Origin of the sequence: Acinetobacter sp. YH12152 (genome assembly GCF_013418285.1) — a bacterium.
GTDB classification, from domain to species: domain Bacteria; phylum Pseudomonadota; class Gammaproteobacteria; order Pseudomonadales; family Moraxellaceae; genus Acinetobacter; species Acinetobacter amyesii.
The window spans coordinates 1-57,671 of record NZ_VPCH01000014.1; the positions used below are offsets into that span (position 1 = coordinate 1).

The 57,671-nt window shown below is 42.5% G+C and carries 50 protein-coding genes and 2 pseudogenes; 28 read left to right on the forward strand and 24 right to left on the reverse strand.

The genetic code is table 11. The features are described from left to right. The 8 genes and pseudogenes from FTU83_RS06160 to FTU83_RS06195 all read right to left on the reverse strand — a co-directional run. Positions 1 to 120: pseudogene (locus FTU83_RS06160) on the reverse strand (IS5/IS1182 family transposase); the annotation flags it as partial. Between the two features lie 146 nt (positions 121 to 266). Then, positions 267 to 581, reverse strand: coding sequence for a hypothetical protein (locus FTU83_RS06165; protein ID WP_078189807.1), 315 nt, complete (start codon positions 579 to 581; stop codon positions 267 to 269). A 72-nt stretch (positions 582 to 653) separates the two neighbouring features. Then, positions 654 to 1,733 (reverse strand): patatin-like phospholipase family protein, encoded by a 1,080-nt coding sequence (locus FTU83_RS06170; protein WP_180002876.1) that lies wholly within the window; start codon positions 1,731 to 1,733, stop codon positions 654 to 656. A gap of 94 nt (positions 1,734 to 1,827) precedes the next feature. Then, positions 1,828 to 2,247: a hypothetical protein gene (locus tag FTU83_RS06175; protein WP_180105921.1), complete on the reverse strand. Its 420-nt coding sequence runs from the start codon at positions 2,245 to 2,247 to the stop codon at positions 1,828 to 1,830. Positions 2,248 to 2,358: 111 nt separating this feature from the next. Continuing rightward, a complete protein-coding gene (locus FTU83_RS06180) occupies positions 2,359 to 3,978 on the reverse strand; it encodes an AarF/ABC1/UbiB kinase family protein (protein WP_180105922.1) in 1,620 nt (539 codons plus the stop codon). A gap of 18 nt (positions 3,979 to 3,996) precedes the next feature. Beyond that, positions 3,997 to 4,665 (reverse strand): SCP2 domain-containing protein, encoded by a 669-nt coding sequence (locus tag FTU83_RS06185; protein WP_168377975.1) that lies wholly within the window; start codon positions 4,663 to 4,665, stop codon positions 3,997 to 3,999. Between the two features lie 16 nt (positions 4,666 to 4,681). Then, positions 4,682 to 5,626, reverse strand: coding sequence for a bifunctional demethylmenaquinone methyltransferase/2-methoxy-6-polyprenyl-1,4-benzoquinol methylase UbiE (ubiE, locus tag FTU83_RS06190; RefSeq protein WP_078192823.1), 945 nt, complete (start codon positions 5,624 to 5,626; stop codon positions 4,682 to 4,684). Positions 5,627 to 5,852: 226 nt separating this feature from the next. Beyond that, entirely contained in the window at positions 5,853 to 6,566 is a 714-nt protein-coding gene (locus tag FTU83_RS06195) for a hypothetical protein (protein WP_180002883.1), read from the reverse strand. Between the two features lie 205 nt (positions 6,567 to 6,771). Here FTU83_RS06195 and FTU83_RS06200 point away from each other — a divergent pair, with 205 nt between their 5' ends. After that, positions 6,772 to 8,190, forward strand: coding sequence for a phosphate--AMP phosphotransferase (locus tag FTU83_RS06200; RefSeq protein WP_180105923.1), 1,419 nt, complete (start codon positions 6,772 to 6,774; stop codon positions 8,188 to 8,190). A 136-nt stretch (positions 8,191 to 8,326) separates the two neighbouring features. Here the strand turns inward: FTU83_RS06200 and FTU83_RS06205 are convergent, their stop codons facing one another. Further along, positions 8,327 to 8,848 (reverse strand): hypothetical protein, encoded by a 522-nt coding sequence (locus FTU83_RS06205; protein ID WP_168377972.1) that lies wholly within the window; start codon positions 8,846 to 8,848, stop codon positions 8,327 to 8,329. A gap of 179 nt (positions 8,849 to 9,027) precedes the next feature. Here FTU83_RS06205 and FTU83_RS06210 point away from each other — a divergent pair, with 179 nt between their 5' ends. The 6 genes from FTU83_RS06210 (at position 9,028) to FTU83_RS06235 (ending at position 23,423) form a co-directional block, all read left to right on the forward strand. Continuing rightward, the gene (locus FTU83_RS06210; RefSeq protein ID WP_180105924.1) at positions 9,028 to 12,813 is read left to right on the forward strand and encodes an exodeoxyribonuclease V subunit gamma; all 3,786 of its coding nucleotides are present in this window, start codon (positions 9,028 to 9,030) and stop codon (positions 12,811 to 12,813) included. Then, positions 12,810 to 16,580 (forward strand): UvrD-helicase domain-containing protein, encoded by a 3,771-nt coding sequence (locus tag FTU83_RS06215; protein ID WP_180105925.1) that lies wholly within the window; start codon positions 12,810 to 12,812, stop codon positions 16,578 to 16,580. The genes FTU83_RS06210 and FTU83_RS06215 overlap by 4 nt, the downstream gene beginning before the upstream one ends. A 194-nt stretch (positions 16,581 to 16,774) precedes the next feature. Then, positions 16,775 to 18,502 (forward strand): exodeoxyribonuclease V subunit alpha, encoded by a 1,728-nt coding sequence (gene recD / locus FTU83_RS06220; protein ID WP_257222537.1) that lies wholly within the window; start codon positions 16,775 to 16,777, stop codon positions 18,500 to 18,502. 883 nt (positions 18,503 to 19,385) lie between these two features. Next, the gene (gene rpsO, locus FTU83_RS06225; protein ID WP_005007057.1) at positions 19,386 to 19,655 is read left to right on the forward strand and encodes a 30S ribosomal protein S15; all 270 of its coding nucleotides are present in this window, start codon (positions 19,386 to 19,388) and stop codon (positions 19,653 to 19,655) included. 273 nt (positions 19,656 to 19,928) lie between these two features. After that, positions 19,929 to 22,016, forward strand: coding sequence for a polyribonucleotide nucleotidyltransferase (pnp, locus tag FTU83_RS06230; protein ID WP_171262611.1), 2,088 nt, complete (start codon positions 19,929 to 19,931; stop codon positions 22,014 to 22,016). Positions 22,017 to 22,154: 138 nt separating this feature from the next. Next, a complete protein-coding gene (locus FTU83_RS06235; protein WP_180105926.1) occupies positions 22,155 to 23,423 on the forward strand; it encodes a magnesium transporter CorA family protein in 1,269 nt (422 codons plus the stop codon). A 477-nt stretch (positions 23,424 to 23,900) separates the two neighbouring features. On the opposite strand, the gene FTU83_RS06240 is transcribed toward FTU83_RS06235, so the two are convergent. The 9 genes from FTU83_RS06240 to FTU83_RS06280 all read right to left on the reverse strand — a co-directional run bounded on the left by FTU83_RS06240 (position 23,901) and on the right by FTU83_RS06280 (position 32,856). Further along, entirely contained in the window at positions 23,901 to 24,164 is a 264-nt protein-coding gene (locus tag FTU83_RS06240) for a YdcH family protein (RefSeq protein WP_180002890.1), read from the reverse strand. A gap of 69 nt (positions 24,165 to 24,233) precedes the next feature. Then, on the reverse strand, positions 24,234 to 24,572 hold the full coding sequence (locus FTU83_RS06245; RefSeq protein WP_078189792.1) for a chaperone modulator CbpM: 339 nt from the start codon (positions 24,570 to 24,572) through the stop codon (positions 24,234 to 24,236). Positions 24,573 to 24,582: 10 nt separating this feature from the next. Further along, complete coding sequence (locus FTU83_RS06250; protein ID WP_180041045.1) at positions 24,583 to 25,545, reverse strand: DnaJ C-terminal domain-containing protein; 963 nt, start codon at positions 25,543 to 25,545, stop codon at positions 24,583 to 24,585. Between the two features lie 141 nt (positions 25,546 to 25,686). Next, positions 25,687 to 26,151, reverse strand: coding sequence for a DUF2147 domain-containing protein (locus FTU83_RS06255; protein WP_168377965.1), 465 nt, complete (start codon positions 26,149 to 26,151; stop codon positions 25,687 to 25,689). A 188-nt stretch (positions 26,152 to 26,339) separates the two neighbouring features. After that, entirely contained in the window at positions 26,340 to 26,804 is a 465-nt protein-coding gene (locus FTU83_RS06260; protein ID WP_168377964.1) for a DUF2147 domain-containing protein, read from the reverse strand. A 284-nt stretch (positions 26,805 to 27,088) separates the two neighbouring features. Next, the gene (locus FTU83_RS06265; protein WP_373685360.1) at positions 27,089 to 27,541 is read right to left on the reverse strand and encodes a DUF2147 domain-containing protein; all 453 of its coding nucleotides are present in this window, start codon (positions 27,539 to 27,541) and stop codon (positions 27,089 to 27,091) included. Between the two features lie 245 nt (positions 27,542 to 27,786). Continuing rightward, positions 27,787 to 28,662: an Hsp33 family molecular chaperone HslO gene (gene hslO / locus FTU83_RS06270; RefSeq protein ID WP_078189788.1), complete on the reverse strand. Its 876-nt coding sequence runs from the start codon at positions 28,660 to 28,662 to the stop codon at positions 27,787 to 27,789. A 50-nt stretch (positions 28,663 to 28,712) separates the two neighbouring features. Continuing rightward, a complete protein-coding gene (locus tag FTU83_RS06275; protein ID WP_180105927.1) occupies positions 28,713 to 30,554 on the reverse strand; it encodes a monovalent cation:proton antiporter-2 (CPA2) family protein in 1,842 nt (613 codons plus the stop codon). 79 nt (positions 30,555 to 30,633) lie between these two features. Then, complete coding sequence (locus tag FTU83_RS06280; RefSeq protein ID WP_180105928.1) at positions 30,634 to 32,856, reverse strand: primosomal protein N'; 2,223 nt, start codon at positions 32,854 to 32,856, stop codon at positions 30,634 to 30,636. Positions 32,857 to 33,006: 150 nt separating this feature from the next. Here FTU83_RS06280 and gspF point away from each other — a divergent pair, with 150 nt between their 5' ends. From gspF to FTU83_RS06300, 4 genes and pseudogenes are all read left to right on the forward strand, one after another. Continuing rightward, a complete protein-coding gene (gene gspF, locus FTU83_RS06285) occupies positions 33,007 to 34,212 on the forward strand; it encodes a type II secretion system inner membrane protein GspF (RefSeq protein WP_078189785.1) in 1,206 nt (401 codons plus the stop codon). A 36-nt stretch (positions 34,213 to 34,248) separates the two neighbouring features. Next, the gene (gene gspG, locus FTU83_RS06290; RefSeq protein ID WP_078189784.1) at positions 34,249 to 34,686 is read left to right on the forward strand and encodes a type II secretion system major pseudopilin GspG; all 438 of its coding nucleotides are present in this window, start codon (positions 34,249 to 34,251) and stop codon (positions 34,684 to 34,686) included. A gap of 283 nt (positions 34,687 to 34,969) precedes the next feature. Then, the gene (locus FTU83_RS06295; RefSeq protein WP_078189783.1) at positions 34,970 to 35,305 is read left to right on the forward strand and encodes a hypothetical protein; all 336 of its coding nucleotides are present in this window, start codon (positions 34,970 to 34,972) and stop codon (positions 35,303 to 35,305) included. 221 nt (positions 35,306 to 35,526) lie between these two features. After that, positions 35,527 to 35,865, forward strand: a pseudogene (locus tag FTU83_RS06300) (tRNA-binding protein). A gap of 85 nt (positions 35,866 to 35,950) precedes the next feature. Here FTU83_RS06300 and lnt read toward each other — a convergent pair. Next, entirely contained in the window at positions 35,951 to 37,510 is a 1,560-nt protein-coding gene (gene lnt, locus FTU83_RS06305) for an apolipoprotein N-acyltransferase (protein ID WP_180105929.1), read from the reverse strand. Next, positions 37,507 to 38,346: an HlyC/CorC family transporter gene (locus FTU83_RS06310; protein WP_078189781.1), complete on the reverse strand. Its 840-nt coding sequence runs from the start codon at positions 38,344 to 38,346 to the stop codon at positions 37,507 to 37,509. Before FTU83_RS06310 ends, lnt begins: the two co-directional genes overlap by 4 nt. A gap of 200 nt (positions 38,347 to 38,546) precedes the next feature. Here FTU83_RS06310 and tusA point away from each other — a divergent pair, with 200 nt between their 5' ends. From tusA to FTU83_RS06340, 6 genes are all read left to right on the forward strand, one after another. Further along, on the forward strand, positions 38,547 to 38,804 hold the full coding sequence (gene tusA, locus FTU83_RS06315) for a sulfurtransferase TusA (protein WP_078189780.1): 258 nt from the start codon (positions 38,547 to 38,549) through the stop codon (positions 38,802 to 38,804). A gap of 133 nt (positions 38,805 to 38,937) precedes the next feature. Then, a complete protein-coding gene (locus FTU83_RS06320) occupies positions 38,938 to 41,559 on the forward strand; it encodes a type VI secretion system Vgr family protein (RefSeq protein ID WP_180105930.1) in 2,622 nt (873 codons plus the stop codon). Between the two features lie 3 nt (positions 41,560 to 41,562). Then, a complete protein-coding gene (locus tag FTU83_RS06325) occupies positions 41,563 to 42,282 on the forward strand; it encodes a hypothetical protein (protein WP_180066032.1) in 720 nt (239 codons plus the stop codon). After that, the gene (locus FTU83_RS06330; protein WP_180066034.1) at positions 42,275 to 42,913 is read left to right on the forward strand and encodes a hypothetical protein; all 639 of its coding nucleotides are present in this window, start codon (positions 42,275 to 42,277) and stop codon (positions 42,911 to 42,913) included. Before FTU83_RS06325 ends, FTU83_RS06330 begins: the two co-directional genes overlap by 8 nt. Then, entirely contained in the window at positions 42,910 to 43,395 is a 486-nt protein-coding gene (locus tag FTU83_RS06335) for a hypothetical protein (protein WP_180066036.1), read from the forward strand. Before FTU83_RS06330 ends, FTU83_RS06335 begins: the two co-directional genes overlap by 4 nt. 320 nt (positions 43,396 to 43,715) lie before the next feature. After that, on the forward strand, positions 43,716 to 44,099 hold the full coding sequence (locus FTU83_RS06340) for a hypothetical protein (RefSeq protein ID WP_180105931.1): 384 nt from the start codon (positions 43,716 to 43,718) through the stop codon (positions 44,097 to 44,099). A gap of 223 nt (positions 44,100 to 44,322) precedes the next feature. On the opposite strand, the gene FTU83_RS06345 is transcribed toward FTU83_RS06340, so the two are convergent. Further along, positions 44,323 to 46,035, reverse strand: coding sequence for an electron transfer flavoprotein-ubiquinone oxidoreductase (locus tag FTU83_RS06345; RefSeq protein WP_180105932.1), 1,713 nt, complete (start codon positions 46,033 to 46,035; stop codon positions 44,323 to 44,325). Between the two features lie 194 nt (positions 46,036 to 46,229). On the opposite strand from FTU83_RS06345, the gene FTU83_RS06350 reads away from it, so the two are divergent. The 5 genes from FTU83_RS06350 (at position 46,230) to FTU83_RS06370 (ending at position 50,671) form a co-directional block, all read left to right on the forward strand. Continuing rightward, entirely contained in the window at positions 46,230 to 46,838 is a 609-nt protein-coding gene (locus FTU83_RS06350; protein ID WP_168377951.1) for a DUF1285 domain-containing protein, read from the forward strand. A gap of 49 nt (positions 46,839 to 46,887) precedes the next feature. Then, on the forward strand, positions 46,888 to 47,775 hold the full coding sequence (gene murI / locus FTU83_RS06355; protein WP_168377950.1) for a glutamate racemase: 888 nt from the start codon (positions 46,888 to 46,890) through the stop codon (positions 47,773 to 47,775). 122 nt (positions 47,776 to 47,897) lie between these two features. Continuing rightward, positions 47,898 to 48,926: a DUF4062 domain-containing protein gene (locus FTU83_RS06360; protein WP_180105933.1), complete on the forward strand. Its 1,029-nt coding sequence runs from the start codon at positions 47,898 to 47,900 to the stop codon at positions 48,924 to 48,926. Between the two features lie 65 nt (positions 48,927 to 48,991). After that, the gene (gene hemH / locus FTU83_RS06365) at positions 48,992 to 50,014 is read left to right on the forward strand and encodes a ferrochelatase (protein ID WP_180105934.1); all 1,023 of its coding nucleotides are present in this window, start codon (positions 48,992 to 48,994) and stop codon (positions 50,012 to 50,014) included. 12 nt (positions 50,015 to 50,026) lie between these two features. After that, positions 50,027 to 50,671, forward strand: a complete 645-nt coding sequence (locus FTU83_RS06370) for an MBL fold metallo-hydrolase (protein WP_078189772.1) — start codon at positions 50,027 to 50,029, stop codon at positions 50,669 to 50,671. A gap of 93 nt (positions 50,672 to 50,764) precedes the next feature. On the opposite strand, the gene FTU83_RS06375 is transcribed toward FTU83_RS06370, so the two are convergent. Further along, positions 50,765 to 50,950: a DNA gyrase inhibitor YacG gene (locus FTU83_RS06375; RefSeq protein WP_078189771.1), complete on the reverse strand. Its 186-nt coding sequence runs from the start codon at positions 50,948 to 50,950 to the stop codon at positions 50,765 to 50,767. 83 nt (positions 50,951 to 51,033) lie between these two features. On the opposite strand from FTU83_RS06375, the gene FTU83_RS06380 reads away from it, so the two are divergent. From FTU83_RS06380 to FTU83_RS06390, 3 genes are all read left to right on the forward strand, one after another. Further along, positions 51,034 to 51,684 carry an SAM-dependent methyltransferase gene (locus FTU83_RS06380; protein ID WP_180105950.1) on the forward strand — a complete coding sequence of 217 codons (651 nt, stop codon included), beginning with the start codon at positions 51,034 to 51,036 and terminating at the stop codon, positions 51,682 to 51,684. Between the two features lie 6 nt (positions 51,685 to 51,690). Continuing rightward, positions 51,691 to 52,896 (forward strand): TIGR03862 family flavoprotein, encoded by a 1,206-nt coding sequence (locus FTU83_RS06385; RefSeq protein ID WP_180105935.1) that lies wholly within the window; start codon positions 51,691 to 51,693, stop codon positions 52,894 to 52,896. A gap of 73 nt (positions 52,897 to 52,969) precedes the next feature. Continuing rightward, positions 52,970 to 53,380, forward strand: coding sequence for a GFA family protein (locus tag FTU83_RS06390; protein WP_180105936.1), 411 nt, complete (start codon positions 52,970 to 52,972; stop codon positions 53,378 to 53,380). A gap of 128 nt (positions 53,381 to 53,508) precedes the next feature. On the opposite strand, the gene FTU83_RS06395 is transcribed toward FTU83_RS06390, so the two are convergent. Then, positions 53,509 to 54,084: a hypothetical protein gene (locus FTU83_RS06395; protein ID WP_180105937.1), complete on the reverse strand. Its 576-nt coding sequence runs from the start codon at positions 54,082 to 54,084 to the stop codon at positions 53,509 to 53,511. A 9-nt stretch (positions 54,085 to 54,093) separates the two neighbouring features. Then, positions 54,094 to 54,870 (reverse strand): class I SAM-dependent methyltransferase, encoded by a 777-nt coding sequence (locus tag FTU83_RS06400; protein ID WP_180105938.1) that lies wholly within the window; start codon positions 54,868 to 54,870, stop codon positions 54,094 to 54,096. Positions 54,871 to 54,986: 116 nt separating this feature from the next. Between FTU83_RS06400 and FTU83_RS06405 the strand changes: the two genes are divergently transcribed. The 3 genes from FTU83_RS06405 to FTU83_RS06415 all read left to right on the forward strand — a co-directional run bounded on the left by FTU83_RS06405 (position 54,987) and on the right by FTU83_RS06415 (position 57,625). After that, the gene (locus tag FTU83_RS06405) at positions 54,987 to 56,258 is read left to right on the forward strand and encodes an alpha/beta fold hydrolase (protein WP_180105951.1); all 1,272 of its coding nucleotides are present in this window, start codon (positions 54,987 to 54,989) and stop codon (positions 56,256 to 56,258) included. Positions 56,259 to 56,382: 124 nt separating this feature from the next. Then, on the forward strand, positions 56,383 to 56,574 hold the full coding sequence (locus FTU83_RS06410) for a hypothetical protein (RefSeq protein ID WP_078189765.1): 192 nt from the start codon (positions 56,383 to 56,385) through the stop codon (positions 56,572 to 56,574). 97 nt (positions 56,575 to 56,671) lie between these two features. Continuing rightward, entirely contained in the window at positions 56,672 to 57,625 is a 954-nt protein-coding gene (locus FTU83_RS06415) for a 2-hydroxyacid dehydrogenase (RefSeq protein WP_180105939.1), read from the forward strand. Positions 57,626 to 57,671: the final 46 nt, after the last annotated feature.

Sequence of the window (57,671 nt, forward strand, 5' to 3'; positions counted from 1 at the left end):
AATTCGAAATAAAATCGCTTCAATAAAATTCCGTAAATTTAATTTGAGATAAATATTAAAGTGACGGAAAATAGCAAGTAACTTGGACCAGTGTTGATCATTTAGCATTGTTCGAGGCATAGCGAGTGTAAAATTGGGTTTGGCGATTTAATTTTACTATCTCGCTATTTTTTTAATCAACAAATGTCAACAGACCCTAAAATCTGATGACATAAAAAAGGATCATCATGAACACATGATGATCCTTTTTATTGAACTAAAATACACTAGCGAATCATCGGTACGATCCAACTGGTAATGATCAGCAAAATACCGAAATGTCCCAATTTACGGGTCACATATACCAATTTTGACGGCTTTTGTTCCAATTGTTTCGCATAGTCTTCGATGCTAATGCCTTGTTTTGCATTACTGGTAAATAAAAACACCGCCAAATCGATACAAATTAAAATCGTACCAACATCTGCCACCACTTCCATTAAATCGTATTGGCCGCTGATCAAGGCGGTTGACACTTGATAAACAAGGAAAAGTGCAAAAGCGATGCAGGCATACTGCAAAACAGTTAAAAATATCCGCATAAATCTATACTAAATAAGCTCAAAATTTTGAAATAGGATTATAGCGTCCCTCGCAAGAGATTACTGTAACGCTCAGAGTGCTTGCATGACTGCTGGGAAATGTTGCTTTTCAACCAACTCCAAAAACTCATCGCCCATACGCTGACTTTCAGCCACACATTGATTCCACATTTTAATGCGTTGTTGGTTGTCTAAGCCTTTGAGGGTAAAGTCTTTACGGTCAGGCAGTCGGCCAAGCGGCAAGCTTGCAAGGTATTCTTGTGAAGGTGACAGTAACAGGGTACGCGCCTGATTTTCAGGATTGGCTTGGCGTTTAAATAATTTATCAAACCAACCTGGGGTGATGCTATCCGTGAAATGTGGATACAGCACGATGCCCTGACTTTGGAAGGGTAGGTCAATATGATAGTCAATCAGGCCGCCATCGCGGTAACTGCCTTGTGGCGCATCAGGGATATCACGTATCGCGGCCATGACACCGGGAATAGATGCAGAAGCCATAAGCCACGGCATGACACTGTCTTGAGTCAATGCATGGTAATGCGTGGTAAAGCCATCATCCGCCACGGTAAATTGATGACCTGACACAGGCTGACTAATTACACGCTGCATGAAATAACGACTGTGTTTACGTGCGAGCGCTGTCGTGCCCACGATCCCTGCGACAGAGGCTAACAGAGGCAGGGCTTTATCACTTTGGAAAATATGCTGAGCTTTGACTGAAAGCACAGTGAGGTGATAATCCGGGTGATTAACCAGTGCCGCTTCTTGACCTTGAATCAAATCGATCAGCATGCCACGACACACATCGCTGACTTCTTGACGGCTCATCTTTTTATGAAAGCTCAGATTGGTATACAGCTCAGAGAGGCGTTTCGTCCCTTCAATGGCTCCCCAAGCAGCAATACTGGCAAAGCGCCAACTGCCAATCGATGAACCAATTAAAGTACGCTTTTGTTGCGCGCGTGGCAAAAAGTCAGCAAAAATCGCCTGATCTAAACCTTGAATACCAATGCCTTTCGGACCACCCGCAGCACCGGGCAGGATATCCACTTGAGCAGCGTTTAAACCCTCTTGTTCAATCAGTTGGCGGGCTAAATGGCCAGCACGGATATTGAGCGCAGGCGGTCTTTTTTGCAAAATTTGAGTCATGGTAGTCGCTTAAAATACAGTCGTAGAATTATTCTAGTGCGTTTTTGCACAGACCCAATGGCTGAAACTTCCGACAAATGACTTCTCAGTCATATCAGGGCGTCTCTGAGGAATGCTGTAATAGTTGTTCGTTATGCCGATGCAATTGAAACAAACTGAGGCAGACGATTGCCCATGTCGCCATTGGAAAGACCGCCCAAGCAAATAGGTTAATGATAAAAATCACGGCCCCAGCTAATAACCAATAATTTAACCCCGCCATCAGCTTTTGCTGTGGCAAACAAAGTAGGAATAAACAGGGAAGTGCATTAAAGAGAATGATCCACCAAAATGTAGCGCTATGCTGCATCCGATACAGGGTGGTGTTGGCTGTCGGTTGCCAGTTTAGAAAAGGCATGTGCATATTTAATTGAACCAACACATCGAGCAGGGTCGAAAAACTATACAGCAAGGCCGTTGCACATGCTCGGAGAGGGGTTCGACCATACAGTACCCCTAAATAACTGTATGACATGGCGTTCAGCCTTATTTAAATTTTTGAATTTTTTGTTTTTATGGCTTTAAGCCTTTTATTGTCAAAAGGCTTAAAGGAGCTATGGATACATCAAGATCATTTAAACACAGATTATTTAAACACACGCCAAATGGAAAGTAAGCTTGAAAGTGCAATTAATACGATGGAAACATACCATGGCGCAATTATCGCGATGGAGAGGAAGATGGCCATAATACTGCCAAAAACCCAACTACGTTTTTGCTGATGTTCCATTTGCAAGCGCATGCTTTGCAGTTCATTCAGTTGTTTGGCATGCCAAGCCGACTGATTTTTTAAACCATTCAGACTGTCGATCATCAGCGTTGGTAAATCTTGCGCACCTAAAAGTAAGTCTGGAATTTTTTGTCCGAGTTCTTTTAAGTTTTTCTGCGGATTCATTTGCGCTTTAATCCAATCGGTGAGGATTGGTTTTGCCAAACTCCAAATATCCAATTCAGGATAGAGATCAGTTCCTAAACCTTCCACATGCACTAAAGTTTTTAGTAAAAGCATCAGTTGTGGCGGAATCTCTAAATGGAAACGACGCGCAATATCCATCACTTGAATCAGGATGCCGGCGAAGTCCAATTCATGCATTGGTTTAGAGACCATTGGGCCCACAGTGCGACGCATTTCACGTGCTAAGGCATCTTGATCTGTACCCGGTGGAATCCAACCCGCTTGATGCACGATTTGAATCAGCTGCATAAAATCGCTGTTCATAACCGCAAGCAGCATGCGTGCTACGGTCATTTGGTCGTGCTTTGAAAGCTCACCCATAATCGCGCAGTCCAGTGCAATAAAGCGTGGATTGCTTGGATTGATGGTTTCGACGAAGACATTCCCCGGATGCATGTCTGCATGAAAGAAGTTGTCGCGGAACACTTGGGTAAAGAAAATGGTGAGCCCTTTTTCGGCTAAATCTTTACGATCCATGCCCAAGCGATCAAAGGTCGCAATATCAGAAATCGGCACACCGGTAATACGTTCTTCGACCATGACATCACGGCTGTCCATATAGACTTCAGGCACGTACATCATGCTTGAACCGGTGAAGTAATGACGCATACGACGTGTGTTATCCGCTTCTAAAGTCAAATCCAATTCATTGAGAATAATTTGACGGTAGTCCTGAATAATTTCGGACAGATGCAGGGCACGAGCGGCTTCTAGGCGTTTTTCAAGGAACTGACCAAGCCACTCTAATATTTCAAAATCATGCAGAATTTGATTGCGAATATTCGGGCGAGTCACTTTCACCACGACTTCGCGACCATCATGCAGGGCAGCAGTATGCACTTGTGCAATAGATGCTGCGGCTAATGGTTGCTCGTCAAAGCGTGCAAATAAGGTATTAACATCGGCTTTAAGTGATTCCTGAATGCGCATTTTGGCAACGTCATTCGAAAAAGGTTTTACACGGTCTTGTAGAAGCACCAATTGCTGTAAAACTTCAGGTGGAATCAAATCACGACGGGTAGACAGTAATTGCCCCATTTTAATGGCCAGCGGGCCCATCTCTTCTAAAGCTTGTTTGAGCTTGAGCGGATTTTTTCGCTCGCGGCTTGACCATGCCGCAGGGTGCATGCGAATGAGAGAAAGAATATGACGGGCTTTTTCCGGTAATTCTTCCGCAGGAAACAACGTGTCGAGTCTATAGTGCGCAGCAATGCGCCAAAGGTCGAGTAAACGTGAAACGTGCGGAATCATATATGCAATTACCTAGTCTTAAGTGTTGTCTTGTAATGAGTCAATTTGGCTGTGCAGCTGCTGAATTTTTGCTTCTGCACGGTCCAGATTTTGATTCAAAATTCGGGTGTCTTGATTCAGGTCATCCATTTGCCAGCGTGGGGCAAGCAAGCCTGAATCTTCTTTTAACGCGTCTTCAGCAAAGAACAAATGGCTTTGTAAAGTACGTTTGAGATGTTTGGGTGCAAGTTGTAACTTACCAATTTCATGCGCAAGGCTTGGACCAATCCAAGGGCTTAGATGCGAAGCTAAATCAGGCTCAGCTTGCTGCATAATGCGCTGGATATCCTGCAATAAGTGATAATCACCTTGCAATGGAATATTGCCGACATCTTCAGCCAACAGCAGTTTGAGGAGCTCGACGACCGTTTTGACATGTAAGGTCGCCGTTGCTTCAGTTATGTTTAACTGCTGCTCGAAAGGGCGTTGCTCAAAGATGGATGCGGTTTCAGTATGTCCTGTTGGCGTCGGTTCTAAGCGAACTTTCTGATCGTCAAAAAACACATCCACCGACAACTGTGGTGAGTCGATCACTACACGAAGCATTTTGCCTTGCAATTCATTCAGTTGGATGCGAGTAATAGCATCCAAATCAATGACATGATGAATTAAGCGTTCAACTGCACCAAGTGCGAGAATCGACCACATAGTTCAGCCTGCAGTATTAAAGTTTGAAACCACGGTGTACAGCCACGATACCACCCGTTAAGTTGTGGTAATCACAGTTTTGGAAGCCCGCATTTTCCATCATACCTTTAAGAGTACGTTGGTCTGGGTGCATACGAATTGATTCTGCAAGGTATTTATAACTTTCAGAGTCATTTGCTACGATTTTTCCCATAATTGGTAATGCAGTGAATGAGTATAAGTCATACAGTTTTGAGAATGGTTCAAATACCGGTTTAGAGAATTCTAAAATCAGTAAACGACCACCTGGCTTAAGAACGCGGTACATTGCAGCAAGAGCAGCATCTTTGTCAGTCACGTTACGTAGACCAAATGAAATGGTTAATAGGTCAAAACTGTTGTCTGCAAAAGGTTCTAAAGTTTCAGCATTGGCCAAAACGAAATCGACATTGGTACAACCAGCATCAATGAGGCGGTCACGACCGACATTGAGCATCGATTCGTTAATGTCTGAAAGCACCACATGACCTGTCGGACCAACTTCACGACTGAACACTTTAGCAAGGTCACCTGTACCGCCTGCAATATCCAGTACGTGCTGACCGCGACGAACACCTGACATGTTAATGGCAAAACGTTTCCATAGACGGTGAATACCAAATGACATTAAATCATTCATAATGTCGTATTTCGCAGCCACTGAGTGGAAAACTTCCGCGACTTTTTGCGCTTTGTCTTCGCTGCTCACGGTCTGATAACCAAAGTGTGTGGTTGGCCCAACATTACCTGTGTTCGCGCCACGTGGCAGATTATATTTGGGTACTGAACCTGTCACAGGTGTGTCGGTCAGACGTTGTTCTAAAGATTGTTGCTGACCTTGCGCTGTCCCTTGTGGTAAAGGTTCAGTTAAGAATGGACTCGCTTTGTCTGTATTTTGTGCCGACTCAGGTGTAGGGACAGGCGTTTGATTCTCGTTAGACATTAGAGTCACTCCTAACTTATAAATAGGGTTAATGTTACTTTGTAAGCATGATGACAGATTCTCTGTTGTTATACAGCAGTCATTTGCATTTGTTGTGAATAATATACAGAAAAAATAAGGGGCTGCTGTAATTGCTTTGCAAAACCCCTATAAAAAATCTGAATTCAGCCTTGAACGCCCTGTTTGTTTTATATCAAATGTGGGCTGAATGGGGATGATAATTTTGTTAGGTCGCAGGCTGAAACGGGTTCGGGTCTCCAGCATGTACACGGTCAATGATTTGACGTTCTACAGTGGTAAATTCACGCACAAATTTTTCTGCTGACTTAAGTGGTTTCATTGCGAGAAAGCCATCTTGCATAAAGTCATACATCACTTCGAAGTTATATTTTATTGCTGCACCTTTGCACATCTTAAAGGCGGTATAGACCATAAATGAGCGCATATATTTATCTAAATTACGACCTAAATCGTCCAATAGTTGCAGCTGTAACATACGGTCCTTGCCCTGATCGAGCTTAAGATAAGTCTGGCGCATCATTTCATCGGTTAAGGGCAGATTGGATGGATAATCTTCTAATAATTGCATGGCCACTTGTTCATCAAGCTGTACGGCTAAAATGGCAAGTTGAACGCCCGAAGTACCAGTCTTTATGGCATTGTCTGGAATCAATTTTTCAGCTTTGTGTGCATAGCGCGTGAGACGAGCAATTTGTGCTGCTAATGCATCAAAATCAGGACCGCCATATAAACGATTAATAAAATATTCAGACATCAGCACATTGTGTTTTTCAGCAAATTGTACGGCATGTGTGCGTTGCATACGTTGTTTTTGCCACTGCTGGACATCTTGTAAACGCTGTAAAATTTCTGGCTTTTTGTGGTAGTTCAACTGGTAATACAGTTCAAGTAAATCATCTAATACTGCAAGTTTGGACATTGAGTGTCTCAATTATTTTTTAGATGTTTGAATCTTAGTGGGTGTTGGAGCTTAGGGCTATGACAAAGTGACGAAATTACAGGTCAATCTGAGTCAGTTTGTTGCAGAAACGGTCATATTTTCCATTTCAGCATATACATGAAAGCATTGTTGTGGGGTGAAGGGCATGGTTATACTCAAAACAGAATAAAACCAAGGGTCCGCCATGAGCTTAAAAGAAACAGAATTTCAATTGATGGATGAAGAACAACTCTCGGTTGAGCTGATTGAAGCGCAGTATCAACTGAAAAATACCAGCCGTCAGCCCAATGCCAAAAGCATGTTGATTTTAGTGAGTGGAATCGAGCTTGCGGGTAAGGGAGAGGCTGTCAAACAGCTCCGCGAATGGGTCGATCCACGCTACTTAATGGTGAAAGCGGATGCCCCGATCATGTTTAATCAAAAACAAACCTTTTGGCAGTCTTATGCACGGTTTATTCCTGCCGAAGGGCAAATCATGGTGATGTTTGGAAACTGGTACAGTGATTTGCTCAGTACCGCCATGCATGTGTCGAAGCCTTTGGATGAAACCTTATTTGATGAATATGTCGAGAACATGCGAGCCTATGAACAAGACCTAAAAAATAATCATGTCGATGTGATTAAGGTCTGGTTCGATTTATCTTGGAAATCTTTACAAAAACGTTTGGATGAAATGGACCCGAGTGAAGCGCGTTGGCATAAATTGCATGGTTTAGATTGGCGCAATAAAAAACAATATGACAACTTGCAACGTTTACGTCAGCGTTTTAGTCATGACTGGATCATTATCGACTGTGAAGATGAGCAAGTCCGTGATCAGCAATTTGCACAGTATATTTTACGCACTTTAAAACATTGTCCAACACATGAAACTAAAGCGGTAGGGCGTTGGAAACAAGCCAAAACACCACAGGCTTTATTGGAGCCAAGTACAGCCGTCGCTGATGAAGCCGATTATAAAAAAGAATTAAAAAAATTAAGCCGTAAGGTGGCTGAAGCTTTACGTTTTGATTCACGCAACGTGGTGATCGTGTTTGAAGGGATGGATGCCGCAGGGAAAGGCGGAGCAATTAAACGTATTGTTAAAAAGTTAGACCCACGCGAATATGAAATTCATACCATAGCAGCACCTGAAAAATATGAACTACGCCGTCCTTACTTATGGCGCTTTTGGAATAAAATTGTCCCTGAAGAGAAAATCACGATTTTTGATCGCAGTTGGTATGGTCGTGTTTTGGTTGAGCGGATTGAAGGATTTGCTAATACCGTTGAATGGCAGAGGGCATACGATGAAATTAATCGCTTTGAAAAGGACCTATATAACACTCAAACGGTTGTCATCAAGTTCTGGTTAGCCATAGATAAGGATGAGCAAGCTGCGCGGTTTAAAGCCCGCGAAGAAACCGCACATAAACGGTTTAAAATTACTCCAGATGACTGGCGGAATCGTGACCGTTGGGATGACTATCTCAAAGCTGCTGCAGATATGTTGCAACGCACGAATACAGAATATGCGCCGTGGCATGTGATCGCGACCAATGACAAACATAGTGCGCGCTTACAGGTATTAGAGACGATCTTAGCGCAATTGAAAGCAGATTGAATGCATGAAAAAAGCCACGATATTCGTGGCTTTTTTCATTTTCAAAACTAGCTCATTTTCAGATCTACTTAATCTTTAGATCTATGGTTTAGATCACTTTGATTTATAAACGATGTTGATGCGCTAGATATCGCCGTTAAACATTGTTCGGCGTTGGGACAGGTTGGTTCGGAAATTTCTGTTGAATACGCTTCGCCAATTGGTAGCTTTCTTCTACATGGGTTTCAGCGACTTTTTTCATCACAATATAACCCAAACTGGCTGCCACCAATTGTCCACCTAATGGAATAAATTTAGTGACTTGTTTGGTAATATATTTTGCTGCAATGTTATTTAGCGATTTTTTCATCGCGGTTCGTGCAACCACTAAACCAGAAAATTCGACACCACGTTTACGCAGTTCTGTCCAATGAATTTGTTTGGTTTTTGGATCATACACACTAATTTGATCTGGCGCTAAACCAAAACGCGCATTAATTTCTGGAATGAGCTGTGACAAAATTCCGACGTCAATCACCACATCCAAAAATGGCACAGGAATAATAGCTGCACCTGCTGAAAAATAAGCACGTTTTTTGACGAGCTCTAAGCATTCAGCGCGAATAATGTCCAGATTTAAGTTAGGGTCGATGGAATCAGGAATGTTATCAATTTTCATAAGCAGATACCCTTGATACTGGATTGGTTTTTTTCTCATAAAGTATCATTAAGATACTTGTTTAAAAGCATTTTTTGCAATCTATTCTCTTGTCAAAGTCGCATAGACAGCCCAAGATGTATAGTAAATAATCATTGTTGTTTTGTAGTAGTTGGTCACTCAGGCTGTAAAGGTAATCCATGGCAATACATGTAATTCAAAGTCAACGAATCGAAGTTTTGGTGGATTGTCTAATCGAAAAATTGAAATCGAATCAATCGACCAATGCTTTGTCCGTCTTGCAAGAACGACATATCGTGGTGCCCGATCAAGCCATTGCTGCATGGTTAGAAAAACAAATTGCTGAAAAAATCAGTATTAGTGCCAATATTAAGCATCATCGTAAAATTTTAGGGTTGCAGTGGAAAGCCTACGATTGGGCCTTGCCGAATAAACAAGACCGAGAGCGGATTAAAGGTATCAACATGCCGCCGTTGATTATGCAATGGCGTATTTATAATGCTTTAGCGGTTTTTATTGCAGCTGATCAGTTTGATGCAGCACAGATTCCGACAGATGTTCAGCCCTTAGTTCAGCGTATTTTTGACAGCACAGCACAGCTCTCAGATCGAAAAAAACGTGAGCAAAAGCGGCAAGAAATGTTGTACTGGATCGCTGCTCAAGTCACTCGGCTTTTTACCAACTACATGGCCTTTCGTGGCAGTTGTATTCATACCCCAGATGAAGGTGTTGAGCACTGGGTTTGTCCACATTGCGATACTGACTGGCTAAAAGCGTGGAGTTATAACCAGCCGTTAAATATTATGCAACTTACAGGTCTGAAACCTCAACAAGCTGATGAATATCTACCGACTCAGGCTCGACAACTGGAGCATTGGCAGCGTTGGCTGTGGCATCAAGTATTCCAAAAAGACTTTAATGACCGTCAGGAAATAGACAATAAATTTTGGTTTGCCTTGGCGCATGCTGAGCAAAATCGGCAGCAGCAATTTGATTTGGATGCTGAGGATGATGAGCGCGATGATGATGAGCGTCACCAAACCTATAACGGTTTGCCTGAACAGATTTTCGTCTTTACGACCTTAGAATTACCCCCTGCACAACTGAAATTTTTATATCGCTTGGCAGCGTATACCGAAGTGCATCTGTTGTATTTCAACCCATCGCGTGAGTATTGGGCAGACATGGTCGATCCCGTATGGAAAGATCGTTATAACTTGAAATTACAACAGCGTTATATTGAGCGAAATCCCAATGTCAGCACGGCACAAATTCAGGCCTATCTGAGTACGACCAATGCCGAATTTCGTGAATCTCAGCATTCATTACTGACGCGTTTAGGTAAACGTGCGCGGGATAACTTTGCATTATTGGTGAATATGTCTGGTGGCGAAGGCTGGGAAGATATTTTTCCAGACACCGAGCCGACAACACTGCTCGCTCAAATTCAATATGACATCATGACCTTAGAAGAACCCGAGCAGCATCAATATGCACTCGCGGGGGCAGATGAATCGATTCAATTTCATGTCTGTCATTCTAGCCTGCGTCAGTTAGAGGTTTTACGTGAACAGTTGGTGCATTGGTTGGCCGATGGCACGGAACAAGAGCCACGCCATCCGAGTGATATCTTGGTCTTGGTGCCAAACTTAAAAGAACTGGAACCGCATATTCGGACGGTCTTTTCGACGACTCGAGGCATGGGTCGCAGTGCTGTGGATTTACCTTATATCCCAGTCAAAATTGCAGGGGTGGTCAGTCAAGATATTCAAAATGCATGGCAAGCCTTTGTTGGACGCATTGAAATTAGTCAAGGTCGTTTTACCGCAGAAGATTTTCATGATTGGCTGAATTTGAATGCGGTGCAAGAACTGTATCAGCTCGACCATGTGCAAATGGAACGTATGATGGAACTGCTGATTCAAGCTGGTTTCCGTCGTGGTTTAGACGAACAGCACATGTTGGCTTATTTGTTCGAGCAAGACCGAGATTATCGTTATACCTTTAAATTTGCATTAGACCGTTTGGCGTTAGGAATTGCGATACCACAACATGCCGTATTTGAGGACACCTTAAGTTTTGCAGGGGTGTCGAGTAGTGATTTTGAGTTGGTTCAAACTTTAATTCAGATCTACCGAGATATCAGTGCGCGTCGAGATTGGCTCAATCCGAATCTCAGCACACAGACGGTCAAAGTGTGGTTGCAACAATTAGATGCAGATTTAAAGCCTTTTGTGGAAGCCAGTGGTCGAGCATTTGAAACCATTCGCAGTGTGATGCGTGCGATGACGCAACGTCTGCATAATGCCCAAAGTGATAAAGTTGAGTCGCTCCCAAACAGCTTTAATTTGCCATTATCTTTGCTGCTCAAAGAAATACAACAAGGCATCGATAGCTCTGCCGATCAGATCGAACCGACAGGATCAGTGACCTTTGCGGACATGGGGAAAATCCGCCAAGTCCCATTTTCATTGGTGGTGTTAATGAACATGGATAGCGGCAAATTTCCGCGTCGTGATCAGCAAGTGCCTTTTGATTTGATGGATGTGTTTAAACCGGTTTTGGGTGATCGCTCTCGTTTGGAAGATGATAAAGGTGCATTTCTAGATGCCTTGTTATTTGCCCGACAGTCCTTGTGGATTTTCTATAATGGCTTTGATGTCAATGATGGTGAAAGTCGGGAGCCATCCTCTGTGATATATGAATTTAGCCAGTTCCTCGCACGGATGATTCAGCCGCAGCAATTGAACCAACCCCATGATGCCATGCTGGATTTGGATGGCTTACGCATTCCACAGCAGCTCGAGCCGCTATACCATATTTATCCTTTGCAGCCTTTTGACCCGATGGGTTTTCAGCAGTCGAAAAACTTACGATATAAAGATCAATGGTTTGCTGTGGCGGAACATATTTTAGATCAGTCGGGACAACGCCAATCGTGGATTAACCGTGATTATCCTGTGCATGATGAGCAAGAAGTACGGGTATTAGATGGTCAGGAATGGATTAAAGATGTGGTGTTTCCTGCCCGTGCATATTTGAAAACGCTTGGCGTGGCCAGTGTCTATACTGGTGACCAATTGCCGCAGCAAGAGCCTTTGTTGCTGGACCGTTTACAGCAATATCATGTCCGTGACTTATTGCAAAAGCATTATGTGCAGCCTGCCTCTCGTGTCGATCAAACAGAGGATCAGAACTCTACGACCTCAGCTGAACCCGATATGGCCTTGTTCCAAGATGTACTGCCTGTGGGACATAGCCAAATAGCGACTTGGAAGCTCAGTTTGCAAGAGCAGGCACAGTTATTAGAGCGTTTAGATGGACGTTGTGTAACCGTGACCACCCTACAAAACCTACAGCTTGAACCGCATTTGATACTGAGCATCACCGTGCCTGAAGACCCTCAGAGTATGCATTGGTTGAGCTGTATGGCGTCAGGGGCAAAGCCTAAGCGTCAGACGCAAACCTGGCTCGAATATCTACTGTGGTTGAGCTATTTAGACTTAGGGGATGAGGGCGCTGCGTATCGTCGTGAAGTGATTTGTAATGATAAAAGCATAGTCTGTTGTGGATTAAGCTCTGCACAAGCCAAGCTGCAGCTCAGTGAGTGGGTGGCGATGTGGAAACATGCACAAAAACGTCCAGTGGTGCTGCCTGCTGCCTTAATTCGCCAAGAAAAATGCACTTGGGTGGAAAATGAAACAGGCCAACTCATGCCAGATAATTTTGCAAAGCTTCAAGAGGAATGGCTGAAAAATCATAGTTTTGGTGGAGTGGAGTTGGAATCGAATGAAGCCAATAGCCACCATCGTGATTGGACTTTTATTTTACAGCAACAAGCGGCAGATGAGCTTCTGGCATTGTCCTGTCGTTATTATGCAGAACGTTTATATCATGTGATGGATACCGAGGCAGATGACGGCCTAAAAAAACTTAATGTCATCAAGCCTGAGGTGAAAAAATGAATATGCCACAGCAAACGATGAAAATGTCCACCAACCCGATTGCAGACATGAGCTTTACGGGGCTGCACTGGATTGAAGCCTCTGCGGGTACTGGTAAAACCTATACGCTTTCCAGTCTGATGGTGCGGATTTTTCTCGATCGTTATATGCCGAATCAGGTCATTGCCACTACCTTTACACGTAAGGCTACAGCGGAACTCAAAGCGCGGGTTCGGCTGCGGATTGAAGAAACCCGTGACTTTATTTATGGCCTGCTCGCGGCATCTCAAGGTGAGTTGGCCGAACTTCAGCAAAGTTTGAGTGACCCTTTGTATCAGCAAGTGCTGAAAGATCATGGGCATCACTTAGATTATGCCTACAATCGTCTGAACGTGGTCTTACAACAATATGAAGAACTCTTTGTCGGAACTTTAGACAGCTTTAGTCAAAAGTTATTACGTGAATTTGCCTTTGAAAGTGGTCGTATCGAACAGGTGCAAATCAGTGATGATGAAGACCTGCATATTGAACGGATCATTCATGATTTATTAAGAGATTGGATCCAGCAGCAGCCTGCACATTTGATTGAATATTTGATGTTGAATCATCAGTTGAAAGGTCCTGAATATTATCTGGGCGTGGTAAAGGAAAGTCTAAATTTCCCATCGGTGGATTTGCGCGTCCCTGAATTACCCGAAAATGCTTTGGCGCATTTTGAAGCGATGTGTCATCAGCTTGCGCAAATGCTGCCTGCCGCTCGTGTAGAGCTTGCAGCGTGTTTTGATGCAGGAAGTCATTATAAAAACTTGGTGGACGCTCGACGTTTTAATAAAGGTGCATTCTTTGTTACCTTTAATACACGCATTCCCGAGTTTTTACAGCACTTTGAAGCAGCGGGTAGCCAAGGGGTTTTGACTCAGTCCGATGTGTTACAACAGACAATGAAAGCCATTCGTTCATTGTTTTATGATCCGAATAAAACTGAATTTAAGCCACGTGTCTTTAAAGACAAAGTCGTTGAAGAACAGCCGGATATCTCAAAAGAATTTTATCAACATGCTTTTGTTCAACAACTCCGAGCGGTGCTCAGCGCTTATGAACATATCAATCAAGCAGAACAATATCTAAATTTTTATTTGGCGCAGGAAGTTAAAAAGCGTTTGCCTCAAGTGTTGTCCCACGCTGGGGAAACCACCTTTTCACAACAAATTCGGACCTTATCGGAAGCCTTACAGCAAAGCTCAGCCGCAGGGAAAGACAGTTTTGCTGCTCATGTTTTAGCACGATATCCGCTGATTTTAGTCGATGAATTTCAAGATACCAACCAAGATCAAGATGACATGCTGTCTAGCATTTGGCGGGTCAAGGAGCGCTTACATCAGGGTTGTATGATTATGGTCGGCGACCCCAAACAGGCGATTTATGGGTTCCGTGGCGGTGACATGCTGACCTATCGTAAAGCGCGTCATGATATTCAAGCCAAGGGTGGGCGTTGTTATACCTTGAACAAAAACCATCGTTCAGTCAAAAACTTGGTTGAAGTGGTGGATGCCTTGTTTCATCGGCAAATGGACTTTGGTGAGCAAGTTGAATACACCCCGATTCAAGCAGGTGAGCGTGAGCATCCGCCGCTGATTGATCATGAGCAAGTCAATCCACAACCGCTGCGTTGGTTGGCTTTGGATGAAACGCTAAATGAAGCAGAGCAAGTGGCTTGGCAGATTCAGTCCTTGCTCAACCAAGCTCAGCAAGGACATTTATATTTTCAAGACAATAATACCCAGCGAGCACTGACAGCAAACGATATTGCGGTCTTGGGGCAAAACCATTTCGACTTAGAGCAAGTACAGCAATGTTTATTGCAGCTGGGCGTTCCTTGTTATAAAGCATCTCGGGACAGTGTCTATAAAAGTTCCGTCGCACAAGACGTTGCCGCTTTGCTGACGGCGATTTTAAATCCTTATCAAGAAGCCAAGGTGAAACGTGCGCTACTGAGCCGTTTATTGGGTTTTGATCTGAAACAATTGGTCGCACTCGAACAGCAAGCGGATGGACTGAGTGAAATCATCGAAAAACTCGAACAGGTCCGACAAATTTGGAATGAGCAAGGATTCCGCAGCGCGTGGAATAGCTGTATGACGGTCTTTCAGGTGTGGACGCGGTTGGTGGCTGGACAAAGTCGAGATAATGAACGCACAGTGGTGAATTTACGCCATATCGCAGAATTATTAAGTCAGCAAAGTGAACACTACACCGGTGCGCATAAGCTCTATCAATGGTTTATTCGCCAAATCAATTTAGGCATCAATAATGAAAGCACCCAAGAGCGAAAATTGACCGGGCAATTGGGGGTGCAACTGATGACGATTCATGCATCCAAAGGCTTAGAGTTTGGTTGTGTGTTTTTATTGGGAGCAAATGCGGGCTTAAGTGAAAAAGGCAATTTGAATTTTTCCCTTAAAGACAATCAGCAAAAAAGCCTTGGGTTAGAACGTGTGATTGCCGTGAAGTCTTCGGACTTACCCGAAGATGATATTCAACAAAATGATGCGCGCAATGAAGCAGAGCATCATCGCTTGTGGTACGTGGCGTTGACCCGTGCCAGTTATCGTGTCTATGCCGTGCTACGTCATCATGAAGTAGAAAAGAAACAATTGGCAGAAGCGCGTTCAGGACTGACTTTTTGGCGTGGAAGCGCACCAGATCTGTTCCAACACGCAGATAGTGTGGATGCCGATGTCTTGCGTGCAGCACCACCGATGTTGACTCAGACTCAGGTTGAAGCTGTTGTGTTAGAGGCGGAAGAGATTCCCAACAGCCATTTTTATCCACGAGAAACCACCAGTTTTACCGCGCTCACGCGCACGGCGCATAAGGCACATATACAACGTGACCAACTGGCAGCGGCAATGACCGAGCAGGAAGACAGTGCTGCCGATGAAGTTGAACAAGTTGAAATTATTGAAGCAGAAACGGCAGAGAAAATTAGCTGGATTAAACGGCATTTTCCAAAGGGAACCAAGCCCGGAAGTTTCTTGCATAAATTGATGGAAAAAGTTCGATTTAGCACCCCAGAAGAGAAGTTGGCCAAAGCCATCGCATCACGTTTTCATAGTGATGTTGAGTTTGATTCGCCGCAAATGTTGCAAAACTTAATGAAACAGTTCGGGCAAACGGCAAACCCTGAGCAAGATGAAGCTGAACTGATTGAAGAAATGCGGGAATGGTACAGTCAAATTATTCATACACCATTGCATGATGGTTTTAGCCTGCATCAGTTAAACGATGGTGAATATCGTTCAGAAATGGACTTTCATTTAAGTATGGCAGATCGTGCATTGGCGATACGTAAAATACGCATGCTATTTGAAAGCCTAAATGAGCCAGATTTACAAATACAAGATTTGAATGATGTGTTTACGGCACGCTATCTGACGGGGTCGATTGACTTGGTATATTATGATGGTCAGCGTTATCACATTGCCGATTATAAAAGTAATTTCTTAGGCGATCAGACCGCACATTATAATCATGCCTATATTCGAGAAAGTATGAGTCATTCTAGTTACTGGTTGCAGGCGGCTTTATATTTGGTGGCCCTACATCGTTATTTGAAAGCCGTGATGAAAGACTATGACATGACGCAGCATTTGGGTGGGGCGAGTTATCTGTATCTTCGTGGTATGGATGGACAGTCCGATCGTGGAGTATATCACTGGAAGCCGGCGGATACATTCATTCAAAACCTCGATGCAATATTGAGCGAAAAGGTTGTGGCTAAAACGTGAAAAAGCACGAAAAAGATAAAAATATTCACGCTGAAACAATAAGTTGCATTGTGGATAAGTTTGAGGATAACTGTGTGGAAAATGATCAAAAAGCCTTATCAGCACAGCCTTTGCACGCGAGACAAGAAAATACTGTAGAAAAACAGGTTTTAGTTCCCCAAAATACCCAAGAAAAAGCTGATTTAGATGCGGTTTTGCCGGATTGGATTGACTATTTAATCCAACATTATTTACCCAATCAGGCCAGTCATCCTGCTGCAAATCAGTTAATTCAACAATTGATGCAAGCCGTGGAAAAAGGCGATAGTTGTATTTTGGCCGAAGATGCGCAGATTCAATGTTTGGCTCAGATGGTTCAGCATGAGCAAGCTGAAAAAACACCTGTTGCGCCTTTTATTTTTGATTCACAGCGACTTTATCTTTATCGCTATTGGGCATTAGAAAATGCTTTAGCCAAGCAAGTTGCACGTTTAAAACAGCAAACAGAGCAAAATCTCAATCAAACGCAGATGCTTAATATCGAAAAGGATTTACTGACCGATCCCCATCAGATCCAAGCACTGCACATGGTGTGTCAGCACAATTTTAATATCATTACCGGTGGGCCTGGGACAGGTAAAACCTATACCTTGGCTCGGATTATTGCCGTGTTGAATGAGCAAAATCCAAATTTAAGAATTGCGATGGCAGCGCCGACAGGAAAAGCGGCGCAGCGAATGGAAGAAGCCTTACAAGCAGCGTTTAAAGATCCTGCATTGCAGCATTATTCGATTATTCACAAACATTTGAAACCCGTAACTTTGCATCGTCTATTGGGTTTAGGGACGCGCGCTATCCCGCGGTTTAATGAGCGCCAACGCTTACCCTATGACGTCATTGTGGTCGATGAAGCCTCTATGTTGGACTTAAGTTTGGCGCAGATGCTATTCGCGGCAATCCCTCAGAACAGTAAGCTGATTCTCTTAGGGGATGCAGAACAGTTGGCTTCGGTCGATGTTGGCGCTGTTTTGGCCAACCTTCAGGATGTCGATGCCTTACAAGCCAACCGTACCCATTTACAGACCAGCCGCCGTTTTGTACAGGGTGCAGCCATTGGTGAGTTTGCTCGTTTTATTCAACAACAAGAACAACAGCAAACAACCACTGAAGTTCTGGCGAAATTCGAACATCAGGTGGTATCTGCATCCGAACTTCAGCCGATTCAACTGACACCGAATATGAGCGATGTGATTCAGTTGCAATATCTCCCCGACGCTACGAACAGTGCGGCACATTGGGCAAAATATTATGATCAACTGATGTATGGTTTTCAGCCCTATGTGGCATGGTTAAAACAATGGCCAGAGCAACCCGCTGAATATGCAAATTGGTCAGCCCAATTGATTCGCTATTTTGATGATTATCGGATTCTATCGGCCATTCGACATGGAAAATTAGGCTTACACGAACTCAATCAGCAGATTGAACTTCGGGTCTTAAATACCTTGGGTGTGTTGAAACAAGGGGATTGGTATGTCGGTCGTCCAGTCATGATGACCTATAACGATTATCAACTTGGACTATCAAATGGTGATATCGGGATTTGCTTAAAACGACCGATGACGGAAAAGTCGCAGTTTGAGGTTTATTTTCCAAGTTTGGATAAATGGGTGGTGGCAACACGGTTACCTAAAAGTATAGAAACCGCCTATGCCTTGACCATACATAAGTCTCAAGGTTCTGAATTTACCCATACGGCGGTAGTTTTGGAAAATCATGCTACCGAAATGATGAGTAAAGAGCTGATTTATACCGCCATCACTCGTGCCAAAAAAGTGGTGAGTTTGCTTGTTGCAAAAGATGCATTGGCAAAAGCGCTTATAAAAAGAACAGCGCGAGTTAGTGGTCTGTTAGAAAAAATTAACAATCACCTACCTTTGTAAAGCCTAGGCAAAATGTACCGTATTTTGTAAGAAATGGCTTACATCGATTCAGGAGATTTGCGCATAGAGCTTTTTAGAGCTTTTTGAGAAGATGACTTCACAGAAAAAGAACTCAACACGGATGGTTGAGTAAAATCGCAAAAGTATAAGAATAACGTCAAAAGACAGCGAACTTACAGTGAAGTAAGGAAATAGGAAACTTACAGCCGCTAAGCCTTGTAGTTTTGGGAGAGACTACAGGGCTTTTTTATGTCTGGAAAATAAGAAATGCCTATACGCTGTAACAGAAAAGAAATAGAGCTTAACTGATGTACGAAAAAGCTTACATATAGATACGAAAAATACGACTTTTATCTAATAGCCGTTGTGGCAAAATCTACCACATAAGGAAGTGCAAGTTAAAACATGGAATGTTTGACATAAGGACGCGGAAAAGCGCCACATAAAACAATAAATAATAAAACAATAAATAATAAAACAATAACTAAAAAAGAAGAAACTACAGCGCAAAAAAGCCCGAGCCTAGCTCGGGCTTTTTTTTAATCATTCCACTTTGAGTTTTGCATGCTAAACATCGAGTGGCAAAATATATCAAAAAATCAGTTTAAAATTCATTCAATGACATCGCATTCAACATGTTAGAAATATGCGGTTTTGTGTCGCATAAAGTATCGAAACATATAAAAAATTTATAATGGAATCGATGTGAAAAAAAAGGCGCTATTATCGTCATGAAAACCTGACGAAGTCGGCCATCTCTTTTTGCAATTGGGACGATTTTCCCTTAATATAATGCACTTGCTGTAGTGATGCACGGCAGTCAGCTGATTTATCAGTTGATTCGTATCAAAAGTTAACTTTATAAGCATCTCGGAGAAATCGAATGGCTTTAACAAACGCAGATCGCGCAGAGATCGTTGCAAAATTCGCTCGCGCTGAAAACGACACTGGTTCACCAGAAGTTCAAGTAGCTCTTTTAACTGCTCAAATCAATGATTTACAAGGTCACTTCAAAGAGCACAAACACGACCACCATAGCCGTCGCGGTCTTATCCGTATGGTTAACCAACGTCGTAAGCTTCTTGACTACCTTAAAGGTAAAGACGCTACTCGTTACAGCGCATTGATTGCTGCTTTAGGTTTACGTCGTTAATTCGATTTAAACTTTTATTTTCGGACTATTGCATGCTTAGTGCTGTATTACTGAAAACTAAAGTCTATCCAACCTTGGTTGGATAATGGGGAAGGGGCGTTGATTCGCTCCTTCTTTGTGTCTCAAATTAGTATTTTTAATTAATGTTTTTAATATCTAGTGAGGTCGGCTTCTAAGCTTTGTCATTTATGTTGCAGCGTTTGGGGCGTTGAGTGAATGCCAAACCTTAGGGGTCTCCACTAGAATAAAATCAGGAAAAAATAAAACATGTCGATGTTTAATATTATTCGTAAAGAATTCCAATACGGTCAGCATCAAGTTGTCCTAGAAACAGGTCGTGTTGCGCGTCAAGCGAACACTGTAATCATCACTATGGGTGGTGTACAAGTTCTTGTTGCCGTTGTTGCTCAACCAACAGCTAAAGCAGGTCAAGACTTCTTCCCATTGACTGTTAACTACCAAGAAAAACAATATGCTGCAGGTCGTATCCCGGGCGGTTACGGTAAACGTGAAGGCCGCGCGTCTGAAGCTGAAACTCTTATTTCACGCTTAATCGACCGTCCAATCCGTCCGTTGTTCCCAGAAGGTTACTACAACGAAATCCAAGTGACTGCGACTGTGATTTCTTCTGACAAAACGATGGATGCTGACATTGCTGCAATGTTAGGTACATCTGCTGCACTTGCAATTGCGGGTACGCCTTTCCGTGGTCCAATCGGTGGTGCGCGCGTTGGTTTAATCAACGGTGAATACATCCTTAACCCGAACCACGAACAGCTTAAAGAATCTGACCTTGACCTTGTGGTTGCAGGTACAGAATCTGCAGTATTGATGGTTGAATCAGAAGCGAAAGAACTTTCTGAAGACCAAATGCTTGGCGCTGTATTGTTCGGTCATGACGAAATGCAAATCGCGATCCAAGCGATTAAAGAATTTGCTGCGGCTGCTGGTGCAACAGAGTCTACTTGGACTGCACCTGCGAAAAACGAAGACCTTCGTGCAAAATTAAAAGAAGCGTTTGAAGCGAAAATCTCTGAAGCATACACAATCGCTGTTAAACACGATCGTTATGCAGCACTTGATGCGCTTCAAGCTGAAGCTGTTGCTCAATTTGTTCCAGAAGAAGACGTTGACGGTATCGCTGACGACTTAGCTGAATTATTCGAAGACCTGAAATACCGTACAGTACGTGACAACATCTTGTCAGGTAAACCACGTATTGATGGCCGTGATACTAAAACAGTTCGTGCGCTTGACGTACAAGTTGGCGTGTTAGACCGTGCTCACGGTTCTGCATTATTCACACGTGGTGAAACTCAGGCGTTGGTAACAACAACTTTGGGTAATACACGTGATGCGTTAATGGTAGATACATTAGCGGGTACGAAAACTGACAACTTCATGTTGCACTACAACTTCCCTGCATACTCTGTAGGTGAAACTGGTCGTGAATCTGGTCCTAAACGTCGTGAAATCGGTCACGGTCGTTTAGCGCGTCGTGGTGTACAAGCTGTACTTCCAGCAGCTGACCGCTTCCCGTACGTGATCCGTATCGTATCGGACATCACTGAATCTAACGGTTCATCTTCAATGGCTTCTGTATGTGGTGCTTCTCTATCACTTATGGACGCAGGTGTTCCACTTAAAGCGCCAGTTGCGGGTATCGCAATGGGTCTAGTCAAAGAAGGCGAGCGTTTCGCAGTTCTTTCTGACATCTTGGGTGACGAAGACCACCTTGGCGACATGGACTTTAAAGTAGCAGGTTCTGCAAACGGTATTACTGCACTTCAAATGGACATCAAGATCGAAGGTATTACTGAAGAGATCATGGAAGTTGCATTGAACCAAGCGTATGCAGGTCGTATGCACATCTTAAATGCAATGAACCAAGTAATTTCACGCGCTCGTCCTGAAATCTCTATGCACGCGCCTACATTCCAAGTGATCAACATCAACCCTGATAAGATCCGTGATGTGATTGGTAAAGGTGGCGCAACGATTCGTGCGATCACTGAAGAAACTAAAGCAGCAATCGATATCGAAGATAACGGTACAGTTCGCGTATTTGGTGAAACTAAAGCGGCTGCTTCTGCTGCTGTTGCGAAAATCCAAGCGCTTACTGCTGAAATCGAACCAGGTACAATCTACACTGGTAAAGTGATTCGTATCGTTGAATTTGGTGCGTTTGTAAACATCCTTCCAGGTACTGATGGCTTACTTCACATCTCTCAAATTTCTAACGAACGCATTGCGAACGTTTCAGACGTATTATCTGAAGGTCAAGAGATCAAAGTACAAGTTGCTGATGTCGACAACCGCGGTCGTATCAAATTAACCATGAAAGACATCGAACAAGCTTAATAGTTTGCTGATTCACAGGGTTTCGGCTCTGTGAATGGATTCTAAAAAGCCTTGAGTGCAGTCAGAGTATGAACTTTGACTTGCTCAAGGCTTTTTTTATGGCATCATGCAAAAAGTAAACACAATAATAAATGAGATATGCAAACCTATTATTTTTTTCAGCATCCAACAGCCGCGCATATCTATGTGCAAGACCAAGTGCAATGTGAGCATCATCCTGAACTTGAGCCTGAGTTTATTTGGATTGATTGTACCCGTGAAGATGTCGTCAACCGCCCTGAGCAATGGCAGCGTGAGATTATTCAGGCGTGTGATCTACGGGTCAATGAATATCATCTGTGGGATATTTTAAATCTAGAGCATCCGTGTGCCTTTGACACACTCGATGATTACGATTTATTAATTTTTAGAAAAATGGTCACCCCCGATGACCAAATTGTTGCAGGCGCCGACGCGCTTGAAAAGCATGAGCGGGTCTTTGGTTTGGCGACTACCCCGATCAGTTTTTTGCTCACGCCCCAAGTGCTGATTACGGTTCGTGAAAAGGGCAACAAAGCCATTGAAAGTTATATCCAGCGGATTGAAACCTTAATTTCTCGTCCGATTGATGAACAAAATAAACCACGAAAATTAGCCATGACGCCCTTAGATTTGGCATTGCGCTTACTGAATAATATGGTGGATGGATACTTGGATTTACGTGTTCCTTTGACGCGCCGTGTCGAGTTTTGGCAGCAAGAGTTATTACAAGGGCATCGACGGTTTACCAAGTGGCATCAACTGTTGCAGGAAAATATGGCCTTTCAGCAAGTGGAAAACTTGTGTGAAGAGCAAATTGAAGCCTTGCAAGAACTGCGTGATGAAGTTGTGGATAATTACCCGCATTTGAAAGGCAAAAAGCGCAGTGAAAAGCAGGATATCATGCTGGTTCGCGTAGATGATTTAACTAGCCATATCGAACGCATTCAAAAACACACCACACGATTACGCAGTGCCGTGCAGGCCGCCATTGATCTGCATTTTTCAGCCGTTGCCAACCAAACCAATGAAAATATGCGTATTTTAGCGATTATTACGGCGATTTTCGCACCATTAACCTTATTAACTGGTATATACGGTATGAACTTTGAGTTTATTCCCGGACTCAAATCGCCAACCGGTTTTTGGATCATGCTTGGTATCATGTTGATTACCACGATTTTACTGCTGTATTATTTTTATCGACGGCATTTGGTGGGGCGTGGCGAAAAAAGTGTGATTGATATGCTGGCACAGCAACATGACGATCAACACATGAATTTGTTTTGGTTTATGGATTATGAACCAATTAAACAAACGGTGAAGGGCACAGTCAAAGGTACGGTTAAAACCATGAAAGAAATTGAGAAGCTGACGAAACTCAAATAGTTCGCGTTAGCTTCTCTGATGGATGGGTCTGCTTTAAATCCTTTGATAACTTCGAGACTCACCAAGGGTGCATATTTGAGTTTGCCTTTGCGTTTTAAGCACACTTCGACCAAGGGCTTGTACGGCATTGGGCGTATTGCAGTAAGTGTTCCACTATACGTCCCATCGGCATTTTTGACGATGGTCACATCACCGCGTGAATATCCTGTTTGGTCATCCATGGTTTTTCAAATACTCGTTTATCACTGGCATGTAATAGACTACTGAAACTGAGTAATGCCACCCAATAGGACATGATGCATGTGCATGATGAATCCTTTGTCATGATGTAATTGTTTTACATTTTGTTTTTTAAAGAATCTGCAGTACAACGCGATTTGACCGATCCTTATGGTCTTAGCAATTCAATTGCTTAGCCTCGTGGGTTGTACTGCGAACGACATGCATCATGAAAATTCCCCTATACGAGTCGATATCTCAAGATATATCATCATTTTCATTACTTTTCAGTAAGCGATAAATTTCATCTTTTAGCTTTAATTTCTTACGCTTAATGGTCTCAATATCCGTGTTGTAGTGATTAACAGGATCTAATTCCAATTGAATGATTTCGCGATCCAACTCATCATGTTCTTCAAAGATCCGCGCAAAATGCGGATTTTCATCACGTAACTGAGTGACCAAATCACGGTACTCAGGAAACATGTTTTTGACTTTTTTATTGCAATCTCGTGTTTTCATGGTTGTCGATCATTTCCTCTACAAGAAAAAAGAAAAACGCCCTGCAGGACAGAGCGTTCACGAATACATTTAGTGCGAATGAAGCTGTTGGTGTTTCACTTGGCGACGTAGTTGTTGGACTTCATCAATCAGGTCGAGCATCATGGCGACCGCAGTAAAACTGGCATCGAAATCTCGTTGAAGCCGATAGGCACGCCGTGCGCGAGATATATCATCGCCAAAAAATTGATGAATCCTGTCTTCTGAACGGCTAGGCAGAATATCGTATTCGAGTAGTTGCAGAACCCATTCTGGACTTTGCCCACAGGCAGAGGCAAAGTGTTGTAGATCAAAACTACTTTTTTCGTCTACGATTTCAGTCTGTTTACATCCGTCACAGACAATTTCACGATAATGAATTGTTGTCATGGTGCTCTCCTTAAGACTGTCGTGGATTAAATGACGGAAAAGCTTGAGCAAAAGCCGCATAAGCTTGTTGCTCTTGTTCTGTTTGTGCAGCTGGTATCACTATATTTAAAACCAGGTAAAGCTGTCCGGGTGTTTTGTTTGGTATCCCTTTGTCCTTTAATCGTAGCTGCTGTCCAGTACGCGCATTTTTAGGAATCTGTAGCTCTAATGTTTTGCCATCAGGACTGGTAAATGCAATTTTTTGACCCAATGCTGCTTCCCAAGGACTGATATTCAGTTGTTGGAAAATATCAGCACCTTCTACACGGGTTTGCTCGGTTTGTTTATACAAAATTTCAATGTATAAATTACCAGCAGCTCCACCGTTATAGCCAGCTTGCCCTTGGCCCGAGAGTCGAATTTGTTGACCTGATTTCATGCCTGCAGGAATTTTGACTTGTAGGGTTTTACGTTGAACTTCAGGCTCACCATGGGCATTTAAGCTCGGAATCTGCAAGGTGATATTCTGCGTTGCACCATGAAATGCGATTTCTAAATCCACTTCTAAACTGGCGTGTTGGTCTTCACCACGGAAGCTCTTGGTTTGGCGGTTTGCACGTTGATACTGATAGTCACCGCCACCAAAGCCTTGCCCAAAACGACCAAACAAGTCTTCAAATCCACTAAAGTCCGCATGCTGACCATCACTCGTCGATTGGCGATAAAACTGAGATTGGTCAAAACCACCTTGGTTGCCAGCATTAAACCCAGCAAATCCTTGAGGATGATCGAGTTCAAAATCGTATTGTTTTTTCTTTTCGGCATCACTTAAAGTGTCGTATGCAACATTAATCGCTTGCATACGCGTTTCGGCATCAGCTTCTTTGCTGACGTCAGGGTGATATTTACGCGCCAATTTTCGATAGGCTTTTTTAATTTGATCTGCCGAAGCATCTCGGGCGATCCCTAAAGTTTGATAGTGATTGTCTGGCATACTCTCTGTATAAATATTAATCATGTTTTAATCAATATAGAAGGGTTCATCAAACTGTCATAGGGGCAAACTGCAGCATATTGTTTCAAAACATGACAATAAAAAAGCCTCACGAGGAGGCTTTTAAAAACACATTTAAAATTAATATTTTATCCAAGTGACACTACGACCAATCACAGATACACCAACATACCCACGTATAGTTAAATGTTTTCCTGAAGCACTAAGTCTTGCTTTGCCTTTATAGATTTTTCCACCAATCGGGTCCAGAACTTTACCGTTTTGGAATTCACGTGGATTTTTTGGATCTTGTTTAAAGTCCCAAATAAATGGCAAGCCGATAAAAGGTTTATTTTTCAATTCACCTGGGCAGTTCGAGCAGACGCCCATTTTTTCAGTGCCAGGGACATTGCGTGTGGTGACAATGATGCCTTCATAGCTTCCATCGGCTTTTTTGCGAATTTCAACGTCTGCACGTGAATATCCGGTGCGGTCATCGACAGTTTTCCACTTACCCACTAGCGGATCGGTTTCCGCAGCGATTGACAATCCTGACAAAGTGCTAAGTACTATTCCGGCAAATAATTGTTGATATATTTTTTTCATTTCATCCCCTGAAAATTCAGAATTGTGTTTTTAGAGTAAGTTGCCTAATTTATATATAAAGCCCTACAAAATCAATGTGATGGTTTGTGATGTATTTGGCAGATTTTTTTAAAACACTGCTTTAATATGGAGTTTTTACTCTAATTTTTAAGTTAAAAAAGGCCTTTAATGATTTAAAGGCCTCGTGCTTAGTTTTTGACCCAAGTGACATTGCGTCCAATTGCAGAGCCTTCAGTACGACCATTGATGATCAAATGCTTGCCATTATTCATCAAACGAGCGCGTGCATTGTAGTGCTTGCCTGATTTGGGATCGAGCATCACTCCACCCACAAATTCATTGGGCTTTTCTGGATCAGCGCTTAAGCCGCTTAAAGTGGTTAAACCGACCATGGGTTTATTTTTCTGAGCACCGGTGCATTGCGTGCATGTCGAAACATTTGCTGTTCCGGGTACGCTTCGGCTTTGGATAATGGTGGCCGAATACAGGTCATGCTTATCTTTACGAATCACCACATCGGCAAGGGAATATCCTGTTCGATCATCAATGGTTTTCCATGTCCCCACTAAGGGGTCAATCGCTGCAAAAGCAGAGGATAAACTGCAGATGGAGAACATGCCGAACAGGATAGAAGGGAGGAATTTAACAGCCATATAATTACCCACATTACACAAAAAGCGGATGCCTAAAACTTAAAGGCATAAAAATATTATGGGTTTAATGTAGCCTGAAATAATATGAATATTCTAGTGATTTTTTAAGAATTGGTATTTATATTTTGAGCCAAAACATGAACGAGTTGGCGCTAAATGAGGTTTATGCTGAACGTCTACGCACTAGTAAAATAGTCGGAATTCATCTCAAAGTAGATTATTATCGGCATGATGAACTCGTCTGGAGTTGAGTTCATCATGCCAATGAAAGCCAAATGGCGACTTTAGTTGACGCGGATCCAAGATACCGTCCGGCCGAGAAGCGTGGTTCCAACATAACCTCGAAGTGTCAGGACATTGCCGCGCGCATTCAATTGCCCTTTACCTTGATAAGTATTGCCTGAAAGTGGGTCGATCACCTTGCCATCGGTGTACGCATTCTCTTTTGCATTATGTTTAAAGCCAGAGAATATCGGTAAACCAATTAAGGGTGCATTTTTGAGTTTACCTTCGCATTTTTCACAAATCGTGGTGACAGGGCGGTTGGGGATGGCATGCACTTTGGTGATTTTACCGCTATAGCTGCCGTCTTTTAATTTAGTGATTTTGACTTCAGCACGAGCATAGCCTGTTTTATCATCTATGGTTTTCCATGTCCCGACGAGGTCTGCTGCATGTGCTGTCATTGGGCCAAAGCAGAACATGGCTAAAGCAATAGCGAGTGTTTTGAGTTTCATATTTTATCCAGTTTTTTACATTATTTTTCTATTAAAAAATAAAGCTTTGTTGGTTTTTTTGACTTTATTTCTGGCGCGATTCTACTCTAAAAAAAATTGATCGCAAATACAGCTGATCATATTGAGGTTCTAAAGTTCGCAACCATTCGACTAAGCGGAAGAAAGTAGTAGGTCTAAATTTTGCGAGGACAATAAAAAAGCACCCCGAGGGATGCTTAGATTTAGGCTTTTAATCATGCAATGATTTAGCTGAGGTGTTGACCAAAAAGGGATAGAGCTTCTTCTGCCGTAAAAGTATATTTTGTATTACAGAATTGGCAGTCCATTTCAATTGGGTTTTGAAACTCTAGAGTTTCACGAACTGCAGCAACACCAATTTGTTCAAGTGCTGTCGCACAGCGTTCTTTTGAACATGTGCAGCCAAATTTTAAGGCTTCAGTTTCAGGTAGACGAACTTCTTCTTCGTTATATAAACGATATAAAATTTCGTTTGCAGATAAAGACGTTAACTCTTCTGCTTTTAATGTCTCGGTCAGCATGGTTAAACGTGGCCATAGATCTTCATCAACTCGGCGTTGTTCTTCTTCGCTGTTACGCGGCAATAACTGGATCAGTAAACCACCTGAACGGCTGTTGCTGCTTGCTAAGACGATGCGTGTCGGGATCTGTGCAGATAGATCATAATATTGCATCAAGCAACCCGCTAAAGTCGGTTTGTCTAAAGGTACAATCCCTTGATAACGCTCACCAAATTCAGGCTCGATATTAATGAAAAGTACTGGGTTTACCAAGGCTTTGAGTACCGTGCTGCTGTCTTCAGCGGTTTGAAAGTGCGGGTCTTCTTCATAATCTGCAAGTGCGCGAACTTCACCGAGATGATTACATTCCGCCATTGCCCATTTAAAAGTGCCTGCAGCCTGAATTTGTAAGCTAATACGACCTTTAATTTTTAAGGTGCTGGCCAACAAGGCAGTCGCGCTGAGCATTTCACCCAAGAGAATTTGTACAGCAGGTGCATAGTCACGCTGTGCAAGAATCGTTTGTAGGGCTTCTTCAAGATGAACCACTTCTCCACGAACAGGGCTATCTTCAATAAAAAAGCGTTGGCGTAAATCTGACATAAAATTCTCCATAACCCTGCTTTAATGGTGACGATATTGTAAAACACAAGTCATTCATTATCATCTCTTGTGACATCAATACGATGACGTTGTAGACTGCGTTGTAAATCAACACCTGTAGGTTTTTCAAGGGCTTGCGCATCGCTTTCAAACAAATGTTCCAGTTCAGCTAAAGCGTTACGATGCGTTTCATAAATTTTTTGTTCATCGGTATAGATTTGCTGCTGTTGAGTCAGTAGTTTTTCATCATAATCACGGAACAATTCGATACTTTTATAGGCATCTTCATCGCTGATGCCTAAGTCGCACAGCATGTGATAGGCCATTCCTAAAGACGATAAATAGGTTTCACGCCAAATATGCTCAATCCCCAAATCACGCAGCAGATGCACCTGATGACGGTCACGCGCACGGACCAATAATTTTAACTGAGGGTAATTCAGGCGAATATGACGCGCCACGTTCATCGAGTCTTCAATATCATCTATGGCAAGGACGAACACTTTGGCATGTTCAATGCCCGCAGCGCGTAAAATATCTGGTTGTGTGGCATCGCCATAATATAGATGACCACCATAATTACGTACGAAATCGACTTTGTCTAAGTTGCTATCAATAGCGGTAAAAGACAAATGCTGTAAATGCGCCACACGAGCAATGATTTGTCCAAAACGTCCAAAGCCCGCAATAATCACAGGATTATGTTCATCCGGAATGTCGTCATATTCGGGGATGGTTTTTGGATTAAAACGCGGCAAAATTTGTGATTGTATTAACCAGTACAACATAGGGGTCAACACCATCGACAAAGTGACGATGAGGGTTAATGGCTCCAAAATGGCTTGCTGTACGACATTTTCACTTTTCGCCACACTAAAGACTACAAAGGCAAATTCACCGCCTTGAGCCAAACAGGTCGCCAGTAAAATACTGTTGCGCCATGAATTTTTAAGATAACGCGCAATCGCGGTAAGTGAAGCCATTTTGATGAGCATCAGTGCCAACGCACCACCGATAATGAACCATGGCATTTCAACGAATAATGACAGTTCCGTGGTCATGCCCACGGTCATAAAGAACAGACCAAGTAAAAGCCCTTTAAATGGAGCAATACTTGCTTCGAGTTCATGGCGGAATTCCGAGTCTGCCAATAGCACGCCCGTCAGAAATGCTCCGAGTGTGGTACTGATGCCCAGTACATCCATCAACACCACGACACCCAGCACAATAAATAAGCCAACAGCAGTGATCAGTTCATGCGCGCCACTTTTCGCGACGAAACGGAAAAAAGGCCGCATTAAGTATCGACTAAATAAAAATAAGCCTGAAAAAGTTGCAATGATTGCAGCGAAATAGGCGATTCCGTGATGTGATGATTCTGTTCCTGCGAGCAGGGGGATGACTGCAATCAGGGGAATTGCGGCCATATCTTGAAACAGCAAAATCGAAAAGGATTGTTGCCCATAGGTGGTGTTTAATTGCTGTTTTTCACTCAGCATCTGCAAGACAAAGGCAGTAGAGGAGAGTGCCAGAGCGAAACCGATAACGATACTGGCTGCAATGCCTTGTTGTAAGGCAAAAAAACTGCCTAGCGCTAAAACAAGACCGGTCAGACCGACTTGTAAACTCCCCATGCCGAAAATAGAACTACGCATACTCCATAGACGCTGTGGACGGAGTTCGAGGCCGATCAGGAACATCAGTAAGATCACGCCAAACTCAGCGAGATCTTGGATCGCTTGGGGATCACCGGCAATGTTAAAGACATCGGGGCCGAGCAAAATACCAGTGAACAGATATCCCAATACCGTTGCAATACCAAAGCGCTTGAGCAAAGGGACAAGCAATAAGGATGCGCCAAGGAAAATTGTGATCTGTAACAGTAGTGACATTTACTCGTCCTAGAGTTGTGTTTTTGGTCGAAAGTTGCAATTCAGTATGACTGATATTTTCAGACTGAATTGTACGCGTTTAACTGAGTTCCTGTGGGTCTATATCGAGGCTCAATTTCATATTTGATGGCTTGTTATGCAAGATGTTTTGCCACCAATAACGCAGATAATAATGTAAGCGCGCACGATCTGTAGACAGTAAAACCATGTGGGATTGATAACGTCCCGCTTTGCGCTCCATCGGGGCAGGAATCGGCCCCCAAATGTCAATAATTCCAGCAGAGTCCTGACGCAGCAATTGGGCATGTTGCTGTAAAAATTCAGTATTGAGTTCTTGGTTTTTGGACTCACAGCGCACCAATGCGGCATAGCGAAACGGTGGCATTTGTGCCATTTCCCGTTCTTTCATGGTTTCTTTGGCAAATTTTCGATAGTCCTCATTGACCAAGATATTCAAAAGCGGATGGTCGGGTCTTAGGGTTTGTAAAAACACATCGCCTTTACGTTCACCACGGCCGGCACGCCCAGTGACTTGTACAATGAGCTGTGCAGTACGCTCGATGGCACGGAAGTCCACACTCAGTAGACCTGAATCGATATCTAAAATCGCCACCAAGGTGACGTAAGGGAAATGATGTCCTTTGGCCAGCATTTGTGTACCGAGTAAAATGGCAGGTTCGCTTTTTTGAATCTTGTCATAGATTTTTTGCCAACTGCCGACCCGACTGGTGGAATCACGATCGACCCGTATAACGTCATGCTGCGGAAATAGCTCATTTAGGCTTTCTTCAACCTTCGCTGTACCCATACCCACGGATTTCAGTTCTTGGTGATTACACTGTGGACAATGCTCTGGCATACGGTGAATGGTGCCGCAGTGGTGACAATGTAGGTGTTGATAGGGTGTGCGGTGTACCGTGAAATTGGCATCACAATGTGGGCATTTAGCTTGCCATGCACAACTTTCACAAATCAGTACAGGTGCATAACCCCGGCGGTTTAAAAACACCAATACTTGCTCTTTTTTTTCAAGCCGTTTACGGATTTCACCAATCAAAAGTTGGCTGATTCCATGCTGTTTCTGTGCCACTTTCAAATCAAGGATGTGCATTTTCGGCATGACCGCAGTGCCCGCACGTTGGTTCAATTCCAGTACGGTCATTTTGCCTTGTTTCGCCAGTGCATAGCACTCGATACTAGGCGTGGCAGAACCTAAAATGACAGGGCATTGTTCCAGATGCCCACGGTAAAGTGCGACATCCCGAGCGTGATAGCGAAAGCCTTCTTGTTGTTTAAAGGACAGATCATGCTCTTCATCAATCACAATTAAACCTAGATTCGGCAGTGGGGTATAAATCGAAGAACGCGTGCCTAAGATAATAGACGCCTTGCCCGTTTGCGCTGCTTGCCAAGCTTGCATACGTTTTGAATCGTTCAAACCCGAATGTAGTAGAGCAATATTGCAATGAAAGCGTGATTGGAAACGGCTGATGGTCTGTGGGGTAAGTCCAATTTCAGGCACTAAAACCAAGACTTGTTTGCCTTGCTTTAGAATCTCTTGCATGATTTGTAAATAGACTTCGGTTTTACCACTGCCGGTGAGACCATCAAGTAAAAATGCCTGATATTGATTACGCGCCTTTAACACCCGATCAATGGCTTTCTTTTGCTCAGGATTTGCAGTGAGTGGCATTTGCGCCATGCTCATGGGCATCGGGCTAAAGTCCTGTTCCGCCAAGACACATTGGCAGATGCCTTTTTTCTCTAATGCTTTGAGTGTCGCGGTTTCCACACCTGACAAATTTAAAAGATTTTCACCTGTGCCTGTGGGATGTAATTTTAGTATTTTATACGCCTCTTGTTGACGCTCTGAACGTTTAATTTTGGCTTCAGCATTATGGTCAATCAGATTCCATGTCCGTGCCAATAAATTATAGGGCTTTCCTTGGCGTAACAGCGTCGGAAGGGCACTTTGCATCACTTCACCAATCGGAAATTGGTAATACTGTGCAGACCATGTCAATAAATTTAAAACTTTCTCATCTAAAATGGCACGATCATCAAGAAGTTCGGTAATGGCCTTGAGTTTAAAGCTTGAATCGAGTGGTGCATCGGGAGCAATTTTTTCCACGATGATACCGGTCAAATTTTGCCGACCAAAAGATACAGCAACGCGTGCACCTACTTCAGCTTGTTGGTATTGCTCTTGGTTTAAGCTGTAATCGAAGCAGTCGTATAAATATACCGGAACGGCGACTCGAACGCGGTAAATAGGTGTTGCAATGCTCGCTGAATTTGCCATAAAACGTGGATAAGTTCCTGATTAAATTTCGTCGTGATCGTAAAGGAGTTGTGTTAGAGTGAGCTCATATTTTATATCTAAGAATATGAATGATTTTGATGGTCAGACGCAACTGCGCTGATAGAAATTTTGGAAAATTAGAGCATTACAATGCCTGCATATCAGTTTACTGCCATAGACGCTTCAGGGAAGCAGCAGAAGGGTGTACTTGAGGGTGATTCTGCGCGTCAAATTCGTCAACAGCTCAGAGATCAGTCACTCATTCCAGTTGCTGTCGATCCGATAGAGCAAAAAGACAAACACGCGCAGCAGCGCTGGTTTCAAAAAGGGCTGAATGCCTATGACTTGGCTTTATTGACTCGCCAACTTTCAGTTTTGGTTGCCGCTGCAATACCATTAGAAGAAGCGATTCGTGCTGTGGGAAAACAAAACGAAAAAGCCCATGTGCAAAACCTGTTGATGTCGGTGCGTTCTAAAGTTTTGGAAGGACATTCTTTAGCCAACGCACTACAACAAGCGGGACGCTTTCCTGAACTGTATATTGCCACGATTGCAGCAGGTGAGCGTTCAGGTCATCTCGATCTCATTCTCGACCAACTTGCCGATTACACCGAAAACCGCTTCGCCATGCAAAAAAAAGTGCAGGGTGCGATGATTTATCCCATCATCCTGATGTTAATGTCTTTCGGTATTGTGATGGGACTCATGACCTATGTGGTCCCAGATATTGTCAAAACCTTTGACCAAAGCAAAGATGCCTTGCCGTGGATAACGGTCGCTTTAATGAAAGCCAGTGATTTTATTCGAATGGCCTGGCCATTTTTATTGGTCGGTAGCGTAGTCTCGATTTTTCTCTTGGTTCGATTCCTCAGAACAGCGGCGGGACATTATGCCTTTGACCGATTGACCTTGAAATTACCGTTATTTTCCAAACTTTCTAAAGGCATTAATGCCGCTCGTTTTGCCAGTACTTTGTCGATTTTAACCAAGTCTGGCGTGCCTTTGGTCGATGCTTTAAAAATTGGCGCAGCGGTCAGTAATAATTGGGTGATTCGAGATTCGGTCAACCTTGCGGCAGAGAAAGTAACAGAAGGTGGTAATTTGGCAACACAGCTTGAGCGAAGTGGTTATTTCCCACCGATGATGGTACAAATGATCAAAAGTGGTGAAAGTTCAGGCGAATTAGACCGGATGCTAGAACGTGCGTCGACGATGCAAGACCGAGAAGTGACGACCTTAATTTCAACTTTATTGGCGTTACTTGAACCGCTGATGTTGGTATTTATGGCGAGTATTGTACTGGTGATTGTGATTGCTGTGATGCTGCCAATCGTGAATATGAATAATATGATTTAAAACATTCGAACAATGATGTGAACAGAGATTTGTAACATGCAAGTGAAGACAAAAAATATGAAGCAACAAGGTTTTACTTTAATTGAAGTGATGGTGGTCATTGTCATTTTAGGTGTTTTGGCAGCGCTGATTGTACCGAACGTGATGGGCCGTGGTGAAAAAGCCAAAGTTGATACTACGGCGATTACTTTAAAAAGTGTCGCTGGCTCATTAGATCAATACAAAATGGACAATGGTAAATTCCCTTCAATGCAAGACGGCGGATTAAATGCTTTGGTCACTAAACCTGAGTCTGCTAAAAACTGGTTGCCGGGTGGCTATATCAAAGGCGGCTATCCAAAAGACAGTTGGGACAATGATATTCAATATGTGATCCCAGGTTCTGAAGGCCGTCCTTATGATCTTTATTCATTTGGTGCAGATGGTCAGTCTGGCGGTGAAGAAAATGATGCCGATATTTACTATAAACATTAACTGAGAATAATTATATATTCAGTTTTAATGGAATTAATCACTTCACTTAATAGGGTGTTTCAATATTGAGTGAAGTGATAATAAATCTTAATTATAAAATTAATATTAAGTTATTGAATTTACTTTAAATTTCATAATATTAAATATGTGATATTTATAATAAGAATTATTCCCAATTTTATTGATTACAATAATCGCAAAATATGAATAAATATAGGCTTTTCATTTAAATAAAACCGAGCATAATATCTTTTATGGTACTTTTTTAGCCATGGAGGATAGTATGAAAGCATTATTATTAACGGATGAAATTAACCAATTTCATTGGTCTATGCTGAAATCTGTTCTTTTGATTTTAAGTATTCTGCCGATCAGTCAAGGCATTGTGTATTTATGGCAAAGCACTGAGGGCAGTAGCCAAATTATGGTGGGCTTCTTTGCCATGAGCTTAATGAGTTCATTACTGGCTTTAAGTTTTTGGTCTGCATTAAAAGCGACTGTGGCAAATTTAAAACAAGAACATGCATCTGCCATCGAACAAATGGTTGTTCGTCTTTATCGATATATTCCAATGGTGTCTTTAGCTGCCATGCTTTCCTATTTAGTTACTCAGTTATAACCCCAAAATTAACCTTCCAAACTGGGGCTTGCTCCAGTTTTTTTATGTCTCGTGCTAATGAACAGTTAGCCTACATTAATGTGAAACTTGTTCTAAGATGACGTTACTTTGTCCGTTTTGACGCATCGAATGTCTGCTTCACATATCGTCAGCCTGAATCAAATTTTTATAATGCATAGATAGTCAGATGAAGCACAACAAAGAGAAGAAAAGAGGGAAAAATGCAACAGATTGATTGGCAAGATTTTTTGAAAGTTGAATTACGTGTGGGGAAAATTGTGCAGGCTGAAGTCTTTGAGCAAGCACGTAAACCCGCGTACATTCTCCATGTGGATTTTGGAGAGGAATTGGGCATTAAATAATCCAGTGCGCAAATTACACAGCTGTATCAGCCGGAAAATCTAGTGGGGAAATTGGTCGTTGCTGTCGTGAATTTTCCGAAAAAACAAATTGGTCCGATCCAGTCAGAGTGTTTGGTCACAGGTTTTCATAATGCAGAGGGGCATGTTGCTCTTTGTGTGCCTGATGCAGAGATTCCCCTAGGCACCAAGTTACTTTGAAAAAGTAGGATGAGCTGGCACGTTGAACGTTTATCAATAAAAAACCGAGCCAAAGCTCGGTTTTTTTTGATCTTTTGTAGCGGAATCAACGGCGTGATTTAAAAGAAATATCAACTTTACGCGGGCGATAAATCCAACCGAGAACCAATAACAAGAATGAGAAAATCAACACAGGCCAATCACTTAAGCGAGTGTAAAGTGTTTCGCCTTGCATAGCAGGTAAATCACCACGCAGTACTGCATCTTTATCCATCGGTGCCTGTTTCACAATGTGACCATTATGATCAATAAAGGCGGTAATCCCTGTATTGGTTGCACGGATAAACCAACGGCCATTTTCTTTGGCACGCATTTGAACCATTTGTAGGTGCTGATGCGGGCTCGCCGTTCCAGTAAACCACGCGTCATTGGAAATGGTCACGAGATAGTCACTTTGACTGGCATTACGGCGCGTTAAGTTGGGATAAGCCACTTCATAGCAAATCGCCGCACCTAAATCATGACCTTTAACATTCAAAGGTTTTTGGTTGTTTGCACCACGTGAAAAACCACTCATCGACGGGTCATTTTGTAAGGCTGGCAGTACCCAACTTAACATCCCTGAAAGCGGAATGTATTCACCAAAGGGGACTAGACGTTGCTTCTTGTATAGACCTGAAGATTCATCACCAGTTGCCATGATGGTGTTGTAATACATAGGGTGTTGGTTTTGCTGTGATTCTGTCAAGTCCCAATAGGGAATACCTGTCACCCAAGCCGTGCCTGTTTTATTGGCTTGGACTTTCATCGCATCTAAAAACGGCTCAATATCGGTTTGGAACATTGGAATGGAGGATTCTGGCCAAACAATGACATCACGCCCCCATTCGGTCCGACTTAATGACGCATATTTCATTAAGGTTTGAGCTTGGTATTCTGTTAACCATTTTAAATCTTGTGGAATATTGCCTTGAATTAAAGAAACACTCAGCGGTTTTTCATTTTTAGGTTGAACAAATTGCAGTTGCGCTGCACCCCATGCACCGAGCAAAACAAGGGCAGATGGAACAATCCAAAAGATGCGTTTACGCAGGATTTCAACCAAGGCGCAGGCCAATACAATGACCGCGAAAGATACCCCAAAGATCCCGAATAATGGCGCATAGCCATCGAGGAATCGTTCAGTAAAGGCATAACCTGCAAACAGCCATGGAAAACCGGTAAAGACCCAAGTTTTACTCCACTCGAAAAACACCCACAGTGGCGCAAAGGTCAGTGGTGTTTCTGGAAAGAAGCGGCGGTAGAGCCAACTCTGAACTGCGGTAAACAGCCCCATCACAATCGCCATAATGGCAATCATCAAAACACTCAGTGCTGAATTGGTATCACCATAGACATGGATCGAGGTATACAGCCAAAAAGCCCCAACAAACCATAAGCCAAAGCCATACGCTAGACCAATGAAAAACGATTGTTTAGGTGCACGTTGACTTAGGCAGGCATACAGAATGGCTGGAGATAAAATTGCCAACCACCAATAATGATAAGGTGCCAGCGACAAGCTGAAGATGGCACCTGAAAATAATGCAATCAGCAAAGGATAGATGAAAGGTAGCTGTTTTTTTTGTTGTGAGTGGTTTAGCAGCTTATCAAAGTAGGTTCTCATTTACGGACAGCTCGGATCAGATGAATAGTACGTGCATCTGCCTCCAAAATGGTAAATTCCCAGTTTTCAAGTTCAATCACTTGACCTTGTAAATCACTGACCAAGCCCATTTCTTGTAGCAGTAAGCCGCCCACAGTTTCTACTTCATCATCTGAAAAATCAGCATCTAAAAGATTGTTAAAGTGTTCAATTGGTGTAAGTGCTTGAACCAACCATGTATTTGCACTTAACGGGTCTTCATCTGGAATGATAAATTGAGCTTCTTCATCAACTTTGTCGTGTTCATCTTCAATTTCACCCACAATTTCTTCAAGAATGTCTTCTAAAGTCACTAAGCCTGAAGTTGTGCCATATTCATCAATCACTACAGCGATATGGGTTTGGGTATTTTTCAACATACGTAAAACTTGGTCAGAACGCGCGCTCTCAGGTACAAATAAGGGTTGGCGCATTAATGCACGAATATCGACTTTGGTGGTCGGTTCTGTCAAAAATGGCAACAAATCTTTGGCCAATAAAATACCGACGACATTGTCTGGCTGGTCTGAAGAAAAGACAGGGAAACGTGAGTGTGCAGATTCAACAAGTACATGCAAAATATCTAATAACTCATCATCTTCTTGTAAGCTGATCATCGCAGTACGGGGGGTCATGACCTCGCGGATTTTAGTTGCAGGTAAGTCGAGTACCCCTTCGAGCATGGCAACTGTATCGGGTTCTAAGAAGCGACGTGAATCTTGTACCAATTTCAACAGTTCGTCACGGGTTTCTGGTGCAGTGCCCAGCCATTTACGTAAGCCGCGCATGCCCCACGACGGGCCGGATTCCTCTTGCATGATCTTTCCTAAAGACTCTTAATATCTAATAAATGATGATTTTATCATACCGTAGAAAATACAGTTGTCTATTGTTAATGTTGATCTAGATGATGAGCGATCAAGTCATTTTAAGACGTTATCATCTGCATTTTTCAAGCTAACATTCGGTCGTTAGGATTATGCTAAAATAGCCCTAGATTTTAATACTGAGTTTTCTAATGTCTGAGCCTTCTGTGCCCCCATCAATTCAATTAAACACCCGTGGCTTACGTTGCCCTGAGCCTGTGATGATGTTGCATCAAGCCATTCGTAAATCAAAATCGGGTGATATTGTGGAGGTTTTTGCAACAGATAATTCGACCTCTTGGGATATTCCGAAATTTTGTATGCATTTAGGTCATGAGCTTTTGCTTCAAGAAGAACGTCTTGATGAAAATGGAAATAAAGAATTCCATTATTTGGTTCAGAAAGGTTAATTTAAGAGATTGTAAAAAATAATAATTATTAAGATGTTACATTTTTATTAATAAAATAGGCTGGTCAAGTCTGATGGCTAGCCTATATCATTCGCAGCATAATTATACAAAGTTTAAAAAACAGACTTTTAAAATGTCAAATTCGATTGCTCTTATACTTGAAAAATTAGGCTTATCCGCCCAAAAACGTGCCATTCATGTGCAATTTTCCAATCCTGCGTTGAATGACGAGCTTTTTATTCAACGTATTGATGGGGAGCATGTCTTAAACCAAGGCCTGCAAGCGACTTTGATTTGCCTATCTACGAATGCACTTATTCCACTAAAACAATTTATTGGCGCACAGGTCGCCGTTGATCAAGTGACCGATCAGGGCGAACTCTTCCGTACCACGGGTATTATTACCGAAGCCACCCAAGGCCAGAGTGACGGTTCACTCACCCTATATAAACTCACTCTAGAAGACGCAACGTCGCTATGGCATAAACGCCGCAACAGTCGTGTGTTTATGAACAAATCGGTGCGCGAAGTCAGTGAGACTCTCTTTAAAGAATGGCAAAGCAAAAGTCCGCTCTTTGCTGCCAGTCTAACGCTAGATCTAAGCGGTTTAAGTCAGAACTATGATGTACGACCTTTCATCATGCAGTCGAATGAAAGCGATTATGACTTTTTAACGCGTCTTTGGCGCAGTGAAGGCATCAATTGGCTCATCGATGAAGCGCAGCTGAAAGCACCACATTCCTCAGCGCCAATTGAAAAACAAAAACTTCGCCTGATTGATGACAATAGCCAATATCAAGCACTCAGCCGTCGTAGCATCCGCTTTCATCGCTCTAGCGCCACAGAAAAACAAGACAGCATCACCAGCTTGATCGGTGAGCGTAGCATTCAACCGACTGCGGTCCATGTGCAGCGCTGGCAAGCCGATGGACTCAGCCAAGAAGAAGGCGCAGGTTCAGTTCAAAGTAAACATCAGCATAGCCAAAGCCAAGACAATGCCAGCTTAAGTTTGGAACAAGCATGGCATGTCAGCCCTGCATGGATGCAAGATTTAAAAGGTGAAGATCAAGCCACTGCTTCATCCAATAGCCAAATTGAAAAACTGAATCAAAACCTAACGCGCTATCACGAGCTACAATCGAAAAAATTCAGTGCACAATCGACTGTGCGTGATACACAAGTCGGTTATTGGTTTGAATTGAATGAACACCCAGAAATCGATCAACACAGTGGTGCAGACAAACAATTTTTAATCACAGAAAAAAAATTCTATAACCAAAATAACTTACCTAAAGACCTCTCTGAACAAGTCAATCAACTGATTGAACAAAGTCAGTGGAACATTAAACCGATCCATGAACAGGCCGAGCGTCAGGCCAATCAGCTCACATTACAACGCCGCAATATTGTGACGGTTCCTGCATATAACCCACTCGAACACCGTCCAAGCACCCATCCGCAACGGGCTAAAGTTGTCGGGCCAAGTGGTGAAGAAATACATGTCGATGAATGGGGGCGTATCAAAGTCCGCTTTTTATTTACCCGTGGAGATGACCACAGCCATGATGGCGGTGCAGGCAGCAATGACAATGATACGGACTCTGCATGGGTAGATGTACTTACTCCATGGGCAGGCGAAGGCTATGGCACACGCTTCTTACCGCGCATTAATGAAATCGTGGTCATCGATTTCTTTGACGGTAATATCGACCGACCATTTGTAGTGGGGCGCATACATGAGGCACAGCGCAGTCCAACCCAATTTGATAGTAAAGGCAAACTGCCAGACACCAAAAAACTGGCTGGAATAAAAAGTAAGGAAGTCCAAGGTGAAGGCTTTGGACAACTGCGCTTTGATGACACCACAGGACAAATCTCGACACAATTACAAAGTACCCATGGTGCCACTCAGCTCAACCTAGGAAACCTCAGTCATCCCAAAGAAACCGCAGAAAGTGAGGGAAGAGGCGAAGGCTTTGAACTGAGAACCGACCAATGGGGCGCAGTGCGTGCAGGACAAGGGCTCCTTGTCAGCACACACCCACAACAACAAGCAGCAGCAATGCACCTCGATGCACAAGCGGCGAAAGAACAAATCGAAGCCAACTTAAACAGCAGTAAAGCCTTAAGTGAAGTGGCGAAAAACCAGCAAACTGACCCGCTTGAAGTCTTAGATAATCTGAAAAACTTCCTTGGCCAAATCGAAAAAGGCAGTAAAGAAAAAGCTGATGCCTTTAAACAAGCCTTAATGATTTTATCTGCACCAAACTCCATTGCTGTGAGTAGTCAGGAAGATATTCATCTTTCAGCGGATGGGCAGATCAGCCAAAGTGCAGGCGATAGCATCAACCTCAGTAGCCAAAAATCCTTGATTGCCCATGCACAAAACAAGATCAGTCTATTTGCAGCACAAGAAGGCTTAAGAGCTTATGCTGGTAAAGGCAAAGTTGAAATCCAAGCGCAAGGAGATGGGGCGGATCTGATTGCACGAAAGGGTATTCAAATTATTTCTACGGAAGATAAAGTTGAAATCAAAGCGAGCAAAAAAATCGTGCTAACTGCTGGTGGTAGCCAGATTGAAATTAGTAGTGCGGGTGTATTACCGACAACTAGCGGTAAGTTTGAAGTTAAGGCAGGGCAGCATAAGTTTTTAGCTGGGCAAACGCAGAGTGCTGATTTAGGCGTGATGCCTAATATTTGTGTTGAGTGTTTGATATCATCTCTGAAAAATTTAACCTTTTTTATAAAAGGCTAAACAATGAATACATATATTTTAATTGATCTGCTGCAGTATAAGCAGGCAAAAAAAGCATTAAACGGTTCTGATTTTAAATATCTTTTTGAAAAATTTAATAATCCTAAAATATTAGAATTTTCTCCTGTGCTAGCTGTGTATAACGAGAACATTTTAAACCAGTTCAATGAATATATTGTTATCAGTAGCCGGTTGGAAATGGATGAAGTCTTAAATGCGCTGTTTAAAAAATGCTTCAGTTTTTCCAATTTTGAGAATTCAATGTGCAAACTGTATGAGCCATTTACTGTATTTTCATTATTTGACATTTTAAATGTTGAGCAGAAACACATTGTATTTTCAGGTTTTGAATCGTTTACGGTTCTTTTTAATGGAGAAATCCGTTCGCATTTTTATCAGAGTACAGACTGTTTAAAAACGTTGATCATGCTTGAGAATGCGCAGTTCGAATCGATTTTCGAAAAAAGAATAGAATACTTTAAAATAAATTTTTGCAAAAAAAATAATGCAGATTTTTATCAAATTTCAGCAATCGTTGATTATGCACTGCAATGCGAGATACTGGAAATCCCTTATATTGAGCGATTTGTCATTGCTGCGCAGAAAATAAAATTTGATGTGAATAAATTCAACCGAGAATATCCATTTTTGAAAGACCCTGATGAACCCGATTTAATGAAAATATTACAATTAGAAAGTTATATGGTGGCTGCTGATGTCTGATCCATTTGAACAAATAAGAAAAGAAATGGCGAATAAACAGAATGCCATCACCAATTGCAAAAAGAATGAGGTTTTGCTGGAACTAGCGAGTAAACCGATTCCAAACAGCTATATGTATATGTGGGGCTATCCTCACGGCAGCCCGCATACAGCGGTTAAAGTGCCTTTATACCGTCTGCATATGTATACCAAGGATAAAAAAGGATATTACTTTAAAGTTTGCAGATTCGGCCCACGCTGCGTAATCGACAAAAAAGGCAATACCATTTTGTCAGTCGCCGGACTGGCGGATCAGCAGGTTCATAAATTGACCTGGTACAAAGAATATATTCTACATAGTACAGATAAAGCCGAGAACGGCGCTTGGATTGTGACAGGAAATTTCCTCATTCATGATGGGCCGGATACCTGCTCAATGGATGATATGTATGGCACAGCAGGCTGTTTAGAAGTTTTTGGACATAAAGGATTTAGTGTGTTTAACCAAAAAATGCTGGAATTGTCGGGTGAAAGTGAGCTTAAGAAGGTCAAAGCGAAAATTACCTATCACAAAGCGGTCAGACCAAAAATCAAAGATTACAACATTTATGACACGCGGACGGGCGAACTTTATAACAGAGGAATTTTATGAACATATATCTGAATTTAAAAATTTTTATATTATGCTTTTTTGCCAGCACGCTTTCCTACGCAAACTGCAGTTTCAGCGCTCAAGAAAAACATGAATTGAATGTTTATAATTACGCATTTGTGCAAATGCACAGCGCAGTAAGAGGCGTTGCTAGAGCTAAATTTGCCGAACAGGATTTAAAGAAAAATTTTCTGAAAAAAATTGCGCCCTCTGTGCACTTAATCTGTGGATTAGAATCTCGTATTTATATACTGGAGGAAAAAAACAAAGAGGTTGGGCTTATTGCGCTTAAATTTAAGAATAGCAGAGATAGAGATGTTTTTCGCAATGAGCTGAATGCTAGTCAGGGGCGGATCAATAATATTATTATGAAGCGCTATGAAATAGATGTAATCGGAAATGCGATTTTTTTATATTATGGAACCTATAGTTTTATCAATTCAAAGTTTAGAACTTTAGATGCGCAAGTAGCGAATCATTAGAATTTATTCCACCAGTTAAACTAGTTTTACTGGTGGTTTTTTTAGAATGGTTGAATCTAGTTTTTGGGGCGGAATTTTAATGGCTGAATAATGTGTGAATACTGGAAGATATTCCGTATGGTGGCGCGAACTGATATAAAAAAATACTTAAATATAGGTGTAGTATTTGATTGAGCTACAGTATTTTAGGTCAGAATAAATTATAATGTGATGGCTAAAAAATGATTATCTCATCATCCTGATAATGCATATTTTCAAAGTGATGCTGTTCAGTATGATCAATATGGGGTTACTCAAATTAGAAAGAGTAGGCCATTAAAATGAAGAAGAATATATTAGTTTTTATGATGCTCATTAGCTTGCATGTATATGCTGATGACGAAAAAATAGCATATTTATACGAGAAAAATAAACAAGTGCTTTTTTTAGGTGGGTGTAATAGGGGGATTTTCCCATTTAATAGTACTGATTTTTCTAAAATAAAAGATCTAACTTTAAAATATAAGTTGGAAAAAATTCATCGAAATCATGAAGAGCCGACATCGTTTAATTTTCTGATCGAAAATAAGGAAATTACAATGTACGGTGGAGGAGATGAAGTTGTAAGTAAGCTTTGTAATATGGAAAGTTCTAGAGAAATTAAAATTAATTATTATAAAATTGAAGGGTCTAAAAAATTATATTACTATATAGATGAAATTTAAATTTGTATTTAGGCTTAGTGAGGTTATTTATTTTAATTATTTATAAAATATCTAAATCTAGTGGATATAAAATAATACATTGATAATTATTTTAAATGAAATACTTATGAAATTCATTTTTTATAGGAATTAGTTTTTTTGTAATAATATTTATTTAAAGAGTGTGATTGTCTATTAAAAAATAAACCCGCATTAAGCGGGTTTATTTCAATCTCAAAAGAGATTACATATTAGGATAATTAGGACCACCGCCACCCTCAGGTGTTACCCAAGTAATGTTTTGAGACGGATCTTTGATGTCACACGTTTTACAGTGTACACAGTTGGCCGCGTTAATTTGGAAACGTTTAGAACCATCATTCTCTTCCATAATTTCATAAACACCAGCAGGACAGTAGCGCTGAGCAGGCTCATCCCATTTTGGTAAGTTCACATGTACAGGAATAGAAGCATCTGTCAATTTCAAGTGAGCAGGTTGGTTCTCTTCATGTACCGTATTTGATACGAATACTGAAGACAAACGGTCAAATGTAATTTTACCATCTGGTTTTGGATAATTCGGTTTGAAGTTCGCAGCATCGACAGTTTTTAAAGCGCTGAAGTCGGGCTGTAAGTCATGCAGCGTGAACGGCACTTTAAAGATGTTTTGATCAACAAAGTTGAACGCACCACCCATCCATTGACCAAACTTATGCATAGCAGGGCCGAAGTTACGAGAGTTATATAACTCTTCTTTCAACCAACTGTTGTTGAACTTGTCTGTGTACGCAGTTAACTCTTTAGCGAAGAAGTCTTCACCTTCAGTCACACGTGCAATGGCAAGGTCACCACCTTTTTCCACACCCGCAGCAATCGCTTCAAATACAGCTTCACCGCACAGCATGCCTGATTTCATTGCTGTATGAGAGCCTTTGATTTTCGCAAAGTTTAGGAAACCTGCGTCATCACCAATTAAGCTACCACCTGGGAAAGTGAATTTAGGTAGTGAGTTGAAGCCACCTTTTACAACCGCACGTGCGCCATAAGAAATACGCTTACCACCCTCAAGATATTGCTTGATCAGTGGATGTGTTTTCCAGCGCTGCATTTCCATAAATGGATACATGTGTGGATTGGTGTATGACAAGTCAACGATCATACCTAATGTCACTTGGTTGTTTTCAGCGTGGTATAACCACCAACCGCCTGAAGAACCTGTTTCACTTAAAGGCCAACCTGCACCGTGCATCACCAAACCTGGTTTGTGCTTAGCAGGATCGATTTCCCAAAGTTCTTTAATACCAATACCGTAATGTTGCGGATCAGCATCTTTATCTAAGTTGAACTGAGCAATCAGACGTTTACCCAAGTGACCACGACAGCCTTCAGCAAATAATGTGTATTTGGCATGAAGTTCATAGCCAGGAGTAAAGTTATGCGTTGGTTCGCCATCTTTACCAATGCCCATGTCACCAGTCTGAATACCTTTCACAGTACCATCTTCGTGGTAAAGGATTTCAGACGCTGCAAAACCTGGGAAAATAGACACTTCTAATTCTTCAGCTTTAGCGCCCAACCAACGAACCACGTTACCTAACGAAATAACATAGTTGCCATCGTTATGCATGGTTTTAGGCACCATCCAATGTGGTGCTTCTTGTGATTTTTCATCAGACAATAAGAAGAAGGTTTTATCTTCAGTCACAGGCACATTTAAAGGTGCACCTTGTTCTTTCCAATCTGGGAACAATTCATTCATTGCGCGAGGTTCAAGCACAGCACCTGATAGAATATGCGCACCCACTTCGGAGCCCTTTTCCACGACACAAACGGACAGATCGTTTAGGTTATTTTCAATTGCAAGTTGACGAATTTTAATCGCAGCAGATAGGCCGGCAGGACCTGCACCGACGATAACTACGTCAAACTCCATCGATTCACGTTCGATGTGTTCCATGTAGGACTCCTCATATTTCGGAAGGTGGCATCCATTCAATTCATTTAAATGGTGCTGCCATGAGTGTTCTTAATGCCCAGACACAATTTTTCTATCGTGTCTTTGATATTGTGGGCTAGTATAGTTTTAAACCGAGTTCTAGCCAATTGGCTGAATCATATTATTTTTCCGTCACTAAGGTATTTATTAGGCGGATGAAGCAGCAATTGAACGAAAACCCGACGAAAAAATTCATTAATAGGGATGATAGAAATTTAATGAACATTGCACAATACTTAAAAGATGGACAGTCCGGTCACAAAAGGTCAATCCCTCCATTAGATCAATGGCATCCAAAGCATTGTGGTGCAATGGATTTGAAGGTTTTAGCCAATGGAGAATGGTGGCACGATGGTCAATTGATCAAGCGGCAAGCACTCATTGATCTGTTCTCAACCGTGCTTTGGAAAGAAGATGGGAAATTCTATTTAAAAACCCCTGTGGAACAAATTGAAATACAGGTGGAAGATGAGCCTTTATTTGTCAATCAGGTGGATCACGTTGAGATTGACGCTAAAAACTATATTCAATTCACCACAACCACCCAAGACCTGATTATTGTTGATCAGGAACATCCGATTTTTATGCGTGAATATCAGGGTGAACTACGTCCTTATGTGCATGTTCGTTTTGGTATAAATGCCTTAATTCAACGTGCTGCATTTTTTCATTTAGTCGAGATGGGTGAGCTGCTTGAAAATGAGCAAGGGGAGTCCATTTTAGTGTTACAAAGTGGTGATTTGCACTTGCAATTAGGCACCTGAGGTTTAAGCTTTCCACCTTGTCATTCTGAATCTAAATTAAAGTGACCCTATGACCGCCATTCATCCCATTTACCCCTTAAATGTACCCATGCCAAAAGCGACTGCTGATGCGCCTATTGGGGTATTTGACTCAGGTATTGGTGGTTTGTCTGTTGCGTTGGAAATTGCACGTTATTTACCGAATGAACGGATTGTTTATTTTGCAGATACGGCACATGTCCCTTATGGCCCGCGTCAAGATCAGGACATCCGTGAACTGACTGCACATGCGATTGAGTGGTTATACCGTCAGGGGTGTAAAGTCGCGGTGGTGGCATGCAATACGGCATCGGCATTTAGTTTGGATTATTTGCGTGAACACTACGGTGAAAATTTTCCGATTATTGGCTTGGTTCCAGCCTTAAAACCTGCGGTATTACAGACCAAAAGTAAAACTGTGGCTGTCCTCGCAACGCCTGCGACTTTTCGGGGTAAATTAATCAAAGATGTCATGCAGCGATTTGCTGAACCTGCAGGGGTGCAAGTTTTGTCAGTGACTTCTTTGGAATTGGTGCCCTTTGTTGAAGCGGGGGCGCAAATGACTGAGCCTTGCCTGCAGACATTAACTGAGATATTACAGCCAGTTGTAGATGCAGGTGCAGATTATTTAGTGCTTGGATGTACGCATTACCCCTTCCTAAAATCGGCAATTCAGTATATTTTTGGTCAGAAGCTGACATTAATTGACTCAGGATTTGCGGTTGCACGACAAACAGCCCAAATTTTGATTAAAAATGAGTTATTATTTGAGCATAACCGCCAAGATTCACTGCGTATCGAATGTTATGTCAGTGGAAATAATGCGGAAAACTTAACACCTGTGGTAGCACGCTTAATTCAAGATGATCAAATCACTTGGAAAATCTGCAATATTCAGGCGGCAAGTTTAGAATTTTAATCATTGTGATTGAACGATTTTAGATAAAACAATTTAAATCTATTTGGGGTAGTCATGCTGTATGTTTCAGCAACCACTTTTTTGAGTGCTGGATATAGCGTGCAACGGGAAGAGGATCTCTAATGCTCGATAAGCGTTATCAAGTATTCATTTCCACATCTGGCAGTGAAATGCAGCCAGAACGGATCATTTTGGCTCAGACGCTTGTAGGGATGGGTTTTTTCTCTTGGGGGTTGGAACAGCGCACACCATTAAGTACGGCTTTTGCGCGTCGTCAAATTGATGACTGTGATTATGTGGTGATCTTACTGGGTAGTCAGTATGGCGAGCAGTCTGTTTCAGGTGTGGGTTATATGCACCTTGAATATATTTATGCAGTGACGAAACAAAAGCCGGTCATTGTGTTTATGCATGAAGATCCAAATTCACGTGATCTTTCTTTGCATGATGAAAAGCCTGAGCTACGTGAAAAATTCAAAGACTTTCGTAAGCTATTGCAAAATGAAGTGGATCAAGTCTTTAGCTATCGAACCTTGCGTGATTTAGAAATGGCAGTGCGATTGAACATGCCGCAAATGCTAGAGCGCTATCCTGTTTCAGGTTGGGTTCGTCCGCAAAATACCCAAGCTTTGCATGATGAAATTGATCGCTTAAAAGCAAAATTGGTACAGCTCGAAACAGAATCAGGAAAACGAGAAGTCGACCCATTCCTGAGCTTACCGAAAGTGTCTATGCATGAAGTGTTCTCTTTTGAATATCGCATGCATGCCTATCAAGACGGCAATTTTAAAGAGCTGAAAGTTCAGAAAAAAATGACTTGGGCACAGTTGCTTTCGATTTTAGGTTCAACTTTTGTCAATCCGACCCCAGAAGAGTTTTTCTCTAAACGCATGAATGAATTTCTAAACGAAACAGGTTTGGAAGATGCCCGCGTTGAAATGCCTCGTGCGCATGCGGTTGCTCGTGCTCAGGTGAATATTCGGGCTTTACACAGCATTAAAAGCCAGATGCGGCAGAATGACTGGATTGTGCCCAATGGCCGAGATGACCGTCAGCGGATGTTGTGGCAAGTAACCAGTAAAGGTCAAAAATTACTAGAAAGTAATTTGTTGGATAATGATCGGGTTTTTCAATTTAAATCTGCATATTAATCTGTTTTATAAAATAGATAAAAAGCTGCTACATTAGCGTCATTCAAATTGATGGAAAAAGCGTAATGTTGCCTGTCGAGAAAGCTAAAGTCACCATTATTCTGGCGAATCTAGGTACGCCTGATGCGCCAACTGTGCCCGCAGTGCGTCGTTTTCTGCAACAGTTTTTGTCGGATCAGCGAGTGATTGAAATCCCGAAACCGATATGGCAAATCATTCTACGTTTGTTCATTTTGCCATTTCGCCCTAAACGTGTTGCACATGCTTATGACATGGTTTGGGGTAATGATTCACCCATGCGTGAAATTTTATTTGAGCAAGTTGCCGCAGTAAAACAGCATCTCACAGCAAAATATCCAGAATTTGAACTTAATGTGATTCCGGCCATGACTTATGGTAATCCAGGGATTTCTGCCGCTTTAGCGCAATTGGCTGAGCAGCCTCAAGACCACATTCTATTATTTCCGTTGTTTCCACAATATTCAGCCACATCGACTGCACCGCTATATGATGCGATCGCACAATGGATTCCGCAGCAACGCAATTTGCCGGGCTTGAGTATTATTCGTGACTACTATCAGCACCCGCTATTTATTCAAGCTTTAGCGCAAAGTGTGCGTGATTATCAAGCGGAGCATGGGGTCGCGGATAAGTTGCTGATGTCTTTTCATGGCATTCCACAGCCTTATGCCGATAAGGGTGATCCCTATGCAGATCGTTGCCGTGTGACGGGTCATTTGGTTGCACAAGCTTTGGGTTTAACTGCTGAACAGTATGAGATTAGTTTCCAATCGCGCTTTGGTAAGCAAGAATGGGTGAAACCTTATACCGATGCCACTTTGGTCGAGTGGGGCAAACAAGGCGTGAAATCGGTACAGGTTATGAGCCCTGCATTTTCAGCGGATTGTTTGGAAACGCTAGAAGAGTTGGCGCTGCAAAATGCTGAAATTTTCCAAGCTGCAGGCGGTGTCGAATATGGTTATATTCCAGCATTAAACGCGCGGGATGATCATGTCGCATTGCTCAATTTATTACTTCAAGCTAATCTTGATGCCTTAAAGCAAACATTAGCCCATTCATCGCCTTGAGGTTTTCGCCCTATGTTGCAAGTTAAAATCGTACCCGTCACGGCATTTCAACAAAACTGTTCCATTGTTTGGGACTCTGAGTCGAAAGAAGCGGTCTTGATTGATGCAGGGGGAGAGCCTGAAAAATTAAAAGCTGAAGTTGAAGCGCTTGGTTTAACGGTCAAAGCCTTGTGGTTAACGCATGGCCATTTAGACCATGCGGGTGCGGTTGGGGCATTAACCCAAGCATGGAATGTTCCGGTGATTGGCCCGCATAAAGAAGATGCGTTTTGGTTGGACATGATTCAGGAGGTTTCTGCGAAATACGGTTTCCCGATCCCTGAAAATGTCCATGTGACCCAATGGTTGGAAGGCGGCGAAACCTTGAAGCTGGGTGCTGAAGAGTTTGAAGTTCGTTTTGCACCGGGGCATACACCGGGTCATGTCATGTTCTATAACGCAAAATATGCCGTGCTCTGGACGGGTGATGTGTTATTTAAAGGCTCGATAGGCCGGACAGATTTTCCACGTGGTAACCATCAACAATTACTCGACTCCATTCAGCGTGAATGTTTTAGCTTGCCGGATGACACGCAGTTTATTTCAGGGCATGGTCCAATGAGTACCATTGGTTATGAAAAACAACATAATCCTTTCGTTGCTGGTAAAGCGGGTTAAGCAACTAGATTGAGAAACTTAAATTAACAAAACAGGAATCCAAACGGATTCCTGTTTTATTTACCTAAATAATAGGGTTATGCACTTGAGTCCTTAGAATTGGTCTTCTTCACGGCCACCATCGGCCTGAGGTGCATCTTGTGTCGGCAGACGATATTCATCATTGGCCCATGCACCGAGATCAATCAATTTACAACGATCTGAGCAAAACGGGCGATATTCATTATTTTCCCAAGTCGTCAATGCGCCGCAGCGTGGACAATTCATGGTGGTGGGCATGCTTAACTCCAGCAAAAACGGATGATTCAATTAGGCAAATACAGTCGCAGTTGTTAGACTTATGCCGTTCTGTTTAGTTTGATCTGTTTATGCCTATTCGTCAATTTCAAGCGCAGCGTATGCGAGCTCCCCGTGATTTTCAGCCGATTGATTCCACGCCGATTTGTGTGGAAATTGGGGCTGGTAAAGGTAAACATGCATTATTGTTTTCAGCCAATCACCCTGAATTTCAATTGATTGCTGTTGAGCGGACACGTGAAAAATTTGTGGCAATGCAAAAGCAGCATCAACTTGAAGGGCAAAGCAATTTAGCTCCAATTCATGCTGATGCATTGCCTTGGGTAGTACATGCCTTACATCCTGCGCAAGTACAGCAATTCTTTATTTTGTATCCAAACCCTGAACCGCATAATCCTGCACAGCGCTGGTTAAATATGCCGTTTTTTGAATTTTTATTGTCGCGTTTGCAGCCGGGTGGTCAGATTACCTTGGCGAGTAATATTCCTGAATATATTGAGGAAGCACAGCAGCAATTGATTGATGTATGGAAACTGCCATTTGTTAAGGAAAAAATTGCAGCCACTTCAGCACGCACGCATTTTGAAATTAAATATCTAGAACGTGGTGAACTCTGTCAGCAGCTAATCATTACCAAGCCTGTAGATTACACCACACGTTTTGATGATTTTCAGCCGCTACAAGGTAAGCAACCCACCGAAGCATCTGCGGAATAATTGGGCATGACTCAGCGTATTGCAATCATTGGGGCAGGTCCTGCGGGATTGATGGCGGCGGAAGTGCTTAGCCAATTTGACTATGACATTCATGTTTATGAGCAAAAACCATCGGCAGCCCGTAAATTTTTAATGGCGGGCAAGACGGGGCTGAATATTTCGCATGCAGAACCCGTTGAACAATTTGTGCAGCGCTATGATCAAGTGGAATGGCTGAGCCCATGGGTTAAGCAGTGGGATGCAGCATGGATTCAACAATGGATGATGGGGCTGGGCATTGAAACCTATATTGGTTCATCGGGTCGGGTCTTTCCTATTGAAATGAAAGCTGCGCCTTTGCTGCGTGCATGGTTAAAACGTCTCAGTCTAGATGGGGTGCAGTTTCATTATCGACATCAAGTTTTGGACTTACAGTCCAATCAGCTGACAATTCAAAACCTTGTTGATGGATCAAATCAAGCGCTTGGCTTTGATGCGATTATTATGGCGTGTGGCGCAGTGTCTTGGTCACGTTTAGGCAGTGATGGCGCATGGCAAAAATGGCTACAGCCTGAGAGCATTGAAGCTTTTCAGGCCAGTAATGCAGGCGTGGAACGTGTTTGGTCGAAGTTCATGCAGCCTGTGTTTGGACAGCCTTTAAAGCGAGTCAATGCATGGGTCGATCATGCAGAGCAAACCCAAGGCGATATCATCATTTCACACTATGGACTGGAAAGTGGATTGATCTACAAACAAGGTCGAGCACTGCGTCAACAGGTGAAATCTGCTCAGCCCATGCAGCTAACTTTGGACTTATTGCCAGATCAAAGTGTTGAGCAATTGGCAAAGAAACTACAGCCTTCGAAGAAGCAGTCTTTAACCAATGTTTGGCGTAAAGCCGGTTTAGATGCGGCGAAAGCTGCGCTGGTCCGTGAATTGGTAGATAAATCTTTATGGCATGAGCCAGCCTTACTTGCAGCGAAAATTAAACACTTAAATATTCAACTTGACGGATTTCGCCCGATAGATGAGGCGATTAGCTGCGCGGGTGGTGTGAAGCGTTCAGTCCTAAATGATGGCTTACAATTGCAGAGCAATCCTGCAGTATTTGTCTGCGGGGAAATGTTGGATTGGGATGCGCCTACTGGAGGCTATTTGCTGACAGCATGTCTTGCAACCGGTCGAGCAGCGGGTGAAGGGGTTCAAAACTATCTGGTTTCTTTGCAGAACTAAGCGCTTCAAATTGTCACAATCTTGCTGAGGAGTTGTGATATTTTGAGATGAAATTCTTCTAAGAAAGACCACTATGCGCGTACAAGAACAATATACCGGAAGCTGCTTGTGTGGAGCGGTTTGTTATGAGATCAATGGTCCGATTGGTGAGATCGTGCAATGTCATTGTTCTCGGTGCAGAAAAGCCAATGGTACGGCATTTGCGACCAATGCTCCAATAGCCAAAGCAGATTTCAAAATTGTGTCGGGTGAACAGGTATTGAAAAAGTTTAAATCTTCACCAACCACACAGCGTTGTTTTTGTGGGGAATGTGGTTCACCAATTATGAGTATTAAAGCCGATACTCCGGATTACTATCGCTTACGTATAGGCACTTTAGACACGCCTCTGACACAGAAACCGACCTGTCATATCTTTGTCGCATCCAAAGCTGAATGGGATGATATCGCAGGCGATTTACCACAATATGCTGAACGACCATAGCGCAAATTAAGATTGAGCAATCACCTCAAGGGCATGAATTTGCCCTTGAGGTTGAGTTTTAAGCTCGTGTCACCTTCTCATTCATCCATGTTGAATTTGGGTGAATAGATTGCAACAGGGTTGGAAGATTAAGGCTGTCGAGTTTTTTGTAGTTCAGGATATTGTTCCTGCCAATGTCCCAATTGTTCTTGTGCATGAATAAACTGACCGAGACCTTTGACACTATCACTAGGATTTTTTAACTCACCATCGGCTGCTTGATTTTTCTCACGATAAATTTGTGATTGATTGTCCCAGTACTGATACATCAAACCTTGAATGTAACGGCCTTGTTCAGTTTTCATTTCGAGTTCTTTGAGCATATTTAATGCCGATTGGATGTTGTCACGCTTACGCTGTGTAGAAAATTCATCGGTGAGTTTGCCTTCCTCACGCAGTTTCATCAGCTCATCTTCCATCTCATCGCTAATTTGACTAAAGCTCTCGTCATATTGCGTCAGAAGCGTTAAGTCGTGTAGATCATCTGGGGTCTTGGCAAAGTTTTTAATAGGATCACTACTCAGCTCTTTCATGATTTGATCGTCGGAACTGATTTCACTATTTTGTTCCACCGTTTTTGATGATTTTTCACATGCAGTGAGTCCTAAGACTGTACCCATGAGGAAGATGACACTGAGTTTTTTTAAAGAGATTGGCAAGAGCATAATCGTGTCCTAATGTGTTTTTCTAAAGATATAGACATGCGTGATATAGGGGAAATCAATGAAATCCTGCGCAGTCTTTTGGGTTGATTCAGCCACGATATTTTCAAATTGTTGTTTCAGTTTTTGTTGTTCATCCGTGCTTAACGCTGCAATAAAACTGGTGGACAATAATCGTTTGGAAACCACGTGTTCCACTGTACCATGATGCAATTGTTGAAAGGTCGTTTCGGCAATTAATTTAAATGTTTGCTGCTGTTCAAACACTTTTTGCCATTGCCCACTATGATAACGTGGTGTGTCACCTTCGAGTTCACTCAAGACATCAGCGAGTTGTTTGACCCAATTGACTTGGATATCACGCTGGTTCCAAATCAAAACAAGATCACCATTGGGAACCAAGATACGACTGATTTCATTGAGGGTTTCAGGGGTGGCAAACCAATGAAATGATTGGGCACAAAATACCGCTGCTACAGAATGATCATGCAGTGGAATCTGATCACTTTGGGCGGCTAAAGTTGCAATATGCGGATGTTTTTTCTGCAATTGTTGCAGCATTTCATGCACAGGTTCGATCGCGGTGATATTTTCACTGAGTGGGCGAATATACTCGAGAAATTTGCCTGTACCTGAGCCTAAGTCCACCAGATGGGCTTGAGGGGCTAAAGCTAAATGTTGTTGTAGCCACGCACTGATTTCAATCGGGTAGTCAGGGCGGGCTTGTTGATAGAGTTCAGCTGCAGAGCTAAAGCCTTGTTGTGCGGCAGGATGTATTGAATGTGTCATATTCTGCACTTTTTAATCTGTATGGCCTCTATAAAATAGCATATTCGGAACAAGATAAACTTTGAATGCAACAAGGAAGGAAAAGCGTGACGCAACAAGGACTGGAGCAAAGCACAATGGAAAAGCACATCATTTTTGAAGATGATCAAATTCGTGTCATTTTTCAGCCTGGCAATTCTCGTGAGCTTATTTTCTCCTTCGGTGATTTGATTACCCGTGCCAAGGGTTTGAGCATCAATGCCGAGAAGTCTTTGCAAAAATATGATTTTAATGTGATCGGTGTGATGCCGAAACAAAAATCGTGGTTTCCAGCATCGTCAATGCAACCGATGTATCAAGCCATCAAGCCGATCCTCGAACAATTTGAGATGCGTATTGCCTATGGTGGTTCCATGGGCGGCTATGCGGCCATTAAGTATGCCAATTTATTTGGATTTCAGCGTGTGGTCAGTATGGTGCCGCAGTACTCCATAGACCCTGATGACATTGTCGATACTCGCTATGGCATGTTCTTTCAACCCAATCTGCATGCTAATATGCGGGTATTTGCTGAAGACGTATCGACTACACGCGAATATATCGTGGTGTATGATCCTTATTGTCCAGAAGATCGCGCGCATTTTGAAAAACTACAGGCTTTAATTCCGCATGTGCATGTGTTGCATCTGCCGTTCACAGGGCATGATGCCATTGCGGTATTGGCGAGTTCAGAACTGTTAAATGATTTCTTAAGACATCCATTTGATGCGCCGTATTTTTATCAAAAAATGCGTCGGGTTAAGAAAAACAGCAAATTCTACTATCGAAAAGTCATCGAAAATTTGCTGACTCGCCATCGTGATGCCTTGGGTGAAATTTTAAAAAGTAATTCGTTTCAGCTTGATCCACAATTTTTTGATGCCAAACAAAAGCAGACCTTATTACGAGTATTGTTTAATAACAAACAAGTCAGTGAGCAAGATCTGCAAAAGTTGGGGATCACAACTTTTGTGCCACAGGATAATCGTAACCTGTTACTCGACCAGTTTGATCATGGTTTAGTGTTTAACGTGATTAGCCAAAAAATTGAAAGCTATGCAGCCGGTGTGATTGCACTGAATCACAAGTTTTTGATCCCTTTGCAGCCGAAGGGCACAGGTCTGGTATACGTACAAGTCCAAGATGAGCGTTACATGGTGGTGATGAATGACCGTCAGGTAATGAAATTGGTCTTAGCTCAAGATGAACTGGCGACAGGTATGCATCCGATTTTAATGCAGAAATATGTGGGCTATTACACGCTCAACTATAAAGAACTGCGTTTGAGTAGCGATGAATTTGGTCAAGTCTTCTTTGTCGAAAACGCCGATGCATCTTGCCAGTTTGTGGTGCAGCCCGAACAGATTTAAGCTCGGCATTTGTTTGAAAATCCAAAGCTTGCTAATTTGTCGGAAGGGATTATGATGAGAGAAAGGTAGTATAAAAAACAATCATACTGCCCAGAACATCATAAGGAATATGAGGGGTATCAGTATGCATTCAACGCAGATGCTTGCTGTATTATTCATCTTAGTGCTGACCATGGGTTCAGCCTATGCACAGGGGGTTAGTTCAAGCATACTGATTTTTAGCAGCAGTATGTTGTTACTTACGATACTGACCATTTATGTCATACTCAAAATTCGAAATTCACTGCAACATCATCTCGATAAACCCGCGAAATAGCGGGTTTTTTTATATGCTGTTCGATTGCACTTTGGTGCATCACAGGTTTTAATCATTCACAATCGAATCTTTATAATCGGCCAGAAGGGAAGCAGCCATGAAAGCGGTATTTCTAGATTATCAGTCTCTAGATAAACAAGACTTAGATTTTAGCGGACTAGAAGCACAGTTTGATGACTTGAGGCTCTATCCCGCAACAACGGCTGCAAAGGTTGCTCAGCGCATACAAGGGGCTGATGTGATTATCAGCAATAAAGTACACATCAATGCTGAGCACATGCAGCTCAATCCGCAATTAAAACTGATCTTGATTTCTGCCACTGGCACCAATAACGTTGACCTTGTACACGCGCAGCAACAAGGCATCGTGGTGTGTAATTGCCAAGCTTATGGCACCGCTGCGGTCGCACAGCATACCTTGATGTTAATGTTGAACTTGGCGACATCCTTTCGACAGTATGATCGGGCGGTTCAACAGGGAAATTGGCAAAAAGCGGATCAGTTCTGCTTACTAGATTTTCCAATTATTGAGTTGGCTGGTAAGACTTTGGGGATTGTCGGCTATGGCGAATTGGGGCAAGCCGTGGCACATTTGGCTAAAGCTTTTGGCATGAAAATTATGATTGGTGCGCTACCGAATCGACCTATGGTGGCTGAGCGAGTGGCATTTTCTGAGATGCTGGCGCAGGTCGATTTTCTGAGTTTGCATTGTCCTTTAACCGAGGAAACTCGTGATTTACTCAATCATGAAAGCTTGGCTCAAATGAAAGCATCGGCCTTTGTGATCAATTGTGCACGAGGTGGTGTTGTCAATGAATCGGCATTAGCTGAGGCATTAAAATTAGGGAGGATCGCAGGCGCAGCAACCGATGTCTTGACGGTTGAGCCACCAAAGCAGGGCAATGTGTTGCTCGACCCAAGTATTCCAAATTTAATCATTACCCCACATAGTGCATGGGGAAGCGTCGATGCGCGACAACGCATTGTGCAGCAATTGGTGGAAAATGTAGAGGCCTTTAAAGCGGGGATGGTTATTCGACAGGTCAATTAAAATCGAGTTTAAGGAATATTATTTTTGAACAAAGCTCCGTATAAAT

Coding starts and splice junctions, on each gene's coding strand:
- FTU83_RS06240 (WP_180002890.1), bottom strand. CDS start 24,164: ATGAAAACACGAGATTGCAATAAAAAAGTCAAAAACATGTTTCCTGAG.
- FTU83_RS06330 (WP_180066034.1), top strand. CDS start 42,275: ATGTCTGATCCATTTGAACAAATAAGAAAAGAAATGGCGAATAAACAG.
- FTU83_RS06250 (WP_180041045.1), bottom strand. CDS start 25,545: ATGCCAGACAATCACTATCAAACTTTAGGGATCGCCCGAGATGCTTCG.
- FTU83_RS06320 (WP_180105930.1), top strand. CDS start 38,938: ATGTCAAATTCGATTGCTCTTATACTTGAAAAATTAGGCTTATCCGCC.
- FTU83_RS06200 (WP_180105923.1), top strand. CDS start 6,772: ATGAGCTTAAAAGAAACAGAATTTCAATTGATGGATGAAGAACAACTC.
- FTU83_RS06325 (WP_180066032.1), top strand. CDS start 41,563: ATGAATACATATATTTTAATTGATCTGCTGCAGTATAAGCAGGCAAAA.
- FTU83_RS06235 (WP_180105926.1), top strand. CDS start 22,155: ATGCAAACCTATTATTTTTTTCAGCATCCAACAGCCGCGCATATCTAT.
- FTU83_RS06370 (WP_078189772.1), top strand. CDS start 50,027: ATGTTGCAAGTTAAAATCGTACCCGTCACGGCATTTCAACAAAACTGT.
- FTU83_RS06265 (WP_373685360.1), bottom strand. CDS start 27,541: ATGAAACTCAAAACACTCGCTATTGCTTTAGCCATGTTCTGCTTTGGC.
- hslO (WP_078189788.1), bottom strand. CDS start 28,662: ATGTCAGATTTACGCCAACGCTTTTTTATTGAAGATAGCCCTGTTCGT.
- FTU83_RS06170 (WP_180002876.1), bottom strand. CDS start 1,733: ATGACTCAAATTTTGCAAAAAAGACCGCCTGCGCTCAATATCCGTGCT.
- FTU83_RS06275 (WP_180105927.1), bottom strand. CDS start 30,554: ATGTCACTACTGTTACAGATCACAATTTTCCTTGGCGCATCCTTATTG.
- gspF (WP_078189785.1), top strand. CDS start 33,007: ATGCCTGCATATCAGTTTACTGCCATAGACGCTTCAGGGAAGCAGCAG.
- FTU83_RS06180 (WP_180105922.1), bottom strand. CDS start 3,978: ATGATTCCGCACGTTTCACGTTTACTCGACCTTTGGCGCATTGCTGCG.
- FTU83_RS06375 (WP_078189771.1), bottom strand. CDS start 50,950: ATGCCCACCACCATGAATTGTCCACGCTGCGGCGCATTGACGACTTGG.
- FTU83_RS06345 (WP_180105932.1), bottom strand. CDS start 46,035: ATGGAACACATCGAACGTGAATCGATGGAGTTTGACGTAGTTATCGTC.
- gspG (WP_078189784.1), top strand. CDS start 34,249: ATGCAAGTGAAGACAAAAAATATGAAGCAACAAGGTTTTACTTTAATT.
- FTU83_RS06340 (WP_180105931.1), top strand. CDS start 43,716: ATGAAGAAGAATATATTAGTTTTTATGATGCTCATTAGCTTGCATGTA.
- FTU83_RS06295 (WP_078189783.1), top strand. CDS start 34,970: ATGAAAGCATTATTATTAACGGATGAAATTAACCAATTTCATTGGTCT.
- ubiE (WP_078192823.1), bottom strand. CDS start 5,626: ATGTCTAACGAGAATCAAACGCCTGTCCCTACACCTGAGTCGGCACAA.
- FTU83_RS06185 (WP_168377975.1), bottom strand. CDS start 4,665: ATGTGGTCGATTCTCGCACTTGGTGCAGTTGAACGCTTAATTCATCAT.
- FTU83_RS06395 (WP_180105937.1), bottom strand. CDS start 54,084: ATGCTCTTGCCAATCTCTTTAAAAAAACTCAGTGTCATCTTCCTCATG.
- FTU83_RS06410 (WP_078189765.1), top strand. CDS start 56,383: ATGCATTCAACGCAGATGCTTGCTGTATTATTCATCTTAGTGCTGACC.
- FTU83_RS06310 (WP_078189781.1), bottom strand. CDS start 38,346: ATGCAAGAGGAATCCGGCCCGTCGTGGGGCATGCGCGGCTTACGTAAA.
- FTU83_RS06405 (WP_180105951.1), top strand. CDS start 54,987: ATGGAAAAGCACATCATTTTTGAAGATGATCAAATTCGTGTCATTTTT.
- FTU83_RS06400 (WP_180105938.1), bottom strand. CDS start 54,870: ATGACACATTCAATACATCCTGCCGCACAACAAGGCTTTAGCTCTGCA.
- FTU83_RS06390 (WP_180105936.1), top strand. CDS start 52,970: ATGCGCGTACAAGAACAATATACCGGAAGCTGCTTGTGTGGAGCGGTT.
- FTU83_RS06350 (WP_168377951.1), top strand. CDS start 46,230: ATGAAGCAGCAATTGAACGAAAACCCGACGAAAAAATTCATTAATAGG.
- FTU83_RS06260 (WP_168377964.1), bottom strand. CDS start 26,804: ATGGCTGTTAAATTCCTCCCTTCTATCCTGTTCGGCATGTTCTCCATC.
- hemH (WP_180105934.1), top strand. CDS start 48,992: ATGTTGCCTGTCGAGAAAGCTAAAGTCACCATTATTCTGGCGAATCTA.
- FTU83_RS06210 (WP_180105924.1), top strand. CDS start 9,028: ATGGCAATACATGTAATTCAAAGTCAACGAATCGAAGTTTTGGTGGAT.
- FTU83_RS06335 (WP_180066036.1), top strand. CDS start 42,910: ATGAACATATATCTGAATTTAAAAATTTTTATATTATGCTTTTTTGCC.
- lnt (WP_180105929.1), bottom strand. CDS start 37,510: ATGAGAACCTACTTTGATAAGCTGCTAAACCACTCACAACAAAAAAAA.
- FTU83_RS06360 (WP_180105933.1), top strand. CDS start 47,898: ATGCTCGATAAGCGTTATCAAGTATTCATTTCCACATCTGGCAGTGAA.
- FTU83_RS06195 (WP_180002883.1), bottom strand. CDS start 6,566: ATGTCCAAACTTGCAGTATTAGATGATTTACTTGAACTGTATTACCAG.
- FTU83_RS06245 (WP_078189792.1), bottom strand. CDS start 24,572: ATGACAACAATTCATTATCGTGAAATTGTCTGTGACGGATGTAAACAG.
- murI (WP_168377950.1), top strand. CDS start 46,888: ATGACCGCCATTCATCCCATTTACCCCTTAAATGTACCCATGCCAAAA.
- FTU83_RS06215 (WP_180105925.1), top strand. CDS start 12,810: ATGAATATGCCACAGCAAACGATGAAAATGTCCACCAACCCGATTGCA.
- FTU83_RS06255 (WP_168377965.1), bottom strand. CDS start 26,151: ATGAAAAAAATATATCAACAATTATTTGCCGGAATAGTACTTAGCACT.
- tusA (WP_078189780.1), top strand. CDS start 38,547: ATGTCTGAGCCTTCTGTGCCCCCATCAATTCAATTAAACACCCGTGGC.
- FTU83_RS06385 (WP_180105935.1), top strand. CDS start 51,691: ATGACTCAGCGTATTGCAATCATTGGGGCAGGTCCTGCGGGATTGATG.
- FTU83_RS06415 (WP_180105939.1), top strand. CDS start 56,672: ATGAAAGCGGTATTTCTAGATTATCAGTCTCTAGATAAACAAGACTTA.
- rpsO (WP_005007057.1), top strand. CDS start 19,386: ATGGCTTTAACAAACGCAGATCGCGCAGAGATCGTTGCAAAATTCGCT.
- FTU83_RS06205 (WP_168377972.1), bottom strand. CDS start 8,848: ATGAAAATTGATAACATTCCTGATTCCATCGACCCTAACTTAAATCTG.
- pnp (WP_171262611.1), top strand. CDS start 19,929: ATGTTTAATATTATTCGTAAAGAATTCCAATACGGTCAGCATCAAGTT.
- FTU83_RS06280 (WP_180105928.1), bottom strand. CDS start 32,856: ATGGCAAATTCAGCGAGCATTGCAACACCTATTTACCGCGTTCGAGTC.
- FTU83_RS06175 (WP_180105921.1), bottom strand. CDS start 2,247: ATGTCATACAGTTATTTAGGGGTACTGTATGGTCGAACCCCTCTCCGA.
- FTU83_RS06165 (WP_078189807.1), bottom strand. CDS start 581: ATGCGGATATTTTTAACTGTTTTGCAGTATGCCTGCATCGCTTTTGCA.